The following is a 46,436-nucleotide window of genomic DNA, read 5'->3' as shown; positions in this document are numbered from 1 at the left end:
GCTCTCGTCGTGGACGATGAACCGCTCGTACGCGCGAGCACGGCCGACATGCTGGTCGATCTCGGGTTCGAGGTCGTGGAAGCTGCTTCGGGTCACGAAGCGCTTGCGCTCATCAGATCCGACGTCCGCATCTGTGTCATGATCAGCGACCATCTCATGCCCCACATGACGGGGGTCGAACTGGTAAGCGCGGCTCTCGCTATCCGGCCGTCGCTGCCGGTTCTTATCGTCTCGGGGTATTCGGACGCGATCGGCTTTGCATCGGACCTGCCGCGATTGAGCAAGCCGTTTCGGCAGGCAGAACTGTCGATCGCGCTTGAAAAGATCATGCCGGCGAAGGAAGCCGGTCCAATCATTGTGAAGGTGGTAGAAGAACCGTTCGGAACTCCGACCATCCCCATTTCCTGACAGCGTCACATGAATGATCAGTTGCGCTAATTGGACCGCTTCGGCTATCCTTTTACGCCTCACTTTGTCAACGCGACCTAGAATGTCGGCTTTCAGGCCTAGGCACAACGCCGATGATAGACTGGCATGGGTCGAAACTGTAAAACGCGCCTTCAGTACGGCTGTCAAATGACTTCTCTCCGGGCATCCGTAATTGCAAAGGCCAGTAGTTTCTTACAATCGACGATAAGCGGAAACTAGCCGGTCAAGCCCTTGGCAAATGCCTGCCAGCCGGGCGTGGCATTAAGCAGGATCCGCAGCGCTTGCGTCGCGACGAAGAACCCACCGCCCCATAGCGTCGCGGGATGCAGCTTGCCGCGCGATCGAATGTCGTAGATCACCAGGGCGGTGAGGAGGACATCGGTCAAGACGATGCCACCGATCGCGGGAGCGAGGCCGACATGGGTAAAGCGCGTGATCCGCGCGAGTGGCGTCGTTAATATCGCCGCTGTCCCGAGCAGCATCAATCTCTTGTGCCAGGCGGCACGCTGGCGCAGCATCAGGGCCGTACCAACGAGTACCGCAAAGGTGAAGATTGCGCCGAGCGGGAAAATCAGGGGTGGGCCTTGAGGCGGAAGATGATTGGCTGTGGCAACTTGCTTGGTGATGATCGCTGTCGCGACGCCCAGCGGCACCATCACCAGGCCCAGTGCCAATGCTACAACCCCGACGATTCTGTGAATGTCGGCGCGCCCGGCGGCTATCAGTCCGGTTTGCGTTAAATAGAGCAAGATCCAGCCCGTGAACGCCAAACCGTGGAGGTGCAGCAACGTGGACATCGGCTTGGCGCCGAACATGGGCGCTAGGTAATAGCTTGGCGCGAAGCCAACAAACGTGGCTATAGCGATAACGCACGCCATCGTAGCGAAGAATCGTCGTTCATCCGTAAGGTGTGTCGGAGCCCCTTTCGTCAGTGCTACCATGTTTTCCTCCAGTATTACGGGAGAGATCTGCACACCTTGACAGAGGTTCGCAGCTATAATCTCTAAATATCAGTGCCATATCAATACAATGCTACTGCATTGAAAAGTGATTAATCTCAGATTCGATCTATTATATCAGATTGACCGAATTTTCGACATAGAATCCGACTTGCGACTTGCGACTTGCCCTGTCGTTCGATTAAATCACTGATGCTAGCGATCGGCTGGCTAGATCGGGGCACAGCAGCAGCTATTTCTGGCTAGTACTCTAAACCTTCTATTCCGCTTGCGGAGTTCTTGCGCAGTGCGTGGGACAAAAGCGGACGTGCCGATCTCGATAGTATTCCCGCGCCTACAGCGAACCACTCGCGTGCGCCTCGGGATTAATTTGGAAACGATTGCCCGGAAATAAGCAGTGTAGTTGGTCTGAAGAAATTTTAACATGGCCGTTCGACCCATGTTGGAGCATAACTGCCAGAGGTGTGTTCCCAGGCCTATCCGTTACTTGGTTGGTAAGGCAACTATATCCACCGCGTGCCGGGGGTCGGTGAAACAGGTCCCTGCTGCGGCTCTCTTCTGGCTGCTGAGGTGGGAGGCCATGCGGCTCGACCCATATCGGAGGGTTGTCGTCAAAAGTGCATAGTCGAGGGCGGTGGGTATGTACTCAGGCCTTGTGAGGCGCGGCGACTTGCAGGGGATCGCCGCGCCGTCCTACGTACACTTGTGACCGGATTGTCCTGTAATTTCATGATATTGGAGATGCTTCGGCGCGTTTACTGTGATCCGAAAGGAGATTCGGTATGCGCCAGGGTACTTATACATTGACCAAGGCTGAGATGGTTGCTGCCATCCAGCGGGACGCTGGATTGTCAGCCTCAGGCGCTTTGGCAATAGCCGAAGGAATTCTTGCGCAAATGGCTGAAGCGCTTGAGCGAGGCGAAAGCGTCAAGATCACGCATTTCGGCACATTCGCACTCCTCGACAAGCGTGCTCGGATCGGTCGTAATCCCCGAAGCGGTGAAGCGCATACCGTCTCGGCGCGCAGGGTTGTCACCTTTCGGCCCAGTGAGGCATTGAAGAGCCGTGTCGCTCGGCCGCTGCCAAACGCCGCCGACAAATAAGGGCCGGTTCAATCGCCTCTTTCGGATAACCGGCATTCGCTGCGGCGAACTCTTCTGCTCTCGCGCGTTACATCAATGACATAGCGAGAGGAGAAGAAAATGATGTCGACCACCGAACGTGCGCGAATGCACGACGACTTGAAGAACGTCGGCCTTCGCGCTCAGGCCACCGCCGCCGGGCTGGTCCAGCTCTGCAGGGAACTCACCGCCGCCGGCGTGTTGGACCAGGCTGCCGTCGATCGCGTGAAGCACGCGATAGCCGACGAGATCGCGCTGACGGCACCTCGGCCAATTCCGCGTGCAAGTTTCCGCGAAGAGGTTTGCGAGCGGCTGGACGCCCTGTTCGCCGGTGATGAGAAGGTTGGGCCCGCCGAACGGCTGTCGTTCGCCACGCAGGATGAGAGTTGATAATGTCTTGGCGTATTGGCGCGGACACAGCTCAATCATAACTGCGGCGCAGTTCCGCCAGTCCAGCGCCATCGTTGGTACGGGCGCGGTTTCTTGTGTTCGCCGTTTGCAGGCATGCACCGGTGTGATCTCGAATGTCGAACTGGCGGGCGTAAATGCACCGGCCGATTAGAGCGGATTTCGACTGGTATGAATCGGCAGGGATTCCCTACGATAGCGTTTTGTGAATCATAATCCGTGCTCGTGAAGGAGGCTGGCATGGATCGGTCACCCGCTTTCGATGGATTTGCACTCGCGGCTTTTGGCAGCGATCGATACCGGATTGAGCTGCCGGGCGGCGGCGGCGCGATTTGGCGTTGCCCCCTCGACGGCGATCCGTTGGCATGCGCTTCGGCGCGACACGGGCGCCTTTGCCGCCAAACCGCAAGGCGGTGAGGTGCGTTCGCGCCGGATCGAGGAGCAAGCGGCGGAAGTCCTCTCTGTATAGGAGGCGCGGAAGGACGTTTCGCTGGGAGAACTACGGGTGGAGCTGGCCGCAACCGGACTGACCGTCTCGGTAGCGGGACTTCATCGGTTTTTCGTGCGCCGGGGCATGACGCGCAAAAAAAGACTGGCCACGCAATCGAGCAGGACCGTCCCGACGTCCTGAAGCAGCGGCATGATTGGTTCGAGAGGCAGGTCGATCTCGAACCAGGACGCCTGGTCTTCATCGATGAAACTTGGACCGCCAACAACATGACCCGCAGTCATGGCCGCTGTGCCAAAGGCGAGCGACTGCGGATGGGTTTCCCTCACGGGCACCGCAAGACCACCACGCTGGTCGCGGCTCTGCACATAACGGGCATGGTCGCACCGATGGTACTGGACGGTCCCATCAACGGCGATTAGTTCGAGGCCTACGTGGCCCAGGTTCTCGTAGCTGAACTGCGGCCCGGTGACGTCGTCATAATGGACAATCTATCGAGCCATAAGCGTCCGGCTGTCCGGGATCGGATCGAAGCAGCAGGTGCGACACTGCGCTTCCTTCCGCCCTACAGCCCGGACTTCAATCCGATCGAGAAGGCCTTCTCCCGCCTCAAGGCCTTGCTCCGGAAAATCGGCGAGCGAACGGTTGGCGGTCTGTGGAGCCTCATCGGCAAGCTCGTCGACATCTTCCAGCCCGCCGAATGCGCCAATTACTTCAGCTCTTGCGGATATGATCCAGACTGATCGAAATCCGCTCTAGAGCGCGGCAGTGGAGCGCTGGGCCCACCGCATCAGCTCGCCAGTAAGCATCGATTGCTGAGAGCTCGAGCGCCGGGTATGGCGGCCGAGGAGGATCCAGTAAAACAATGGGAGAGGGATGCGGGCGACGAAAATTGTCATATTCAGCGCAAGATCAATAATGTACCGTGCATTTGCGACCCGAAGGGCTCTGCAGCCCTTACAAAACTGGCCCGGTCCTCTCTGAGTGCCGGGCCTTCTTGTCCTATCAGTCGGCCGGTGCCTTTTCTGTAGCACCCTGGTCTGGCCCGGGGCGCTGAAGAATTTTCGTGCTCGCACCCACGATCGCCATGCCGAGAAGAAAGATGAGGATCATTCCGCCGACAATGTACCGCAGGTTCTTCGGCTTGCCGCCTTCGTGACCGCCGGCGGGCGTAATGGTATCTTGGTCGCGATGGGGCAAGGAAATCTCCGTGGCAATGATGGCGGTCGTGGGGGAAGTGGCCCGACCGCTTACCGATGAGAGCGATTGCCGGGCCACAGGTGCAGGAACACCCGTTTACTCAAAGAGACGGACTGAAAATTCGTTCCATGGATGACAGCGTGAAACGTTTGCCGCACGAACTCTACAATCGCTGACTGGGACTGCGGCAAGGAAATGGCCTATCATCGGGGCCTTACGCTGGCGAGCAATCTTGAAGTCTATCCGTGCGATTTGCAGTCGCCCTGGCAGCGCGGCTCCAACGAAAACACCAATCGTGTGCTGCGGCAGTATTTTCTTATCGGAGCCGATCTGCGGCTATACAGCCAGGCCAAGCTGAGTGCCGTTGCACGGCAACTCGGCGAATGACCGAGGAAAACGCTCGAATACCAAACGCCCGCGGAGCGCCTTCAAGCTTGTATTGCCTCCACTCGTTGAACTCACCGCCGAGTGCGATCATTCACGCTTTGCATAAGGTGCCCCGCAGTCTCCATCCAGTTGGCGAAGGAAGGCTGCTGCTTGCGCGAGGGTGGCTTGCTGATCTGCTTCTGATTGCCGATCCCAAGTGCGGTAGGGCATGGCCAGCCGATAGTTTGCGCCCAGCTTATCACGATGAAGGGCGAGGAAGTTCCAGTACAGGGCATTGAACGGGCATGCATCTTCGCCAATCCGCTCTTTGACGTTGTAGCGGCAAGTACCGCAGTAGTCCGACATCCTGTTGATGTACGCGCCTGATGAAACATAAGGCTTTGATCCAAGCAGCCCGCCATCGCCAAACTGGCTCATGCCCAGCGTGTTGGGCAATTCCACCCACTCATAGGCGTCGAGATAGATTTCGAGATACCACAGATGCACCTGCTTGGGATCGGCGCCGATCAGCAGTGCGAAATTGCCCGTTACCATCAGCCGCTGGATATGATGCGCGTGCGCCGTCGCGAGCGTTTGCCCGATCGTTTCCGACAGACAATGCATCTGGGTGTCGCCGGTCCAGTACCAGTCCGGAAGCGCCCGGTCATGTTCCAGGAAATTGCGATCGACATAGCCGGGGCCTTCACGCCAGTAGATGCCGCGCATGTACTCGCGCCATCCGATGATCTGGCGGATATAGCCTTCGACCGAATTGAGCGGGGCACGGCCCTTGCGATATTCGGCTTCAGCGCGGCGGCACAAGTCGAGCGGGTCGAGCAGTCCCGAGTTGATGTAAGGCGACAGGATCGAGTGCCACAAGAAGCGCTCGCCGGTCAGCATCGCGTCTTCATAGTCGCCGAATTGCGGCAGTGCGTTTGCGAAAAAGCTGGCGGCTTGGCGTTCGGCGTCTGCGGCGGTCACAGCATAATTGAAACTGTCCAGATCGCCCGGATGGTCGGCAAACCGGTCTTCCACCAGTGCGATGACCTCGCGCGTGATCGCGTCAGGCGTAAAGCTCAGCGGACGCGGCATGAGCAGGTCGGCCTGCGCGGGCTTCCGATTGTCCTTGTCGAAATTCCAGCGCCCGCCAGACGGTTTGCCATCGTCCATCAACAGCCCGGTCTTCCTGCGCATTTCGCGATAGAAGAACTCCATCGTCAGTTCGCGCCGGTCGCTTGCCCATGTATCGAATTCGCCGTGCGAGCACACGAATCGCGTGTCCTTGCGGATCTCGACCGGCACGCCGAACAGCGTTTCCCAGCTATCCAGCATAGCGGTGACGCGCCATTCTCCCGCCTCGGTGACGACGATCCGTTCAGGGTCATGCCGTTGGATCGCCCGAGCGACCTCGCCTGTAAAACTGCCGCTGTTTTCAGGATCATCCAGCCGCAGATAGTTCACGCGCCATCCTGCTTCCTCCAGAGCCTGGGCATGATGGCGCATCGCTGAGAGAACGTAGGCCAGCTTGGTCTTGTGGTGGCGAACGTAGGTCGTCTCATCGGCGACTTCCATCATCAGCACGACGGCATCGCCGGGGTCAGCCCCGCGCAGCGACGACAGAGCGAGCGACAACTGGTCACCCAACACGGGAATGAGCGTTGTCATGGCTGCTCCATCTCCCCTACCCCGCGGCAGCGATCCGAGCAGAACTTGACTTTGTCCCAGTCACGCGCCCATTTTTTTCGCCACGCGAACGGCCGCTGGCAGGAGAGGCATATCTTGGTCGGCAAAGTCAGCTTGTGGTGCGGCATGTGGTCTCAACGCACCAGATGCAGGTTGGAAGCAAATTAAGACTGACCAGCTCGTCGCTCCGGCCATTCTTAGGGGCGCCGTCTCAGACATCTGACTGGCCGCAAGCAGGTACCGCACGTCAGCGGCATCGGACGAGGTGATGCCGCTGGCGAACTTTTCAGGGGATCAGCCGATCGGCGCGCAGCCGCTCGAACAGGGCGAGAAACGCATCGTCGGTGGGCTGATAGGCGGTGAAGCCCAAACGCCGGCTCTTGGTCATATCGGCCACGACCTCGATCGGCCGGCCCAGATCGGCGTCTGTATGCCATGGCGAGGCCAAGCGCGCGAGATCGGGCTCTGTGAGGCCCTCGCGAGCAGCAATCTCACGCCACAACCCTGCATCATCCGCCATCTGCTGCTCCAAAGGCCAAACTTTGCCGTCGAACGGTGCAGCCTCGATGCCGAACCAGTCGGCGATGCGGCTCCACATCCACTGCCAGCGGAAGATGTCGCCGTTGACGACGTTGAACGCCTGGTCATGCGCCGCATTCGTCTCTGCCGCCCATAGCAAGTGGCGCGCGAGTTGCGCGGCATCGGTCATGTCCGTGAGCCCTGACCATTGCGCAGCAGAGCCCGGGAAAGCGAAGGGTCGTCCGGTCTCACGGCATAGCGTCGCGTAAACGGCTAGCGTCGTGCCCATGTTCATCGCGTTGCCGACAGCCAGCCCGATTACAGTGTGCGGGCGATGGACGCTCCAGGTAAAGCCGTCGCGCGCAGCTGCCGCGAACACCTCGTCTTCCTGGGCGTAGTAGAAATTTTCGACGTCGAGGCGGCCCTGTTCCTCGCGAAACGGTGTCTGTGGCAGAACACCTTTGCCATAAGCCTCGAACGGCCCGAGGTAATGCTTCAGCCCTGTAACCAGCGCGACGTGACGGGAACCGCCGGGTTTGGACAAACCATTCAGCAGATTACGCACCATCGCTGAATTGACGCGGATATTCTCCGCCTCGCTGTCCTGCCTCAGCCACGTGGTGATGAACACCGCGTCCGGGACGATGCCGTGCAGTGCCTGCGCGGTGGCGAGGGGATCCTGCAGATCCGCGGCAATCGGAAGCACCCCGGATTGAGCATTGGGCCGCCGCGCCAGGCCTTGGACAGTCCAACCCTGTTCGACCAGAAGCCGCGCTGTTGCACTGCCGACTATGCCGCTTGCTCCTACCACCAATGCCGTCTTCGCCATGTGTATCTCCTTGTTGCGTGGGACCTAGGCATTGGCGCCTCCATCTTCTAGACGGCACCATTCACTCACCCAGGCACCAAAAGGTAACCACATGCAGCCCGGAACGTCGGACGACGAATGGCGAGAGGATTGCGCGCCCCGCCGCGTGCTGGAGCTTTTCGCAACGAAGTGGACCAGCATGGTCCTTCACACTCTCCACGCCCGTCACGGCGGAACTGCGCGCACCGGTGTGCTTCTGCGCAGCCTGCCTGGGATCTCCAAGAAGATGCTGACCCAGACGGTGAGGGATATGGAGGCCAGCGGCCTGCTGGCCCGGCATGTGCAGAGCGCGATACCGCCGATGGTGGAATATAGCCTCACCGATCTTGGCCGCAGGTTCGTCGAGCCGGTCGAACTTCTGTATGGGTGGGGCCGCGACAATACCGATGCTCTGGATCAACTCGTCCCGCGCCCGAGTTCACGCCGTTCCTGAAAAATGTGGCCGCCGTTGCAACGCTCGGGTGTTTGACTATCCCGATGACTGCTTGCATCCGGCGCGGCTTGCGGCTTTCACGGCAAAGCTCCTCGACCGATATCGTCGGGGCCTGCGCTCCGCAATGACGCTCGACCTGCGCGCCAGGGCGCTCTATTTGCGAGGCCATGCTGCATGTCGTCCATCATCCCGGTTACGCGGTCGAGACCGAGCGCACGGGCACTTTTCCGCATGACAAATATGCGCTGGTCATGCGGTTGCTGGGCGAAAGCGGCGTACCGATGACGGTCCATGCGCCCGAAGTCATGCCGCGAGAATGGCTCGACGCTGTCCACGACCCGGCCTATGTCGCGCAAGTCATCGGTTGCGTGGTGCCGGCGGCCAAGCAGCGCCGGATCGGTTTCGCGATCGACGAGCGGATTTCCCGGCGATCGCAGCTTTCGCCCGGGGGAACGTGGCTGGCGGCGAAGCTGGCGCTACAGCACGGATATGCGGCAAATTCCGCTGGCGGCAGCCATCACGCCCTCGCCGATACCGGCGCGGGCTATTGCGTCTTCAACGACCTGGCGCTTGCCGCCAACAGACTGATCGAAGAGGGGGACGTATCGCGCATCCTGATCCTTGATCTCGATGTGCACCAGGGCGATGGTACTGCGGCGCTGACCGCAGGGCGCAGCGACATCTTCACGCTGTCCATTCATGCCGAGAAGAATTTCCCCACCCGCAAGGCGCGTTCTTCACTGGATGTCGGACTACCCGACGCAACGGGCGATGCCGGCTATCTGGAAGCTCTGGCCGGATCGCTGCCCATGGTCCTCGATCGGTTCGTGCCGGACCTGATCTTGCTGCAGGCAGGCGTCGATGCCCATGCGGACGACAAGCTTGGCCGGCTGTCCCTGACCGACGAAGGCCTCGCGAGCCGCGACCGCTATGTGGCGACAGAGGCGAAGCGGCGCGGCATTCCCTTGGCAAGCACCCTGGGCGGTGGGTACGGCGCGGACCGCGAAGCCGTGGCCTTGCGACACGCGCGAACGATCCTCACCCTTTCCGCCGCCATCGCGGCGAGAGACGTCGCCTGATTGCGCGGGTTTACCGGGCCGCCTTCCTCTCGGCATCGAGCCGCTCGACCAGCCTTTCGATCTCGTCGGGATTGAGAACCCAAGTGCGCGTTTTGCGGCCTTCGCGGAACACGGGCTGCGTCAGAAGGATGCGCGCCTGCTCCTTGGCAAAAGGCTGGAAGAGCGCGAAGTGCATAACGCATTCGAGCATCAATCCGATTACCGGCGTCTTGCCATCCAGATCGATAAGCGTTGCGGGCTGGTCCCAAGGGATGTTCATCATAGAGCGCGCCTATCGCGGATTATCAAGAATGCAAAGGTTCAGTACCTTCTCCCGCACTACCGCAGAATGCCGCGACCTCCTGACGTCAGTCCCGTTGGCCGATTGCTTTGTACCATCCGCAGCGCGATGGGCGTAAAGATCAGCAAGGCAGGGCTACACTTCCAGAACCGGACAGGCCGCAGCTTGGGATAAGCAATTGGCACCTGAACGTCCCGTATGGATCGGTTCACATGGCTAGCGAGACACCATTAAGAAGTCGGGAACGGCGGGGATTGGTAGATAAGCGGCGGGACGAGCGCACCGGGCGTTCCGATCACCACATGCTCATAAATTGCCGCAGCGATCGTACTGCGGCCCAATGTCTCAGTGGCCAATTGTAGAAGCAGGAGTGAAGCAAGGCCCAGCCACCACGCGGGATGCACCTTCCCGTAGCGCCGCTTGTCCCGCACGATGCCCGCCACCGGAAATGCGATCATGCCAATGAAGACTGCCGTCAGCATCGAATACATCAGCATCGGGGCGGGCAACAGCCTTCCAAATGAAGGGCCCATGATAGCTGCCATGCCGCATATGATCAGGCGTGGATGCCACTCGCGATCGCGCCGCTTTACCACGCCACCGATCAAAAGAGACGCGAACAGCATCACGCTGAGCGGGTTCATCAATAAAAACTGCGCCGGCAGGAAGAAGAAGGGTACTGCCGCCTTTTGAACGCTCAATACCGTTGACAGGGTCCCGACCACAACCATGGCCACAGCCCAGCCAACGGCCAGCCACCCTAATTTGCGATGAAGCCTGATCGATCCGGTTGCGGCGAGGGACACCTGCGAGACAAACAGCAGGACCCAACCCATGAATAAAATTGCGTGGAGATGCACAGAAAAGGGAGCGCGAAAGGACGATATGCCCATTGCAGCAAAGAACGAAAACGCGCTGACATTAATGAGCGCCATGACGATGGCCGTGATAGCAAAGAAACGCGTCTCCGCCGCGAAGAACTGCCGATTTGCAATCGCTGTGCCCATTGCGCCCCGCCCCCGCAGCTTGACCCTCACTTACGGCCCTATATTACTACAATCCTTCCCATGCGTCGAGCAGTTGCCGCGGCTTGCTGAGCGGCGGCCAGGACGCTCCGAACGTCAAGAGCGTGTCACCTCGCCCAAGCTTGGCTACCGGCAGCGCGGCTAGGTCTTCCCACGTCATCGTGTCGTACCCTGCATCAGGAGACTAGCCCTCGCCTGCCGCTGATGCCTTGGAGAAGCGCGCCATCGAGTCAGTGATAATGACGTCGGCGTGAAGCGGGGGATGAGGCCAGCGAAAGGCCGTGCGGCTACATTCATCGCGCGCGAGCCTCGTTCCATGCCCTTGCGCTGAAGCGCCAATACCGAATTCGGAACCGATCTATACCCTCGGCATTTTCCGGTTCGGAAAATGCCACATACTCCACGCAACCAAGCAGTGATACGACACCACAAACGGCTTATGACCACGGAACATGCCTCTACTCGATCGACCCAGATCGTCACCGCCGCCGACACGGAGAATGAGCCGAACAATGCGGACCAACAGGCTCAATGGGCGAGCCGGGTCATGCAGGCGTACCGAGCCTCGCTCGTGAATGTTCACCGGCAACTTGCTCCCTTGCGCACCTGACGATTGGGTTTGGCGCACAGGGTGGCAGGCCTCCCATACTGCTCGCATCTCGAAGAGTCTTGTCGGGTCCGCGATAACGGGGGTTGTCGCTCAGCGGAAGGGGGTTCTGGAACGGCTAAATCATTCCGGGTGGCATTCATTCAAAGCCCGCGTGCAACCGTTGCCGGTTCGCGGAGTTGACGGCAGCACAAAGAGCAATGTGAGGTGAGGTAAATGGCTGATCCCAATCCGTCGCACGCGACCACCGTCGTCGAGACTCGCCGCAGTTCCGGAGCGAGTGTTGTCATCGCGATCGCCGTGCTTCTCGCCGTGATTGCAGGCGTTTTCTTCGTGAGCCAACTCACTAGCAGCGAGACTGCGAAGAACAACGCGATCACCAACGCCGCCGACAGCATGAGCAATGCCGCGGACAAAGCCGGCGACGCCGCTGAAGGCGCAACCAAGTGACACTGCGGGCGATCCGGCGGGCCGTGGCAAGGAACGATCGGCAGCGGCCTGCGTTTTTCGCCACCACTACAATCTCGATGTCGGGCAGTGGTGTTGAGCGTCACTAATTGTGTGCTAGTTGCCGCCGCCACTGTTGTGTGGGGCGATTCGATGTGTGGGTCTCTTCCACCGAGGCACATGGCGGCGTAGCCGGCGGGTTCAATTCCCGCCCACCGCCTTTCCCTTTCGCGGGACGATGTGAGAAGATTTCTCACATCCCTGCGGTCCAGCCATGACGCCGTCTCGCTTCGGATTGGCTCTTTTTGGCGGACGTCGGCACCGCACGTTTGCCCATGAGTCCGCAGTTGCAGGTGTCAAGGTTGACGCTGTATTCGTAGGTGGCCTGCAGCACCGTGACCTGGTCCAGTAGCCGCTTCTCGCGCTTGAGGATACCGGGCACGTTCCCAAACAGGAGGGCGAGGATCGGACTGTCGTTGTAAGCCTCGAGCAGCAGTCAGACGCCGTGCTGGGTGAGGCGGTGGGAGCTTAGGATTACCTCGGGAAAATCCACCTTGCGTGGACGGCCCCGGCGCCCCGGCTTGGGCAGCAGGGGCGCTAGGCGACCCCATTCTCATCAGTCAGATCACTGAGATAACCCGACGCCGAAGTCGGCGAGGACGATCCTTGCGCCGCGCTCGGCGAAGGCCATCGCCGTGCCGCCACCGATCCCACCTCCGCCCCCGGATAAGAAGACGATCCGTCCGGTTACGTCCATCTTTGTATTGCCACGTTGTAATTGATCAGAAATCGACCGGGGCACGCGTCACGCGCATCGCCTCGCGAAGGGGGCGGTGCCTGTCCTCGTCTGCCCCCTGCACGTCGATCACGAGGGAGATGTGGAGATGTGGGCATAATTCAGAAAAAGGTCCAGCAAGCAGCGCTCTCCCTCGTCGAGGTTCCGCAGCGGCTTGGCGTCGAGTTGCTTGCGCCCTCCTTCGATGAGGGGAGTGCAAGCCGCATGGAACGCGGCGCGTTCGGCGCGCGGATATGCTCCCCGCAGCGCGGCGCGGTCTGCAGCGGTGCGGCCGGCCCAGTTCGCCGCAAAAGGTTCGAGGGCTTCGAAGCCGGCGGGCAGGTTCGCGGTCATCGTGCATTTTCCGCCTGATGGCGCTCAACCGCAGCGGCGACCTGCTGGTATAGATGGCGGCACAGGACTTTCTGGGTCTGGAAATGGATATGCTTGAGCGCGCCGCTGCTCCATGAATCGCATAAAGGTGAGAAATTGGCAACCTTGAGGTCGGAGCCGCCTCTGCAAAAGTGCTCAATGATCCAATAAATGCTGTGCCCCAAAGTTTTCGTGATCAATCGTATTGACATGACTCCTCAATCTGAACACTCATATATCTCAACGAATGAGTGATTGACGATCCGAAATACTTCCAGGGCAGAGAACATGCGATCGAGTCTTTGTCCGATCCGTTCACGAATATTATCCGCTTCGTCCAACTACTCCATGGCGCTGTTATTTATATAACCTTCAACAAGGTTCGCTTCCGGACCGTCATGCCGAATGTTGCGGCACTCGCTGAAACCGCATCTCGGTGCAGTTCGTCAGTTCAAACATCGATCAGGTTTCGTGCCCGCATCAGAGCCTCGGGGTCGGGAGCCCTGCCAAGAAAAGCGTAAAAGGACGCCATTGGAGCACGGGTGTCGCCGACGCTCAGGATCTCTTTACGGAACCGCTCTGCCAGGCGGGCGTCGAAGATGCCGCCTGAGGCTGCGAAAGCCTCAAAAGCGTCCGCGTCGAGCGTTTCGGACCAGGCATAGCTGTAATACGCGCTCGCATAGCCGCCGTCGAAGATATGTGTGAAATAGGGAAGGCGATGCCGCAGACCGACTGCCGGGGGCATGCCAAGCCTTTCAAGCTCAGAAACGACGAAAGCGCGCGGATCTGCAGAAGCTTGCTCGCAGGTGTGAATGGCCAGATCAATCAGCGAGCAGCCGATGAGTTCGGTCGTGGCGAAACCCTGTCCGTAGCTGAGTGCACTGCGGATCGCCTCGATCAGCGTCTCGGGCACGCCGAACCCGGACAAGACTTCCTTGCTGACGATCCAGTTTTCCATCAGCTTGCTCGGGAATTCGACAAAGTCGCGGGCCACCGCCGTGCCCGACTGGCTGGGGTAGGTCACCCGCGAAAGAAGGCCATGCAAGGCATGGCCGAACTCGTGGAACAGCGTGCGCGCCTCGTCGATCGACAGGCGCGTGGTGCCAGTGTCCGGCGGCGGCGCACCCGCGAAGTTGGCAACGAGATAGACGACCGGAAGCACTGCTCCATCCATCGCTTCCTGCACGCGCAAAGTGCCCATCCAGGCCCCGCCGTGCTTTTCCGGCCGGGCAAGATAATCGGTGAACAGCAATCCTACAGGGCCAGTTGCCTTGTCTCGGACCTCCCAGGCCCAGACATCGGGATGATAGCCGGGGATGTCCTCGCGACGCGTGAAGCTCAGTCCGTAAAGCCTGGCAGCCGTATCGAAGGCCGCCTGCCGGACAGCGTCCAGACGCAGATGCTTCGCCACCGCGGCGCCGTCCAGGGCATAGCGGGAGCGGCGCACCTGTTCGGCGTAGAAGCGCCAGTCCCACGCAGCGAGTGTGAAGGCGCCGCCTTCAGCATCGATCAGCGCCTGCAGCTCGGCCGCCTCCTCCGCGGCGCGGCGCTTGCCGGGCTCCCACAGCTGCTCCAGCAGAGCAAGCGCGGCGGCAGGCGTGTGAGCCATGCTGTCCTCCAGCGCATAATGCGCATGGTCGGCGTACCCGAGCAGGATTGCCCGCTCGTGCCTGAGCGCCAGGATTTCAGCGATGATGGGCCAGTTGTCATGTTCCCCGCCATTGCAGCGCCCGGTAAAGGCGCGCCACAGCTTTTCCCGCAAATCGCGGCGCGTGGAAAAGCTCAGGAAGCTTTCATAGTCGGTGCGATCAAGGGTCACGTGGAAGCGGCCCGGAGCGCCTGCTGCTGCTGCCCGCGCGGCAGCCGCGTCACGTTGGGAGGGAGGCAGCCCGGCGAGGTCATCCTCGCCAAGATCCAGAATCCAGTCGGCGGTTGCCGCCAGGACGTTATGGCCGAACTTCACGGAGAGATCTGAAAGTCGGGACTGAATTGCGGCAAAGCGTTCCTTGTGCTCAGCCCCCAGAGCCGCGCCGCTTCGCCGGGCGCCGGCGTAACTGGATTCGACCAGCCGCACTTGCGCCGGCGTCAGGCCGGCATCATGGCGTAACGCATGGACTGCAGCGATGCGCTTGGCGAGCGCGGCATTATGGTTGATCACGGTGGAATGAGCGCTCAGCAGCGCCGAGACCTCGGCCTCGATAGCGCGGATGCCCGCCGCTGCGTGCGCTGAGGATAGTGTCCAGAACAGGCGGCGGACCCGGCCAAGCGCTTCTCCCGACCGCTCCAGAGCAGCGATGGTGTTCTCGAACGTCGGCGTTTCTGCCTGTTCCGCGATCCCGATCACTTCCGCGCGGTGCCATGCGGTCGCGACCTTCAACGCGGGCAGGAAGTCCTCCGCCCGCACCAGCGCAAACGGCGGGGCGCCGAGCGGGCCGTCCCACGGACGCAGAAGCGCATTTGTCAGATGATCATTCAACGGACTGGACCTCGTCGGTGTATACGTCGAAGCGCGCCAGGGTCGCTGGCCCGAACGCCGTCGTCAAGGCAACGTCGGTAGCATCGCGGCCGCGCGCCATCAGGATGCGGCCGATACGCGGTTTGTTGTGGCGGGCATCATGGGTATACCAGCTGCCATCGATGTAGACGTCGAACCAGGCGCTGAAGTCCATCGGCGCGTCGGCTGCCGGCACCCCGATATCACCCAGGTAACCCGTGCAGTAGCGCGCGGGAAGGTTCATGCACCGGCACAGCGTGATGGCGAGATGCGCGAAATCGCGGCAGACGCCCTGACGCTCCTGATAGCCGTTCCAGGCCGTCTTGTCGGGCCGGGCATAGTGGTAACCGAATTCAATGTGCCGGTGCACGAAATCGACGATCGCATCCACGCGGTCGCGGGCATTGCTGTAGTGCCCGAAGTTACTCCAGGCCACGTCCATGAGCCGGTCGGTTTCGCAATAGCGGCTGCCCAGCAGGAATGGCATAACGAAATCTGGAAGGTCCTCGACCGCCATTTGCGGGCCGTTGGCAGGACGCATGTCCGGCTCGCCGTTGTCTTCAATGACGAATTCGCAGGACAGGGTCACGCCGCCAGGTGGTATGCTGAGGCGCGTCGCGACGTTCCCAAAGACGTCCTCGAACTGATAGAGAGGAATGTCGGGATCGGCCAGCAGGCGCTGGGGCGTGCGCAGGTCCTGATGCCGCGAGGGGTGAAGGCTGAGCATCGCCATCATCGCGGTCTTCGTTTCGGTTTCAAATCGGATATCGTAGCCACAGCGGATCAGCATGGGTGTCACTTTCCTGAAGCGCCGGAGCGCCGGCTGTTTACGGCGCCATGGCCGATTGAAGGGAACTGGTCGGGATCGGCCCGGTGCACGTCGACGGTCACGTCCATGCCGAGGAAATTGGCGGGCAGGCCGAACCAGGTGCCCGACAGCGGCAACGCCTGGTAGGGATCGCGCGCTACTGCAACGCGGATGAGCCCGCGATTGCCGATGATCCCGTTGGTGGGATCGAACTCGACCCAGCCGGAGCCGGGCAGGAAGATGCGGACCCAGGCATGGGTATTGCCCCCGCCGACGACGCCCTCGGACCGGGACGGATTGTAGACATAGCCCGAGACGAACCGGGCCGCGAAGCCGAGCGCGCGAACCGCTTCGATCATCAGCACGGCAAAGTCGCGGCAGGTCCCTTGACGCTTCTTCAATGTCTCGATCGGCGTCTGGGTGCCCTTTTCATGACGCGGGACATAAGTGAAGTCCCGCTTGATGCTGGTCGCCATCTCGGTCAGCAGGGAAATAGTCCCGGTGCTTGCCTCGTCCTTGAGGAAAGCGCGCGCCCAGTTGTCGACAATGCGCTCAGGATCGAGGTGCTGGCGCTCAATCGAGCGCAGCAGGTCGGGCATGTCCTCTGCCGAATAGGTAAAGGGAAACAGACGCGCATAATTCTCGACGTCCACCTGCGTCTGGGCGAGCGGAGCATGCTCGAGTGTCGTCTCGCTGGTAATCGTCAAGCCTGCCGTGCGGCGCTCAAACGAGGCGACGGCAACGGAATTGCCGAATACGTCGTGCAGCCAGCGCAGTTCATTGGGCTCAGGGTCGATGATCAGGCGTGCGGACAGCAATCGCTGGTCAAACGCCTCGCGCGGCCGCATCATGATGCGATGTTCACCGAGCGAGACAGGCTGCTGGTAGCGATACAGCGTTGTGTGATGGATTGTCAGCAACGGCATGGTGGAACGTCCTGATGACCTGGCGCGCAAAAGGATGCGTGCTGGGTCCGCAAGACCCCGAGCCGTTTGGTATTTTCAACGCGGATGGAGCTTCACCGTTCCTGCTGATCGGCGATCATGCAGGATCGACGGTTCCATTTCCCTTGCAATCACTTGGTTTGCAGGCCGATGATTTCAGACGACACATAGCGATCGATATCGGGGTATTTGGCCTCGGCCAGGCTCTGGCCCTCCTGCTGGATGCGCCTTTCGTGCATCAGCCCTACTCGCGCCTAGTCATCGACTGCAATCGCTCGCCCGCACGGCCTGATGCCATCCCGGAGGTCTCGGATGGCACCCCCATTCCCGGAAACCGACATCTGAGTGACCGGGCCCGCGATGCCCGGGCCGCCGCGATCCACGGGCCGTATCATGCCGCGATCGCGGCGCTCCTTGATACCCGGCTTGCTACCGCCAAGGAGACGGTCCTACTGTCATTGCACAGCTTCACGCCCGAAATGGACGGGATGAACCGGCCTTGGGACGTCGGGGTCCTGCACGGTTCGGGACGGCCTGGGTTCGCCCACGCGCTGCGCGATGCACTCGCCGATCAGGCAGACCTCCTTACGCCATGGACGAGACCGACTACACGATCCCGTTCCACGCGTTTGCGCGGAATCTGAGCTACGCCGAGATCGAGGTGCGACAGGACCTTGTCGGCAACCCGTCCGGACAAGAAGCGTGGGCGACGCGTCTGGCTGATGCGGCACGACAAGCCGCTGAATTATCCTCGATGCGTGACGGCTCAGCGAAAGAACCTCCCGCTCCTGGGCAAGAACGCAGCCGGGGGCACATGGCTTGACGGCCAACTCCTGAACGAGACGGCCCTCATCGCATCAATCCTGCACTCCTCAGCGCATCTTCGATGACCTTGCGCACGCCGGCGGTGCGATGCGCATGCTGGTCATGGATAAAGGGACGGCGCGCGAAGATCGGCGGCATTGCATTGCCGACCAGGTCATTAGCCGGTTCCTGCTCGCGCGGCGCGGGCGCAGGCTTCGTTACAATACTGGCAGCCCTTCTCTCGCTTGCCTGAGCCAGTCCCCAGAAGCGGCAGATGAGCTGGGTCGAGGATATGTTCGCCTCCAGCATGTAGGCACCGCTGGCTCCGCAACCATCTTCGCTCAGGGTGTCGAGCGGAGTGCCGTGCCCCATGCCGTGGATGGCGTATTCCTCGATCACCTCGCGGCCGGATGCATCGGTCCAGGCACGGCGGGTATGGGCGCCGATAGTCTCGACATGATCCGGTGCCGTTCGCGCACCGTGCAGGGGGCGCCACTGGTCAATGATGGCCTGGGCATTGCCGTGGCTCACGGTCGCATCGGCAGTACCATGCCAGATTGAGAGCGTGGGCCACGGTCCCGCGTGGTCCGAAGCATCGCGAACCCGAGCCGTCAGTTCCAGGGCGCTCGGCATGCCGTGTCCGCGCATCCGGTCGAATGCCTGCGGAACCGTGGTGGCGCATGCGTAGGGCAGGCCAGCGATGATCGCGCCGCCTGCGAACACTTCCGGATAAGCGGCAAGCATGACCGCGGTCATCGCCCCGCCTGCCGACAGGCCGGTCACGAACACGCGGGCCGGGTCCAGTCCGTGCCGCGCAGTGACGGCGGCAACCATTTGCCGGATGGAATACGCCTCGCCTGCGCCCCGCCGATTGTCGCCCGGCGCAAACCAGTTGAAGCACAGGTTTGGGTTGTTCTGGCGCTGCTGCTCGGGGAATAGCACGGCAAATCCGTACCGGTCCGCCATGTCCGACCATCCTGCGCCGACGTCGTAGCCCCCGGCATTCTGCGTGCATCCATGCAGGACGACGACCAGCGCGGCGTTGGCCCCTAGAGTATGCGGGATGTACACGAATCCGCTCAGTCCTCCGGGGTTTGGACCGAAATCGGACAGCGGCGTCAGCCGGCTGCAGGTTGGGATAAAGCCATTTTCGGCTCTCGCGGCGCGCAGGGCTGCGAGCCGGCTGATCGTGTCGGATATCTTGCGCATGCCAGTTCCTTCGGGTCAGGGCCGCTGTGCGGCTGTGTACGCCAATTTATGCTGCACTGCACAATAAATGGAGGAGAAGCGGACGAGCGCAAGACGTGATGCTGCAAAATTAGCCTGCGTTAAGACGTTTGATCAGCTGCGAGGACGCGGCGTCGGCAAATGGTTATCGCGCTCGCGAAGGCCGATGCACCGCGCTGAGGCATCCGAGGCCGCGTTGCTCACCGAGCACCTGTTCATCAAAGCCGGACCCCAGCGCCCTCCCGCTAATGCCGCAGCGCTATCTAACCTGATCTGCTACACATTGCGATCCTGCCTTCGAGCCTCCCGAGATGACCCCGCGTTCGTGGTTGAGCTGCGTGTGCACGCTCGCGCACCTTGAGGTAGGTGGCACGCAAGGCGAGATCAGGGTCAGCCGCCAACAAGCCGGCGCTTGCGCAAGGCAGGTACGCGCCCGTCTATGTCCGTGCACAGCTTCGACATTGAGGACTTGGATATCCCGGTAATGCCCATCGCCTGCACCGGTTCGGCGAGGCGGCGGGTGCTGACGCTGGCGATCCACGCTTCTGAATCACTGAGAACAGCGCCTTCCCGACAGTTTTGCGCGGGTTCAGGAAGCCGGGACAGCATGCACCGCGCAGGGACCTGTGGTTCGGGGCGGAGCCGATTCTACCGCTGCGCAGAGCGTGTCGGAAAAACCGGCCCGCGAACCTGCATCCTTGCGGCATCGAAGGGTCGCTGCAGAGAAACGATTTGCTCGTAGGATCCGCGCAGCCCGATATCTATTTCATGAGGATCGAGGATCGTCACCATCGCCTTGGGGGCATCGGTTCGACCAACGAATTGGCATTGCAGGTCAACATGGTGAACCCATTTTCCTGCGCCGTGGGCTGCCAGAACCCGGCCACGGCGAAGACAGGCTGATCCGTAACCGAAAACCACATCTCGCCTTTAAGGGGCGGCTTGCCGTCGCCAAGATCGTGCTTTTGCGGCGTAAATTCGCAGAATTCGGTAAGCGGCACCAAGCAACGGTTTTTCGGCCGCTCGGCGCCCCTCTTTCACTGCCGCAACGACAAGTTGCGCACGTTGGTCATCGGATACGACGCCTTGCCCCCCCCAGGACGTCCCAATTCATTATGTCCAATGCCCGCACCCCGTGCTGTTCGCGGACGACGTACGCTCTTCCCTTGGGCCGAAGCTCTTGAGGATCGAAGCGGTTGTCGCGCGGGCGCTCGCTGAAGAGCTCGGCGACCGATCCCCAGATGCACTGGTGCTTGCCATCCTCGCATTTCAAATGTTGCCCTGTTTTTCCATCGGAACCTCGTCGCCCGGCGCGAAGTAGAGCGCGGCACATTCCGCTCGCAAACATCTGCCTTCGAGAGCAAGGTCGTCACGAAATGCGTCCTTGATAAAGTCCATCGTGTCGAGGTGACGATCCTCGAAATACATCTGGTGAACGTCGCCGCGACCCGCGCCATAGACTATGCGACCGACCTTGGCCCAGATCGAGGCCATCGTGCACATTCCGCACGGCTGAAGGGTCGAGTATAGCGTCGCGCCGCGAAGGTCCATGTCGCCATGCGCCGGCCCTGCTCTGCGGAAAGCCACCATTTCGGCGTGGGCGGTGGCGTCGCAAGTCTCGTCGGTCATATTAATCCCCCGGGAGAGCTCGCGACCATTCAGCACAATGATGGCCGCAATCGGCGTGTCCCGCGGCGTCGTTCCTTTCGTTTTTGCCAATTGAATGGCCGCACGCATCCAGGCTCTGTCGTTGTCGTCGAACATGGCGGCTTAGACGCCCGCAGGCCGCAGGCCAGCCCCGGCCGTACCAGAACTTGCCGGCTCGTCGCGGGAGTAGGTCCCGATCAGCAAGCCAGCGGCCAGGACTTTGCCATGTATCGCATCGAGAAACGCGGAGCGCCCCGGGTTTGCTCCAACAACTGGGATGTGGGAGACCGCGAAAAGCTGGAATACGTAGTCATGTACGCCGTGGCCCTTGGGAGGATTTGGCGGCAGCCAGCCTTCCGCCAGATAACTGTTTCGGCCTACGTCGCTGCCGTCCGCTGCGCCATTCCCGTCGGGCATGACCGCACCCTCGGGCAGCCCTCCAACATCGGGCGGGATATTCCAGACAAGGCCATGCACCAGCGGATTGGGGGCCGGTGCATCGGGATCCTCGACAAGTAGCGCCAAAGATGCTGTCCCTGCTGGTAGAGGTCCCCAGCTCAGCGGCGGTGAAACGCCCTCCCCGTCGGCAGTGAACCTGATCGGGAGGCGCTGACCGTCTGCGAATGCGGGACTCGACAGAGGAAAAAGGCGATCATTCACGTCTTCGCGAACGATTGCCAGTTTCGAGTGTCCGGCGCGGACATCCTTGAGCAAGCTCCCCAGCCAGGCAGGTACGTGTTCGAGCATTTCGTCATCCTTTCCTCATCGGGCGATGAGACTTCCGGCCTTCTCGATGGTTCGCCGCACGCGGCCCTTACATCAGACGAACAGGCCCCGTTGCTTGGTCTGCATGGACCGTCCGGTCATGCCTTTGCAGGTAGGCATCAACATGGGCGACAAACGCGCTTTTGAAGGCCACGAGATCAACAGTGCGCCAGGAAACCTCGTCCCTTATGCCTTCGATCCGGCCCACCAGAACGTCCTGGTCTCGGCAGTACATGATCGGCGTCGTGAAGCCACGATGGTGCAGGCGATTGGCGGCGACGAGAAGGGAGTTTTCGATTTCAGGCATCGCTTCGGTAACGCACAAGCTTAAGGATGGTCCCAACGGGCATCCGAATTTACTGACGATGCACGGATTTTTCTCCTGCTCCAGCACGCGTGCTGGATGTCGCAAGCGCCGATCTGATCACAATCCAACCATGCGCGGCTCTTAATCACTACTGCAATTCAATCGCAATAGTGATTGCAGGCGGTTCGTGTCCGGCTACCCGGGAGGTGCTTGTATCAGGCGCGAATGCAGCACCCTCGAGAGCGACTTGATGCAAATTTGCAGGAATCGTCGCAGATTTGACCTTCAGCACCAACGAGGCTCTAGTCGCTGATGACGTCACGCGATACTATTTCGACTACGTTCGTCTCGGCAGTGCTTCGCCCCTCGCCACATCAAATGGGCGTAGCGAGATTGAAGCTTTTGCGAAGGTATTTACTAACCAGATAAACGCCTTCTATCCCAAGAAACCTTTACAGAGCGCCGGCACTTATACGCGAAGTGGCATCACCTGCACTGCCTTCACCTTCGGTGACGGAAAGGTCGATTGGTCAGGGTCTGAGGAATTGGCCGGTCGCCTTGATCACCTTCTGCGGGTCAATCGCGGTCAATCACTAGCTATGAGCCGGGTTGCTAGAATCTATGACGGAGAGTTCATATTCCTCCTGAAACCAGATCGGCTTAGGTACTGGCTCTCCTCGACGGCTCTGCGCGATGCCGATGAAGTGCTGAACGATTTGCGAGCACAGGGCTTCTGATGCTCGCAAATAACCAGCCCACGGTTTCGATGGGCATGCTCACACCGACTCTGCATAGGCCTGGATCTTGGCTGGATGCCGTTATCGACTTCATCTTGATCCAATTACCCCTCTGGCGAGATGAACCTGGGCGCCCGCCGATCGACGGAGAGAATGCTCTTAGCGCACAGTTGACCTCTTTTCTTACTAGCGCCTGCACGATGGCTTCTGGCTTCGACATGCTCCAGTTCAAACAGGAAGAGCCAGATTCCGGTAAAGACGGGCGGCGAAAAATTGACGTTGCGGTCCACCCAAAAGGGGCGGTCATCTCAATAAATGGACGAAGCCACAGCCACTACAAAATGTTGGTGCCGATCGAGTGCAAGCGCTTGCCTAAGCCGACAGCAGGTGAACGGCGAGAATACCTCCACCGGATCAGCAACACCACAGGTGGGGTGCAGCGTTTCAAACAAGGCCTCCACGGTAGCGATTATGAACTCGCTGTTATGATCGGCTACGTTCAAAGAGACACGATCCCTGACTGGCACAAGCGGATTGAGCGCTGGGTCCGCGTCCTGGCAAGGGCCAAGGTCGCGTTGTGGAGCATCGCAAACGCCGTCAGCTTGAACACGCACGATGCCACCGCGAGAACCGGGTCGTTCATATCAAACAATTCACGATCCAACGGCCTTGCGCCAATACGCTTGCGTCATCTCTGGATAGAAATGACATAAACGACGCGGCTGGGCAGCTTCGGTATCGATCGCCTGAAAAGATAATCCTTCGAAATGGACCGGATTAACCTAGACAGGGTGGCCGGCAGCACATCAAGTGCAGAGAATGCAGTGGCACCTCCGTCTTAGTCAATGCAGACCACGGCTCGGCTATCACGGTTAAATCCTTGCGTTACAAAATCTAGCGTCGTGGCGGTCGAAACCTCCACAAACTTGGGTGCGATTTCGTTATCGCGATGTTGCCCCCTGCCTTGGCAGACCAGCCACGCATCACAGAACTGATGATGTTGTGATGACGCGCCCAGATCGCCTGTTTGAATCAAGTCTTCAATCTCAATGTGAGTATTTTCAACCGGAGAACCGTGAGACTGAAACGAAAGGAAAATTTCTGAAGGGCCAGTTAAGTGCCCGGAATAACGAGATCGGGCCAATTAAGTGCCTCGTTTCGTGACAAACAAGCCGGAATCCCTGCGATTCCAGGCCAAACTAAATGTCATCGGACACGCAGGGTGCCGGCGTCAGGATGCGGTAAGCAGCTCCGGCAGGTGCCTGAATGGCCCCATGTCAGAACGTGCGTGAAAGCGTCAGCCTCCAGTTGCGCGGATTGCCGGGGGTCACGCGGTCGATACCACCCGTGTCCGGGAAGTAGCGCTCGTCGAACAGGTTGGCGACGGTCAGCTGGAGGCCCCAGCCGTCACCCCTGTAGGTAAGCCCCGCATCGACCAGGGTATAGGCCGGCAACCAGAGCAGCACCGACCCGTCCGGGTTGACCGAATAGATGTCGCCGTTGCGCCTGCTGTTGTAGCTGACGCCCAGCGTCGCGCCCAGGCCGGCAAGCGGGCCGTCCTGCACCTCGTACTGCGCGAAGGCTCCGATGTTGTGCCGGGGCACGTTGGAGAGCGGCGCGCCGACGCTGAAGAAGTTGTCCTTCGTCACCATGGCATCGGTGAACGTGTAGGCAAAGTTGAGGCTGAGGCCATTGATCGGCTGCCATTGCATCTCGGCCTCGACGCCCCGCGCGCGCTGTTCTCCGGTGACGACCGAGAAGTCGAGGTAGACCGGGTCGGACGTGGTGACATTCTGCCGGGTCAGCTGATAGATGGCGAGGCTCCCGCTGAGGCGCGCGCCGTCAGGTGCGAACTTGACGCCCAGTTCGATGTTCTTGCCGCGCTCCGGCGGAACCGGACCGCCGATGGGATTGCCGTCTGCATCGAAGCCTACGACCTGCTGGCTGTAGAGCTGGGGCAGGAACGATTTCGACCAGCTGGCATAGGCATTCACGCCGGTCGCCAGCTTCACAGTCGCTCCGATCCGCGGGCTGAAGGCATCGTCCTTCTGCCCGGATGCTTCCGCCCAGTCGTAGCGCCCGCCGAGGGTCAGGGTAGCGAAATCTCCGAACTTCAGGTGATCCTGCAGGTAGATCCCGGTCTGGTGCGCCTTGCTTCCGCCGGGCGCGCCCTGCACGAAGCTGGTATCGTAGACCTCGTCGTAGTCGGGATTGGCGATGTTCAGCGGGAAATGCGTGGAATCGTAATCACCGGCGCTGAAATAGGTGCTGCGGTTCTGGCGATAGTCGATGCCGCCCAGCCACTCGTGCGTGATGCCGCCGATGCGGAATTTCCCGGTGAAACGACTGTCCACCGCAAAGTCCTTGTCGGTGGCATTGTAGGGCCCGTAGAAATAGCGGCCGATGGTGTCGGTCGGCTCATCGGAATAGTTGCCGTCCGCATCGATGAAGCCGGCCGCGAACATCCAGCGGTTCCAGTATTCTTTGCGACGCGTGTACCGCAGGGTCTGCGAGAAGTTCAGCGCCTCGCTGAAGCGATGGTCGAAGATGTAGCCTGCCTGTATCCGGTCGCGATTGTTGACGACGCGCTGGCTGCCCGCATTGTTGATCGCGAAGTCGTCGGGGATGGAAACGATGCCCGGCAGTACGGTGCCGTAAGCGGGAATGGGCGAGATCGGGCTGTCATGGTCGCGCTGGTAACGGCTCAGCACGGTCAGGGTCGTATCCGGGCCCGGCCGCCAGGTGATCGCAGGCGCCACGAAGATACGGTTGATGCCGGCATTGCGCACGAAGCTGTCGGCATCGCGATAAGTGAGGTTGATCCGTCCCAGCAAGGTGCCCGCGGCATTCAGCAGCGCATTGGCATCAACCGTGCTTTCCATCAGGTTCCACGAACCGGTCGACGCCGTGACCTTGAGGAACGCATCCTCGCGCGGGCGCTTGCTGACCAGATTGATGAGGCCGCCTAGCGGCGCCTGCCCGAACAGCATGGACGAAGGCCCCTTGAGCACCTCGACCTGTTCCACCGCCGAGAGTTCCTGATTGAAGCCCACGCCGGCCTCGTTAACGAGACCGTCGAGATAGACGCTGCCATAGGCTGCATCGAAGCCGCGGATCGTGTAGGCATCGTAGAATCCGTAAGTCGTGCTGCGAGAGACACCCGCGACCGTACGCAGCGCTTCCGACAGGCGGGTAACACCGCGCGCCTCGATGTCGTTGGCGGAGACGACCGAAATGGCTTGCGGCGTTTCCAGCGTCGGGATTGCGGTCTTCCCCGCCACTACCGGTGCTTCCAGATGCATGCCGGTGACGAGGATCGGATCCTGACTGCCCGGCTCGGTTTCCTGCGCCCTGGCGTTGGAAGCGGTGGCTGCGGCAGATACCGCAAGGCTCAGCAGCGCGAATGTCTTCATGATTCCCCCACAATTTTGCCGGCTCGTATCATATAATGATAATCAGTTGCAATAATATCGCCAACGGTTCTATTCTCCGCCCCATGCTCCGGGACCGCTGTCCTGCTGTGCGGATGTCAGCGGGCCCAGATCCTTCGTTCAAAAAATGGGAGACTTTAGGCATGACCGGTTCCACCGACATCGCCTCCATTGAAGCGCTGGAAGCCATTGTGGGACAGACCCCACCAGCGATGCACCTCAAGGTCATCGATCATCTCGATACCGGCGCGCTTGCCTGGCTCTCACGCTCTCCCCTGGCCTTCCTGGGTTTCGGAAGCGCGGAAGGCCTGAGGGTGACGCTGGCTGGAGGCGTCGCCGGGTTCGCGGGCGGAGACGCACGCACATTGCGCATCCCTTCGGCCATGCTCGACAATCCCGCGCTGGCCGTGATCGGCGCGCACGTCGGCGCCCTGTGCCTGCTGCCCGGTGTCGGCGAGACGCTGCGCATCAATGGCCGGGTATCGGGGCTGAAGGACGGCGCGGTGCAGATCGAGGTCTGCGAATGCTACGGCCATTGCGCAAAGGCCATGATCCGCTCCCGGTTCTGGGACGCGGCCAGTGTGGAGACGCCTCGCGAAGCGGCACTGTTCACCGATGCGGTCCGTTTCGTCGCCCTCGCATCGATGAGCGCGCGGGGCTTGGCCGACCTCAGCCCCAAAGGCGATCCGGCGGGGGGCATGGTCCAACTGGAGCACGACACCCTGTGGTTCGCCGATCGCCCCGGGAACCGCCGGATGGACAGCTTGCGCAACATCATCGAACAGCCGCGAGTTGCGCTGGCGTTGCTGGTGCCTGGCTCTACCAGCGCCACAAGGGTTCACGGAAGGGCACGTATCACCACTGATCCCGCCATTCGCGAACGCTTTGCGGTGCAGGGCAAAGTCCCGTCGCTGGCGATCGGCGTCGAGATCGCTGGTCTTGAACTGCGCGAAAGTGCCGCCCTGAAGCGAGCGGCACTCTGGCCGGTGATACCCGAGAATGGCATCGAGCCGACCAAGCTCTTCATCGCGCATATCAAGCTCAACAGGAACCGAGGCTGGGCCGCCGCGCTGGCGCGTGCCAGCATTGCCGTCCCGGGGATGAGCACGTTGATGCAGAAGGGCCTGGAGAAGGACTACAAGGACAATCTGTACTGACGATGGGCTTCTCACATGCGAGACCCGACATTCACTCGCGCCGGTAAGTCTCGGCGATCACCGTAAGAGAGGCCCCCCTTCAGCCTTGGCAATTTTGCGCGCACAGCAGCCTTTCCCAAAACGCCCGATACTGGCCGTCTGGCGTCGGATGTTCGGTTCCAGGCGAGGTCTGTCTGCTTTCCCAAGCTGTAGCAGCAGATCAACCGGCTGCGACAATTGAAAGCCCGATCAAGTGTCCGGCCTGCAGTCGTACCACAATCCGGCAGAGAGGTTTCATTGCCACAATGTGTCTAATCTGGGACATTATGCATCTTTTAGATCTTGTTGATAGTTGCGAGTGACTCGCGATAGCAACATGTGTATCGCCCCCTCGAATCATGGAGCGACCCATTGAAAATCAGTCTATTCAATTCCGTCAGTGCTGTCGGCGTTGCGGCATTCGTTATTGCTGCAACGCCAGCCTTCGCCGAAACGAGTGCGGTTTCCGCTGTGGATGCGGCCGCAGCTGACGCGGCGCAGGAGCGCAATAGTGACGGCGACATCGTCGTACTCGGCAAGAGCTACGGTCTCGATATCGGCAAGACCGTCACGCCGCTAAAGGACATCCCGAACACCGTTACGCTGGTCGATCGCGAACAGATCGAGGCGCAGAACCTGTTCACACTGGAAGACGCACTGACCGCGACCCCCGGCATCACCGTTACCGGTGTGGGCAGCGAAGGTGCATCGTTCATGTCGCGCGGCTTCGCGATCAGCAACTACCTGGTCGATGGCACGCCCACATTCGCCTACGGCGGCTCGGCCGTCATCCCCGACCTGTTCTTCTTCGAACGGCTCGAAGTGCTGCGCGGCCCGGCGGGCCTGTTCAGCGGTTCCGGCAACCCGGCCGGCAGCATCAACATGGTGCGCAAGCGGCCGCTCGACGAGTTCAAGGCACAGGCCTCGGCCGGCTATGGCAGCTACCAGAACTTCCGCGGCGAAGTGGATATCTCCACGCCTATCACCAAGGGTGTGGCGATCCGCGCTGGCGCGATGATCCACGATCAGGACCAGTTCTACGACATCGCCCATCGCAACCGCCTGGACATCTACGGCACCGCCAAGTTCGACATCGGTAGCCGCACCACTTTCACCGTGGGTGTCACCTACGATCGCTTCAAGCCCGCGATTCAGACCGGCCTGCCCGGCATCATCGGCGGCGCGGACGGTAGCGATGGCCAGCTTCTGGACGTACCGCGTTCCACGTACCTCGGCGCCGATTGGAACCGTTTCCGTTCGAAAACGCTCTCGGTTTTCGCTGATCTGACGCACCAGATCAGCGACCGCTGGACGCTGCGCGCCAGCGGGCTTTACACCGATCTCGAACGCTTCGACGTCTACAGCTACATCGGTAGCCAGCCGGTCACCGCGACCAACGGCGTGACGAACCACATCGCCTATCGCGGCGATACCTTCGAAAAAACGCATTCATTCGACTTCAACGCGGTTGGCAGCTTCCCGGCATTCGGCCGCGACCAGACGCTGATCCTGGGTATGGACTATCAGGACAGCCGTTCGACCGGCTACTTCACGCGCCTCTCGAACTACGCGAAGATCGACGTCTACAATCCGATCTCGCCGATGGAGCCGCTGCTCGATCCTTATGGCCCACTGCCCTATGTCGCGGTTCAGGGCACCAATGCGGTCTGCCCGAACACCACCACGACGATCACCCCTGCGCCGACCAACTGCGTCAAGCAGGTCTATGGCGGCAGCACCTCCGCCGTCACCCAGTATGGCATGTACGGCCAGATGCGCCTGAGCCCTGCCGAGGGCTTCACGCTGGTGGGGGGTGGCCGTCTGACCTGGTGGGATACCGATACGCAGACACTGCTGCCCACCCTGGGCCTGAAGGGCGGCTATTCGATCAACAACCGCTTCACTCCCTATGCCGGCCTGGTATGGGACGTGACTTCGGACTGGAACGTCTATGCGTCCTATGCCGACAGCTTCACCCCGCAAGCCACCCCGGCCGGCCGCACGCTGGTCGGCGGAGGAGAGGTAAAGCCGCTATTGGGTTCGCAGTACGAAGGCGGCACCAAGTTGTCGCTGATGAACGACCGGCTGCTGCTGTCCGCCGCCGTCTATCAGATCGAACAGACCAACCGCCTCTTCAACGATCCTGACAACCAGGACATTGTGCTGCAAATCGGTAAGGTCCGCGCGCGTGGTTTCGAAGCGGAAGCGGCTGGCGAGATCCTGCCCGGCTGGCGCATCAACGGTGGTTACAGCTACACCAAGACCAAATACCTCGAAGATGCCACCGCCGAGTTCAACGGGCTGCCGCTGGTGCCGATCATCCCGCGCCACTCGGTGAAGGTGTTCACCAACTACAAGGCGCAGGGCGGTGTGCTGGAAGGCTTCAGCGCAGGCGGCGGCCTGACCTGGTTCAGTTCCACCTTCGGCGGCAACCCGCCGATCCGCAACACCGCCACCGGCGTCGTCAGCCGCTCGACCATCGTGCGCCAGGGCGCCTACGCTGTGGTCGACCTGCGCGCCGGGTACGAGTTCAGCGAGAATGTCTCGTTCTCGGTGAACGTCAACAACCTGCTTGATCGCAACTACTACGCGCGTATCGCCGCCACCGGTCGCGGCAACTTCTACGGCAGCCCGCGCACCGTGTTCGCGACGCTGCGGTTCACCTACCAGTGACCGTGAAGGCAGCCAGTTCAGGCCCGGCCGGTTCGCGGACGGATGCCTGGAAGCGGCGCGGCGACATGACCTTGCGCATCATCGCCGCGGTGCCGCTGGGCTACGCGGTGGCCAGCCTCTGGGCCATGGCGCTGGCGCGGCTGCTGCCAGGTGACAGGGCGGAAGCGACGGTGGCGGCAACGCTTGTCGCCTTTGCCCTGTGCGCGGGCAATGCGATGTGGGCCTTCGCCGCACGCAGCGGCTGGCGCGCATTCTGGACGCTCGTGGTGGCCGGTGCCGTCGCGGGCGGCCTGACCTGGCTGTCGATCATGGGTTCGGAACGGTTATGAGCAAGAGTTTCCGCCAGTCGCAATCATTCCTCCACACCTGGTCGGGCCTGCTGCTCGGCTGGGTGCTGTTCGTCATCTTCATGGCCGGCACCATCGCGTTCTGGCGGGAGGGGCTGAACCGCTGGATGCGCCCGGAACTGGACCGCATCGAGCAACCCTATGCCGTAATGGGCGGCGCCCAGCGCTTCCTGCAAAGCAAGGCCCCGGACGCCAAGAGCTGGTACATTACGATGCCCAGCGCCACGTCCGCCGGCACGCAAGTCTACTGGCAACCCCAGCCCGAGCCCGGCAAGGAGCGCGGTGGCCGGCGCGGCGGGCGTCGCTCGCGTGAGAACCAGGCGCTGATCGGCGCCGATGGCCTGCCGACCATCGCGCGCGAGACGCGCGGCGGCGACTTCTTCTATCGCTTCCACTTCGATCTGCACTACATGCCGGTGATCTGGGCGCGCTGGCTGGTCGGCGTGGCGGCGATGGCGATGCTGGTCGCGATCCTGAGCGGCATCGTGACGCACAAGAAGATCTTCAAGGATTTCTTCACCCTTCGCCGCGGCAAGGGCCAGCGGTCGTGGCTGGACGGGCATAACGCCACCGCCGTGCTGGCGCTACCGTTCCACCTGATGATTACCTATACCGGGCTGGTCACGCTGATGGCGATGCTGATGCCCTGGACGGTGGTGGCCAACTATGCCGACACCGACAAGCTCTACGACCGCCTGTTCCCGCGCCTGGAGGAGCAGGCCCGCAGCGGCACCCCGGCGCCGCTGGCCGACCTTGGCCACGTGGTCCGCGATGCCGAGCGGCGCCTTGGCGGCCCGGCTGGCTATATCAATGTGTCCGAACCGGGCGACGCCGCCGCGACGATCACCGTCACCCGCGCGCCCTCGACGATGCTGTCCTCGCGCGCACCCTCGCTCACCTATCGCGGCACCGATGGCGCCTTCCGATGGCAATCGCCGGCGCCCGGCAGCGCCAGCGTGACGGCCGGCGCGATGGTCGGTCTGCACGCCGGTCGCTTTGCCGACTACGGGATGCGCTGGCTCTATTTCCTTTGCGGCATCGGCGGCACCCTGATGGTGGCGAGCGGGCTGGTGCTGTGGATCGTCAAGCGGCGTGAGAAGCTGCCCGATCCGGCGAAGCCGCATTTCGGCTTCCGGCTGGTCAACTGGCTGAACATTGCCGTCGTCGGCGGCTTCCCGCTGGGCGTCGCGGCGATGCTCTGGGCCAACCGCGTGTTGCCAACCGGGATGCAGGAGCGTGCGCAATGGGAAATCCACACGCTGTTCATCGCCTGGGGGCTGGCGCTCGGCATCGCCAGCATGCTGCGTTCGGCGCGCGCCTGGACGGTGCTACTGGGCGCCACCGGCGTGCTGCTGGCGACGATCCCAGTCTACAACGTGCTGGCCACGCCGCGCGGCCTGCCCGCCACGCTGCTTCAGGGCGATTACCTGCTGGCCGGAATCGACCTTGCGCTGCTGGTGTTCGGCGCGGGCTTCCTCGCCACCGCCCTGCGCGTGGCAACCTATCGTCCCCCTGCGAAGCGCCCGCGCAAGCGCGCGCCGGCGGCGGCCGCGCCGACCTCCGGCCTGCCTGCGATGGAGCCTGCGGAATGATCGTCCTGTGCCTCATCGTCGCCATCGGCACATTCGCGCTGTTCGGCCTTTCCACCGACCAGCACCACCAGCAGCGCCTTGGCGCAAAACTGACCGCGCCGCGCAGGAAGACGCTACGCAGTGGCGCCTGGGCTGGTGTAGCCCTCTGCTTCCTCCTCGCCTTCGTGGCCGAGGGCGCGATTTACGGCGCGATCTTCTGGCTCGGTGCGCTCAGCTTCGGGGCGGCGGTGGTATTCCTGTTTCTCAACCTGGCGCCAACGAGCGCCGACACGTCACGGAGAGTGAAATGACATTGAGGTATCTAACCCCGCTGGCGCTGATTCTCGCAGCGCCCGCCGTGCAGGCGCACGAAGTGTGGATCGAGCGCGAGGGCAACGGCCCTGCGCGCATCTATCTGGGCGAGCCCGGCGAAAAGCTGCCCGATGGCGGCGATCCGGAGTTCCATCACCTCAAATCTCCCAAGCTGCTACCCGCCAGTAACGCGGCGATGACCCGCAAGGCCGGCTACCTCGAAGTCGCCGCGCCCGCTGGTGACGTGCGCGCACACGACGATACCGTGTTCGCCCCCTGGGGCCCGGACGACAAGAAGGAAGGCGTCGCCTACTTCGCCCGCGCCGGCCGCAGCGATGCAAAGGCCACCTTGCCCTTCGAAATCGCGCCGGTCAGCGCAGGCGGCGACCGCTTCGTGGTAGTGCGCGACGGCAAGCCGGTGGCCGACACCGAAGTGACCGTGGTCTCGCCCGACAAGTGGACCAAAGCGGTGAAGACCGACGCGCAGGGCACCCTCACCGTGCCGCTGCGCGACAAGGGCCGATACATTCTGATCGCTAATCATAAGGACGAGGCGGGTGGTGAGACCAGCCTCGGCAAGGTCGCGGTATTACATAGCATAACGACCACGACGTTTGTCGCAGACTGACGTCCGATTGTTTCCGTTTCGACGTGCAACGATACCCATGCGGCATTATCGGCCGCATGGGGATATCAGATACGAGAATACCGCCTACTCCGCGTCCCCGGCACCCTAACGACTGTGCTGCATCGTCACACAGCGCAGCGCTGACGATGGGGCTTAGGCTGCACACTAGCGCTCTAGGCAGTACCGCTTCCGCATAACAGCACCTTGATGGCGCTGCCATCCACAGCCTCGGCGAGTAGGCGCTCCAGCCATTCTTAGCTGAAAGTGGCGTTCAAATCTGCTGGGACGAACGGAGGCTCGTAGAGCTCCTGGGAGGAGCGACGGCACACGACATGCTGACCGTCCGCCCCGTGTCCTCAAAACTGATCTTCCAGCCGACGATCGCTTCTGCCCGGCATGATCGCGCGCGATGCACACGCGACTTGGCGAGGACACCTCCTTCCAATCCGGTAGAGTCAGGAAGTGGCGCGGTGTCGTGCGGCGCGCCTGTAGGGCTTGCCAGACGGTCCGTTTCCACTCCCTGCTCATCGAACCGGACATGCAGATCTCCCGCATCCGGCTCTCGGACAAGACATCACGCCTTCACCCACGGCGGGCTGCGGCCAAGTCGGCCAGACGCACAAGGCCGAAGCGCTCGTACAGCTCGGGGGTGTGATAGGCTCCCGCTCGCTTTCGTCTGGTCTTGTGCTTGGCGCGTAGCCACCGGCGCAACCGCACCGCTGTGTAGCTGTCGATGGCGCGGTATGCCTTGCTCGTGGTCCCTACCGAGAAGTAATTGGCCCATCCGCGCAGCACCCGGTTCATCTTAGCCACCAGATATGTGGTATTCTGCCATGTACGCGCTCGGTCTGTCAGTTCGTGGATCGTTGCGACCACGCGCTGGATGCTTTTCTTCGACGGCCGGTAGCCTATGCGGGCTCTGCCGGTAATCGGGGAGTACATCCGACCGAACGTGTATCCCAAAAAGTCGAACGTCTCGTCCGGCACCGTGCAGATATGCACCCAGCCCAGCGGCGTAATCCCAAACATGGTGCGTGTCCTTCGAGTAAGTGGGAACCGATCGCGGCGTTCAGGATGCGAAGCTGGTGGACTGCGACAGGGCGCGCCACTGCGCGATCTCCGCCTCCATGCCGGCCAGCTTGCCGGTGACGAGATCCAGCGCGTCCTGCCCCATGAACAGGCGCGTCGGCGGTGTGGGCGCTTCAACTAGCGCCAGCAGGGCCTGCGCCGCACGGGCCGGATCGCCCGGCTGGTTCCCGCTCTTGGCCTGCCGCGCCGCCCGGATGGGATCCATGACCGCGTCATAATCGGCGATGCTGCGAGGCGTGCGGTCCATCGACCGCCCTGCCCAGTCGGTTCGGAACTGGCCGGGCGCAAGGGCGGTCACACAGATGCCGAAAGGCGCCACTTCCTTGCCCAGCGCTTCGGAAATCCCCTCCAGCGCGAACTTACTGCCGCAATAGAAGCCGATCCCGGGCATGGTGATGAACCCGCCCATTGAGGTGACGTTGATGATGTGGCCGCGCCGCCGTTCACGCATGCCGGGCAACAACGCCTTCATCATCGCCACGGGCCCGAAAACATTGGCGGCGAACTGGCGCTGCAGGTCGTCCATCGACGATTCCTCCAGCACCCCCTCATGGCCATAGCCCGCATTGTTGACGAGCACGTCGATCGGCCCGGCCCGCTGCTCCGCCTCAGACACCGCACCGGCGATCGCGTCCAGGTGGGTCACGTCCAGCAGCAGCGGATGGGCCCGCCCGGGCGCAAGCGCCGCGAAGATCTCGGCATCATCGGGATTGCGCCCGGTGCCGACGACGACGTGGCCGGCGCCCAGCGCGCCCTCGGCGAAGGCGCGCCCCAGGCCCGAACTGACGCCGGTGATCAGGAAAGTCTTGGGAATGGATGCCGACATGGCCTACTCCGCGATTTGAACATCAACTATATCATGATATATATAGCGATATGACGTCCATCAAGCCCCCCTCCACCGGTTCGCGTGGCGAGCCGCTGCGCAATCGGGTCATCGACGCGGCCGAACGCCTGCTGCGCGATGGCAAGGCGGAATTCTCGATGCGCGATCTGGCGACGGAAGCGGGTGTCAGCTTCGCCACGCCGTTCAACCAGTTCGGCAGCAAGGCCGCGATCATGCACGCCCTGTCCGCGCGGCGGATCGCCACCGCGACCCGGCGGTTCGCGGACAAGCCCCGCCTCGACGATGCCGGCCAGCGCGTGCTGCTGGCAGTCGCCACGGTGGTGGAACTGATGCTGGAAGAGCCGCGCGTGAACCGGGCGGTGATGGGATGGCTGGGCACGCCCGGGCCGACTCATGGCGAAGTGCTGACACGGTCCACCGCGTTATGGACCCTGGCGCTCGGTGCGGGCGAAGGCCTGGTCGAAAGCCAGCGGGATCAGGCGCTGGCGGCGCTGGCCCGGCTTCTGGCGTTCGGCTTTCGTGGCGTGCTGTCCTTCTGGACCGCCGGCGAACTGCCCGACGATGCCCTCGCCGCCGATGCCCGCGACGTAGCAGGCGCCCTGCTCGGGCTCCCAGATTAAAGGTTGTGATAGCGCCATTTCTTGTCGGCGAAGAGCGACCCATCCCGGCCGCTCAAACGCCGATTTCTACTCTTGGGGTGCAGAATGTCCGCTTCTCGATCTCACATGTGTAAGACTGCTGAAACGAGACCTGCAGGTTCTAAGGCAAATGGCCCGCCAAACTGCCTTTGCTAATTCTCACCTTTGCGATCGCATAAGACGATGGCGCCAATCCAGCAGCGGTCTGGACTTTCGGATACGTAAACGTCCTTTGCTCAAAGACCGTGCGAGGATCCCGATCTTACGATGGCAGGTTCATGCTCCGCACCTGCTTCCTGTTCGACCATCGCCAGCACTTTTGGTCGCGCACCCCGCTGTCGTGCGTCGATTTGCCTGAGTTGCGCGCTCATCCGACGCCCATCGACTTGCATCAGGACATATCCTGTATGGCGTACGTCGCTGAACCGGATGTGCGGATTGTTGGCCAGAACATCGCCGAAACGTCCCGTAGGCGGCGATTGCGCGGCCAGGGCGGACGTCACGATTTCGGTGCCCACCGTCGGGCTTGAAAACGGACCGTGCCTCAGATCATTCACCCAGAAACTGTGAATGTCGCCGCTGAGCACGACGGCTTTGTTCACCGATGGCTGGCCCAACCGCTCGGTCAGTCGATCCCGGGCGGCGGGATAACCATCCCACTGGTCGCTCCATACCGTCTCGCCCGTCCCGTCGAGCGCCAGAGGAGCGAAAAACACCCCTTGAGCCAACAGCGTCCAGGGGCGGCGTTCACGTTCGAGACGCTGGCCAAGCCATGCTTCCTGCGCCGCGCCGAGCATGGATCGGTCGGCGCCGTGCCGCTCGTGGCAGTGATCGAGCTTCACGTTGCGCGCCACATGCGGAGCGGCGCAGGCCGGAGCACTGCGGTACTGGCGGGTGTCCAGCATCGAGAGCGAGGCAAGCTCCCCCCAGTCCACGCCCCGGAACAGCCGCGGTGTCGGCCGCGAGCGCCACAGGCTGGGCCGGATCGGCATGTGCTCGAAATAGGCTTGATAGGCTGCTGCCCGGCGCGGAGCGAATACCTCCGGCGGCAATCCTTCGCGATTGGCGAGCGCGGCGTAGTCGTTCAGGACTTCGTGATCGTCCCAGGTGACCAGCCACCGGAATAGCCGGTGCGCCTCCCGCAAGTCGGGATCGCTGCGATAGAGCGCATATCGCGCCCGATATCCATCGAGATCGGTTGGATCCTGCGCCCCGAAGCTGCGGAATTTGGGCTGGTCGGCATAGGACTGTTCGTAGATATAGTCGCCGATTTGCACGATCAGATCCGGTGCTGCGGCGATCATGTCGCGGTAGGCTCCGAACCAGCCCAGTTCCCAGTGCTGGCACGATGTCATCGCCAGCCTCAGTCGATCCGCGTTTATCGGCACGGTCTTCGTGCGCCCGACCGGGCTCGTCGATCCCAGGGCGTGAAAGCGATACCAATACGTGTGCCCGGGACGTAGCCCACCCAGTTCGACGTGAATGCTGTGCGCGGCTTCCGGGTGCGCGATCTCGGCACCCGTACGCACAATGCGGCGAAAATTTTCGTCCTCGGCAACTTCGAAACGCACCGCGACCGCGCGAGGCGGCAGATACGCGCCTCCGGCAGCGATCAGCCGGGTCCACAGAACGAAGCCGTCCTGCGCCGGATCGCCGCTGGCAACGCCCAGCGCGAAAGGATCGGCGCTGGCGGCGAAGGTATCGAAGCGGGGGACCGCCTGCGCACCGAGCGCAGCCATTGCGGCCAGCACCGACCGGCGGTGCCATGGAAAATCTTGCATGGCGGGTCCGCTATCGGCTCTTTTCGACAGTGATGTGACAGCATATGTCCCGGAACTGTCATCGCCTGCTTCTAACGGCTTCATCCAGGTTGCGAAAAAGGACGGAAAAGCCTTGACCTGGCTGCGGGACGTAGATCGCTGGTTCATCGACGAGGTGCTGCCGCACCGCGCGGCATTCCGCCGTCAGGCGGCGCGTCTTGTCGCGCAGGCCGATGCCGAGGATCTGGTGCAGGAAGCCTATGCCCGGGCCATCGATGCCGCCAACCAGCGCGAGATCGCCAACGCGCGCGGCTTCGTGCTGACCATCATCCGCAACCTTGCACACGAACGCCACCGCCGCGCCACCGTGGTGCGCTTCGAGCATCTGGCGGACATGGAGGCGATGGACTTCGCCGATGGCGCACCGGACCAGTTCGCCGTCGTCTCCGGCCAGATCGAGCTGTCGCGGCTGATGGAACTGATGGAAACGCTGCCGCCGCAAGCCCGCACCGTGGTCCAGCTCAGGCGTTTCGAAGGAATTTTGCCGCGCGATATAGCGGTGCGGATGGGCTTGTCCGTCTCTACTGTAGAGAAGCATCTTGCAAAGGGACTGGCCATTCTGGCCAGTGCGTTGCAGGAAGCGCCCCCGCAGGCAGAAGGACCGACGATTTCACGCCTATGGCAACGCCGCCGAAACCAAGCAAACTGATGGAAGAAGCGGCCGCGTGGCTGGCCGCACTGGACGCCGGATCGGCCACGCGCGAGGACTTCGAAGCCTGGCGCGCCGCCGATTCCCGGCGCGCAGTCGCATTCGCACAAGTCGTCGATGCCTTCGAACAGATCGAGCCGCTGCGCGCCGTTCACGAATCCCTGCCCCGGCCCTCACGGCTCAACCGCCGCAACCTGCTGCGCGGCGGTGTGCTGGCGGGCGGGATCGCGCTGGCCGGCGGCGTCGCTATGCAGGCCGCCGCCCGCGAGCATGCCGAAACGGGCGTGGGCGAGACGCGCGCAGTGGTCCTGGAAGACGGCACGCGGGTATCGCTCAACACCGACACCCGGATCAGCTGGCGCATCAAGGGAACCACCCGATCGCTCTGGTTGGAGCGCGGCGAGATCGCGCTTGACGTGCGCGCCATTGCGGGTCCGCCCTTGCGCCTTTCCGCGAATGGCACGCGCTTCGACCTGAAGCCCGGCACCTTCAACGCGCGGCGCGAACCGGAAACGGTGGCGCTGTTGGTGCTCAAGGGCTCCGCCGATGCTGAAAGCAAGCCCGTCCACGAAGGCGCGCTGGCGCAAGTCATCGGACGCGACGTCGCCATGGCTCCGGCCGAGGCAGTGGCAATCGATCGGGCCAGAAGCTGGCAGAGCGGCCAGCTGGTATTCGAAGGCGAGAGCCTCGATTTCGTGGTGGCCGAGTTCAACCGCTACCTCGACGACAAGCTGGTGGTTGCCGACCCACGCCTCTCGCGCATCCGCCTTGGCGGGCGCTTCACCAACACCGACCCGGCTGAATTGCTGCAAGCACTCAGCGCCTCCTTCGGCATTCACGCACGCCGCAGCGAAAGCGGCGCGATCATGCTTTCGGCAAGCTGAACAATTTTTTGCACTGCGATAGAGGTGGGCGCGGCTTCGCCCATCTCCCCTTCCGAGACACGGTTTTTCCGGAGGGCAAGAATGCCAGTTCACTCTATCGCACTACCCATGATCCTCGCCATCTCGCCCGCCAACGCGGCGCAGGATCGCACCGTCAGCTTCGACATTCCCGCCCAGAACATGGCGACCTCGCTCAACGAGTTCGGTCGTCAGGCAGGCGTGCAGATGGTGTTCCCCTACGACACCGTGGCAGGCCAGCAATCAGCGCCGCTCAAGGGCCGGTTCACCCGCGCCGAGGCGATCCGCCGCCTGATCGCCGGGCGCGGCATGAAGATCGCCTTCGAAGGTTCGAGCATGATCTCGCTCGCCGCGCAGCCGCGTTCGCTCAGGCGCGAAGTCGCCGCGACCGACGCAGCTGCGGGCGGCGACATCGTCGTCACCGCGCAGAAGCGCGAAGAGGATCTCTCCAAGGTTCCCGCCGCCCTGACCGTCGTTTCCGGAGACGAGGTCGAGAAGCGCAAGATCACCGACTTCACCAGTCTGGTCGACGAAGTTCCGGGCCTTTCGATCAACTACAGCACGGGCGGCGAAAGCTATGGCCTGCTCTCCATCCGCGGCATCGGCGGCGCAGACGACTATAAACCCAACGGCAGCCCTTCGGTCGCGCTGCACGTTGACGGCGTCTACCAGAGCTCCAACGCCTATCTCGGCATGCCGCTGTTCGACCTCGAGCGTATCGAAGTGCTGCGCGGGCCGCAGGGCACGCTTTACGGTCGCAACACCACCGCAGGTGTCATCAACGCGATCACGCGCGGCGGCAGCGACAACTTCGAAGGCTACGTCGATGCCCGCTACGGCAGCTACGACAGCTTCCGCGCCGAAGCGGCCTTCGGCGGCCCGCTGAGCGACAACGTACGCATGCGCGTGGCCGTGATGACCGATCAGGGCGGCGGCTTCATGCACGGTATGGGCGGGGGCGATCTGGCCGGCGCACAGCTCAGCGTCGGCGGCGTTGTACAATCGCAGGTTCCCGCAATAACCGATCCGGGCGAGCGCAAGGGCTTCGGCGACAAGGATCTGTTCGCCGCACGCGGCACGCTGGACATCGATCTGGGGCCCGACACCTCCCTGACGCTGAAGGCCTTCGCCAGCCGCGACCGGGGCGACACCCGCCAGTACGACCGCATCAGCGCCACCGAGGACAGCAGCGTCCTCAATGCGGGCGAGGACAGCGATCCCTACACGTTCTATTCGGCCAAGTACTTTCGCCAGAAGATCGACATTCAGGGCGGCTCGGCCCAGCTTTCGTACCTGATGAACGACAACCTGCGGCTCGACGTGGTGGTCGGCGCACAGGCCAGCCAGCGTCAGGTCGGCGGTAACGGCGACGGCACGCCCTATCCCCAGTACGAATACCTGTTCGACGAAAAGCTCAGCCAGGCCTCGTTCGAAGCGCGTATCCGCAACGAACAGCAGGGCCGCTTCAACTGGGTGATCGGCACGTTCATCATGAGCGACACGATCGACTACCAGAGCCAGTGGACCAGTTGGGCCGCGCGCACGATCTATCACAACATCCACAGCCAGCGCCGCCGTTCCGGCGCGATCTTCGGTCAGGCCGATTTCGAGGTGGTTCCCGACGTGCGCGTCACCGGCGGTCTTCGCTACACGAGCGACCAGATCGATTCCACGGGCCGCAACGTCGACGACAATCCCTGGGGCATCACCTATTACAACACGCTGTTCGCCTCCACGAACAACTTCAGCTGGGACAAGCAGTTCAAGGACAGCGACGTTTCGGGCCGCGCCTCGGTGCAGTGGTTCATCAATGATGACCTCAACGTCTTCGCCTCGGTGGCGCGCGGCTATCGTTCGGGCGGCTTCGACGGCACCTCGATCATGACCCTCGCAGAAACCGAGCCGTTCCAGTCGGAAACGGTGTGGGCTTACGAAGCAGGCGTGCGCTACTACAACGGGCCGATCCGCTTGTCGCTCGACGCCTTCGCCAACGATTTCGACAACCTGCAGGCTACCACGCGTCTCGCGAACGACACCAACGGGCGCACCAACGTCGGCAAGGCGAAGACGCGCGGCATCGAGGGCGCGCTCAACCTGACGGTGTTCCGCTCGGGCGGCCACCAGCTGGATTTCGATGCTTCAGGAACGTACCTCTATTCGAAGATCACCGAGTTCAATTCGGCCCGCATCGCCGACGTTCTGGCAACCGTGGGTGACCCGCTGCCGGGCGCGCCCAAGTGGACCGGCCGCGTCGGCCTCGTCCACGACTACAGCTTCGGCGGGGGCTGGAAGCTGGAGAGCCGGGTCAACGTGTTCCACCACGGCAAGGAATCGAACCGCCTGAACGCGCTGCCGAACAACACCTCGGCCGCCTATACGCTGCTCAACGCGCGTATCGAACTGCAGTCTCCACACGGTTGGTCAGTCTATGCGATGGGCCGCAACATCACCGACGAAGTCTACTTCCCGGAATTGAACGGCGCCGCACGTCTGGTCGGCGCACCTGCGACTTACTCGGTGGGCTTCCGCGTAGCCTTCTGATCATTCCAAATTAACGGCCTGGGCCTATGGACGGCGGCGAAGGGGCGAGTAGCAACCCTTTCCGCCGTCGACCCTTAAGAGACGCTTAAACGCCGATCTACCGGCCCCACGTCCGGTCGGTCTGCTTTTCCATGCCCAGACTCCCAGATTAGCCGCCATTGCCCGTGCGGCGCTGACCCGCGCCGATTGCTCTATGCAAATCGGACTAGATGCTTTCCGCAAGGTTCCTGCTCCAGCGAGATAGGCTTGCCAAGAAAACGCTGCGCCAGTTCGATGGCAGTAATTAGGTGGCCGCTCGGCTTGACCGTGGTGAAAGCCCCGCCGCCCGCCAGAGCGAAGGGCAGCACCAGCTGGTCGGCAAGGTACGGGCCCGCGAAAGCATGCGACGCGACGTAGCCTTTCAGGCGGCCCGCCGCCGTCTTGGCAAGCCGCTCTGCCGGCACGCCCAGCTGGCCGAAGCCGCTGGCAATCTCGGTCACATGCGCCTTGCGTGCCTCGATCATGAGGATGACGCCGGGGCCCTGATCGGCCGGTAGCTCGCGAACAGCGAAGGCCTCCTCGGGCCACTCGGGCAGTTCCCTGCGCAACCGCGCGATCATGCGCTCGGCGATCTCGAACGGCAGGCCGGTGAACAGCACTTGCGCCGATCCTCCGTCGAAACCGCCGCTGTCGAGGCATTCCAGCGGGGCGAGCGGGGCCGGGGCGATGTCCACCTCGATCCGCCCGCCGCCGCGGGGGTAAAAGCCATGGCGGACGAGGCGCGCCTCCACCTTCGGGCCCATGCGGTTGATGACCGGCAGGAACGTGCGCTCGATGAAGTCGAACGGCGGGGCCAGCATGTTGTGGGTGCCGCCTTCCAGCACCAGGCGCGAAGGGCGGTCGGCCAGCGCCAGCGGCATCAGCACCGTCTGCAGGACAAGCCCGGTGCTGCCCGCCGTGCCCACGGCGAAGCGGTACTCTCCGGGTTGCACGGCGCCGGGGCGGAACTCCAGCGTGGCCGAGCCCACGGCAGCGCCGCCGACTTCGGCCCCGCCGATCCGCGCCGCCGCCTCCACGGCGGTGACGTGCTGGCGCATGAGCCCGGGCTTCGAGCGCCCGCCGCGCACATTGGTGATGCGAAAGGGCCTGCCGGTGACGAGCGAGAGCGCGCACGAATTGCGCACCACCTGCCCGCCGCCTTCACCTTCCGAACCGTCGATATCTATCATCTCGTCCTCTTGTCGTACGTTATTGCCGGGTCGGTCCTTGGCATCCACCAGAACCACCACGGATCAGCTTTCCTGTCGTCGGACGGCCTCATGCCCAAGTCGCCGCCGCCGATCTCGACCGACGCGAAAGCCGCGCCGAGTTTGCTGAACGCCGGTCCGCCCGCCGCCATCGTCAGGCGATCGCCTTCCACCTCGAGGCGAAGCTCCGTCGCATCGGGCCGGTACTCGACGCGTAGGCGCGGATGATGGCGGTCGATCGGACCGAGGAACCCCGGCACTTCATGCACGGCCTGCGTGACCCGCGCCAGTTCCAAGGTGCGATGGCACGGAGCGCCGCCGACCATGCGGTCGATCAGGTTGCGCATGGAGCGGCACCCCGCCGGATCACCGGTGAAATGCCATCCCCGATAAGCCTGCCGAGGCTGGCGGTAGCGCCAGACGAACAGTTGGCCCTGCTGCCTCCACTCGCTCACGAAATCGCGCATCTCGCCCTCCGTGGCGATGGCCTGCGCAAAGGGTGTCACCCCTTCACGCAGACCACCTGCTTCAAGGTGTGGACGATCTCGACGAGGTCGGCCTGGGCCGCCATCACCGCCTCGATCGGCTTGTAGGCGCGGGGCGTCTCGTCGATGACGCCTTCGTCCTTGCGGCATTCGACGCCCGCCGTATCGGCCACATGCTCCTCCAGCGAGACGAGTTTCTTCGCCTGCGTGCGGCTCATCACCCGGCCCGCCCCGTGCGAGCAGCTGTCAAAGCTCTCCGGGTTGCCGAGCCCGCGCACGATGAACGATTTCGCACCCATCGAGCCCGGGATGATGCCCATCACCCCCTTCGCTGCACGCACCGCGCCCTTGCGGGTAACGAGCACGTTCTCGCCGAAGTGGTTCTCCCGGCGAACGTAGTTGTGATGGCAGTTCACCGCCTCCAGCTCCGCCTCGAAGGGCTTGGCGATCTGGCCGCGCAGCGCCGCGATCACGTTGCCCATCATCATCCGCCGGTTGAGCGCGGCGAAGTCCTGAGCCCAGCCTACCGCCTCCACGTAATCGTCGAAGTGGTCGGTCCCTTCCGGGAAGTAGGCGAGATCCTCGTCGGGCAGGTTGATGTGCCATTTGCGCATGTCCTGCTTCGCCAGTTCGATGAAGAACGAGCCGATGGCGTTGCCCACCCCGCGCGATCCGGAATGGAGCATCACCCACACCCGCGCCTCTTCGTCGAGGCACAGCTCGATGAAGTGGTTGCCGGTGCCCAGTGTGCCCAGATGCGTGAGGTTGTTGGTGTTCTTGAGGCGGGGGTGCCGCTCGCACAGCCGCTCGAAGCGTACGGCCAGCGTGGCCCAGGCCTCGACCACGCCCGGCGGCGGCGCGCCCCATGACCCATGATCGCGCTTGCCGCGTCCCACCGAGCGTCCGTGCGGCACTGCCTGCTCGATGGCGGAGCGGATCGCTTCCAGGCTGTCGGGGAGGTCATGCGCCATGAGCGAGGTGCGCGCGGCCATCATGCCGCAGCCGATGTCCACGCCGACGGCGGCCGGGATCACCGCGCCCTTCGTCGGGATCACCGAGCCCACGGTCGCGCCGATGCCGACATGGACGTCGGGCATCGCTGCCACATGGCGGAACACGAAGGGCATCTTCGCCGCGCGGGCGAGCTGGTCGTGCGCCTTGTCGTCCACGGGCACGCCGCGGGTCCACATCTTCACCGGCACGCCGCCCTCGACCTGCCGCAATTCAAAACTGGTGTCGGTCATGGCCGTACTCCTGAAATCCTCTTGCGGCGAAATGGAGGCGGCCGGCCCATTCCGGCCGCCCCGCTTTCGCCTGCTGTGCCGGGATGTTCGACTGACCCGGCGAAGATGGAATTGCAGGGAGCGTGCCAAACCGATGGCGACCGGTGAAAATTTCGCGGCAGCGGCGGAAAACCGGGAATCTCCGGTCGCAACCATTCGGGATGCCGAGATCGAGAGGTCCACGATTTGTATATCACGGTATAAGCGATTATCATATGCGATCATGAAACCGCTCACCGTCATCGGCTTTCTCGGCTCCACCCTCGACGCTGCCAAGTTCGGCCCCTCGCGCTGGATGAAATGGCGTCCCACGGTGGCGCTGACGATGCACGAGGATCTGCGGGTCGACCGCTTCGTGCTGATCCACGGCACCGCGCATCGCCGCCTCGCCGAATACGTGACCCAGGACATCGCCGACGTTTCCCCGGAAACCACGGTTGAGCGCCATGTCATAGACTTCGCCGACGCCTGGGATTTCGAGGAAGTCTACGGCAAGCTTCTCGACTTCACGCGCACGCTGCCGCTCGACCCGGACACGGAGGACGTCCTGGTCCACATCACCACCGGCACCCACGTCGCGCAGATCTGCCTGTTCCTGCTCACCGAAGCGCATTACCTGCCCGGCCGCCTGCTTCAGACGCAGCCGAGCCGCCGTTCCGACGCCACCGCGCCCGGCAGCTGGAGCGTCATCGATCTCGACCTGTCGCGCTACGATTCCATCGCCACCCGCTTCGCGGCCGACCGGCGCGAGGGCACCTCGTTCCTGAAGTCCGGGATAGAGACGCGCAATCCCGCCTTCAACGCCATGATCGACGAGATCGAGCAGGTTGCATCGCGCACGCGCGCGCCGATCCTGCTGATGGGCCCGACCGGCGCGGGCAAGAGCCAGCTTGCCCGCCGGATCCACGATCTCAAGAAGATGAAGCGGCAGGTTGCGGGGCCATTCGTCGAGGTCAACTGCGCCACCCTGCGCGGCGACGGCGCGATGTCGGCGCTGTTCGGGCATCGCAAGGGCGCTTTCACCGGGGCCGCTGCCGACCGCCCGGGACTGCTGCGCAGCGCCGATGGCGGCATGCTGTTCCTCGACGAGATCGGCGAACTCGGGCTCGACGAGCAGGCGATGATCCTGCGCGCAATCGAGGACCGCCGCTTCCTGCCGATGGGCGCGGACGTGGAAGTGGCCAGCGACTTCCAGCTGATCGCCGGTACCAACCGCGATCTTGGCCGCTGCATCGCCGAAGGCACCTTCCGCGAAGACCTCTACGCCCGCCTCAACTTGTGGACCTTCGCGCTTCCCGGCCTCGCTGCGCGGCGCGAGGACATCGCCCCCAACCTCGACTACGAACTCGACCGCCATGCCGAGCGCGAGGGGATGCGCGTCTCGTTCAACAAGGAGGCGCGCGCCCGCTTCCTCGACTTCGCCACGTCGCCGCGCGCGAGCTGGAACGGCAATTTCCGCGATCTCGCCGCCAGCGTCACCCGCATGGCGACCTTCACGCCCAAAGGCCGCATCAACGTGGCGACGGTGGACGGCGAGGTCGTCCGGCTCGAGCGCCTCTGGTCAGGCGGGAGCAATCGCGGCGACGGCCTCGAAACGGTCCTGAGCGCCGCGCAACTAGCCGAGATCGACCCCTTCGACCGCGTCCAGCTCGCCTACGTCGCACGGGTCTGCCGCGAAAGCCCCTCCCTCTCCGAAGCCGGCCGCCGCCTCTTCGCCGCCTCCCGCGAACGCCGCGCCAGCACCAACGACGCCGACCGCCTGCGCAAGTACCTCACCCGCTTCGGGCTGGAGTTCGCAACGCTCTGGTGACGACCCTTTCCGGCCGTTCAGCTGCAAAATTTCCGTTCCCGGTTGCGGACGTTCAGCTTTTCCAACCCAAACACCTTTCGTTGGCCGAATTTATCTCGAGACCCATCGAAGGACGAGAAGATAGGATTGCATATTGGTTCTCTTGGCACGGTGTCACGCCGCCGACGATTTTTGTCAGCGGCATGACAACGTGCAGCGGGGATTAGAGCCTGATCAGAAAATAAGTTGAGTGGTATCAGCAGGTTAGCTTGACGCTT

At 62.5% G+C, this 46,436-nt stretch carries 43 protein-coding genes and 4 pseudogenes; 23 read left to right on the top strand and 24 right to left on the bottom strand.

Annotation, left to right across the window (positions count from 1 at the left end; genetic code table 11):
- Positions 1–408, top strand: a 408-nt coding sequence (locus QRN25_RS25625; protein ID WP_285022306.1) for a response regulator, incomplete at its 5' end; no start/stop codon positions are given.
- Positions 409–644: 236 nt separating this feature from the next.
- Here the strand turns inward: QRN25_RS25625 and QRN25_RS25620 are convergent.
- A complete protein-coding gene (locus tag QRN25_RS25620; RefSeq protein ID WP_285022304.1) occupies positions 645–1,370 on the bottom strand; it encodes a hypothetical protein in 726 nt (241 codons plus the stop codon).
- Positions 1,371–2,170: 800 nt separating this feature from the next.
- Between QRN25_RS25620 and QRN25_RS25615 the strand changes: the two genes are divergently transcribed.
- The 3 genes and pseudogenes from QRN25_RS25615 to QRN25_RS25605 all read left to right on the top strand — a co-directional run bounded on the left by QRN25_RS25615 (position 2,171) and on the right by QRN25_RS25605 (position 4,108).
- On the top strand, positions 2,171–2,491 hold the full coding sequence (locus QRN25_RS25615; protein ID WP_285022301.1) for an integration host factor subunit alpha: 321 nt from the start codon (positions 2,171–2,173) through the stop codon (positions 2,489–2,491).
- Positions 2,492–2,590: 99 nt separating this feature from the next.
- Complete coding sequence (locus QRN25_RS25610; protein ID WP_285022299.1) at positions 2,591–2,899, top strand: hypothetical protein; 309 nt, start codon at positions 2,591–2,593, stop codon at positions 2,897–2,899.
- 262 nt (positions 2,900–3,161) lie between these two features.
- A pseudogene (locus tag QRN25_RS25605) lies at positions 3,162–4,108 on the top strand (IS630 family transposase).
- A gap of 262 nt (positions 4,109–4,370) precedes the next feature.
- On the opposite strand, the gene QRN25_RS25600 reads toward QRN25_RS25605, so the two are convergent.
- Entirely contained in the window at positions 4,371–4,565 is a 195-nt protein-coding gene (locus tag QRN25_RS25600) for a hypothetical protein (protein WP_285022297.1), read from the bottom strand.
- A 146-nt stretch (positions 4,566–4,711) separates the two neighbouring features.
- Here QRN25_RS25600 and QRN25_RS25595 point away from each other — a divergent pair.
- Positions 4,712–5,021 (top strand): annotated as a pseudogene (locus tag QRN25_RS25595) (transposase); the annotation flags it as partial.
- Positions 5,022–5,039: 18 nt separating this feature from the next.
- Here QRN25_RS25595 and QRN25_RS25590 read toward each other — a convergent pair.
- The 3 genes from QRN25_RS25590 to QRN25_RS25580 form a co-directional block, all read right to left on the bottom strand.
- Positions 5,040–6,596, bottom strand: a complete 1,557-nt coding sequence (locus QRN25_RS25590) for a cryptochrome/photolyase family protein (RefSeq protein ID WP_285022296.1) — start codon at positions 6,594–6,596, stop codon at positions 5,040–5,042.
- Entirely contained in the window at positions 6,593–6,742 is a 150-nt protein-coding gene (locus tag QRN25_RS25585) for a DUF2256 domain-containing protein (protein WP_285022294.1), read from the bottom strand. The genes QRN25_RS25590 and QRN25_RS25585 overlap by 4 nt, the downstream gene beginning before the upstream one ends.
- Positions 6,743–6,900: 158 nt before the next feature.
- Positions 6,901–7,962 (bottom strand): SDR family oxidoreductase, encoded by a 1,062-nt coding sequence (locus tag QRN25_RS25580; protein WP_285022292.1) that lies wholly within the window; start codon positions 7,960–7,962, stop codon positions 6,901–6,903.
- 91 nt (positions 7,963–8,053) lie between these two features.
- Here QRN25_RS25580 and QRN25_RS25575 point away from each other — a divergent pair, with 91 nt between their 5' ends.
- Positions 8,054–8,434 carry a winged helix-turn-helix transcriptional regulator gene (locus QRN25_RS25575; protein ID WP_285022290.1) on the top strand — a complete coding sequence of 127 codons (381 nt, stop codon included), beginning with the start codon at positions 8,054–8,056 and terminating at the stop codon, positions 8,432–8,434.
- 167 nt (positions 8,435–8,601) lie between these two features.
- On the top strand, positions 8,602–9,513 hold the full coding sequence (locus tag QRN25_RS25570) for a histone deacetylase family protein (protein WP_285022287.1): 912 nt from the start codon (positions 8,602–8,604) through the stop codon (positions 9,511–9,513).
- Between the two features lie 10 nt (positions 9,514–9,523).
- On the opposite strand, the gene QRN25_RS25565 is transcribed toward QRN25_RS25570, so the two are convergent.
- Both QRN25_RS25565 and QRN25_RS25560 read right to left on the bottom strand, forming a co-directional pair.
- A complete protein-coding gene (locus QRN25_RS25565; RefSeq protein ID WP_285022286.1) occupies positions 9,524–9,775 on the bottom strand; it encodes a hypothetical protein in 252 nt (83 codons plus the stop codon).
- 248 nt (positions 9,776–10,023) lie between these two features.
- Complete coding sequence (locus QRN25_RS25560; protein WP_285022284.1) at positions 10,024–10,800, bottom strand: hypothetical protein; 777 nt, start codon at positions 10,798–10,800, stop codon at positions 10,024–10,026.
- 841 nt (positions 10,801–11,641) lie between these two features.
- Here QRN25_RS25560 and QRN25_RS25555 point away from each other — a divergent pair.
- Positions 11,642–11,875: a hypothetical protein gene (locus tag QRN25_RS25555; RefSeq protein ID WP_285022282.1), complete on the top strand. Its 234-nt coding sequence runs from the start codon at positions 11,642–11,644 to the stop codon at positions 11,873–11,875.
- An 862-nt stretch (positions 11,876–12,737) separates the two neighbouring features.
- Here the strand turns inward: QRN25_RS25555 and QRN25_RS25545 are convergent.
- The 4 genes from QRN25_RS25545 to QRN25_RS25530 form a co-directional block, all read right to left on the bottom strand.
- Positions 12,738–13,001: a hypothetical protein gene (locus QRN25_RS25545; RefSeq protein ID WP_285022279.1), complete on the bottom strand. Its 264-nt coding sequence runs from the start codon at positions 12,999–13,001 to the stop codon at positions 12,738–12,740.
- A gap of 469 nt (positions 13,002–13,470) precedes the next feature.
- Entirely contained in the window at positions 13,471–15,495 is a 2,025-nt protein-coding gene (locus tag QRN25_RS25540; RefSeq protein WP_350224270.1) for a M3 family metallopeptidase, read from the bottom strand.
- Positions 15,488–16,303 (bottom strand): transglutaminase-like domain-containing protein, encoded by an 816-nt coding sequence (locus QRN25_RS25535; RefSeq protein WP_285022307.1) that lies wholly within the window; start codon positions 16,301–16,303, stop codon positions 15,488–15,490. The genes QRN25_RS25540 and QRN25_RS25535 overlap by 8 nt, the downstream gene beginning before the upstream one ends.
- A 5-nt stretch (positions 16,304–16,308) precedes the next feature.
- Positions 16,309–17,247 (bottom strand): transglutaminase family protein, encoded by a 939-nt coding sequence (locus QRN25_RS25530; RefSeq protein ID WP_285022275.1) that lies wholly within the window; start codon positions 17,245–17,247, stop codon positions 16,309–16,311.
- A gap of 14 nt (positions 17,248–17,261) precedes the next feature.
- On the opposite strand from QRN25_RS25530, the gene QRN25_RS25525 reads away from it, so the two are divergent.
- Positions 17,262–17,909, top strand: coding sequence for an N-formylglutamate amidohydrolase (locus tag QRN25_RS25525; protein ID WP_285022273.1), 648 nt, complete (start codon positions 17,262–17,264; stop codon positions 17,907–17,909).
- A gap of 205 nt (positions 17,910–18,114) precedes the next feature.
- Here the strand turns inward: QRN25_RS25525 and QRN25_RS25520 are convergent, their stop codons facing one another.
- The 5 genes and pseudogenes from QRN25_RS25520 to QRN25_RS25500 form a co-directional block, all read right to left on the bottom strand.
- Positions 18,115–19,278 (bottom strand): extracellular catalytic domain type 1 short-chain-length polyhydroxyalkanoate depolymerase, encoded by a 1,164-nt coding sequence (locus QRN25_RS25520; RefSeq protein ID WP_285022271.1) that lies wholly within the window; start codon positions 19,276–19,278, stop codon positions 18,115–18,117.
- Between the two features lie 365 nt (positions 19,279–19,643).
- Positions 19,644–19,910 (bottom strand): annotated as a pseudogene (locus tag QRN25_RS25515) (transposase); the annotation flags it as partial.
- 34 nt (positions 19,911–19,944) lie between these two features.
- A pseudogene (locus QRN25_RS25510) lies at positions 19,945–20,569 on the bottom strand (SOS response-associated peptidase family protein).
- A complete protein-coding gene (locus tag QRN25_RS25505; protein WP_285022268.1) occupies positions 20,566–21,060 on the bottom strand; it encodes a nucleoside deaminase in 495 nt (164 codons plus the stop codon). The pseudogene QRN25_RS25510 and the gene QRN25_RS25505 overlap by 4 nt, the downstream one beginning before the upstream one ends.
- A gap of 6 nt (positions 21,061–21,066) precedes the next feature.
- A complete protein-coding gene (locus tag QRN25_RS25500) occupies positions 21,067–21,690 on the bottom strand; it encodes a YbhB/YbcL family Raf kinase inhibitor-like protein (protein ID WP_285022267.1) in 624 nt (207 codons plus the stop codon).
- 118 nt (positions 21,691–21,808) lie between these two features.
- Between QRN25_RS25500 and QRN25_RS25495 the strand changes: the two genes are divergently transcribed.
- The 3 genes from QRN25_RS25495 (at position 21,809) to QRN25_RS25485 (ending at position 23,465) form a co-directional block, all read left to right on the top strand.
- A complete protein-coding gene (locus QRN25_RS25495) occupies positions 21,809–22,039 on the top strand; it encodes a hypothetical protein (RefSeq protein ID WP_285022266.1) in 231 nt (76 codons plus the stop codon).
- A 254-nt stretch (positions 22,040–22,293) separates the two neighbouring features.
- A complete protein-coding gene (locus QRN25_RS25490) occupies positions 22,294–22,752 on the top strand; it encodes a hypothetical protein (protein WP_285022265.1) in 459 nt (152 codons plus the stop codon).
- Positions 22,752–23,465, top strand: coding sequence for a hypothetical protein (locus QRN25_RS25485; RefSeq protein WP_285022263.1), 714 nt, complete (start codon positions 22,752–22,754; stop codon positions 23,463–23,465). The genes QRN25_RS25490 and QRN25_RS25485 overlap by 1 nt, the downstream gene beginning before the upstream one ends.
- A 564-nt stretch (positions 23,466–24,029) precedes the next feature.
- Here the strand turns inward: QRN25_RS25485 and QRN25_RS25480 are convergent.
- Positions 24,030–26,165, bottom strand: coding sequence for a TonB-dependent siderophore receptor (locus QRN25_RS25480; RefSeq protein WP_285022261.1), 2,136 nt, complete (start codon positions 26,163–26,165; stop codon positions 24,030–24,032).
- A 161-nt stretch (positions 26,166–26,326) separates the two neighbouring features.
- On the opposite strand from QRN25_RS25480, the gene QRN25_RS25475 reads away from it, so the two are divergent.
- The 6 genes from QRN25_RS25475 (at position 26,327) to QRN25_RS25450 (ending at position 32,889) form a co-directional block, all read left to right on the top strand.
- The gene (locus tag QRN25_RS25475) at positions 26,327–27,340 is read left to right on the top strand and encodes a pyridoxamine 5'-phosphate oxidase family protein (protein ID WP_285022260.1); all 1,014 of its coding nucleotides are present in this window, start codon (positions 26,327–26,329) and stop codon (positions 27,338–27,340) included.
- A 390-nt stretch (positions 27,341–27,730) separates the two neighbouring features.
- Entirely contained in the window at positions 27,731–30,031 is a 2,301-nt protein-coding gene (locus tag QRN25_RS25470) for a TonB-dependent siderophore receptor (RefSeq protein WP_285022258.1), read from the top strand.
- On the top strand, positions 30,028–30,360 hold the full coding sequence (locus tag QRN25_RS25465) for a hypothetical protein (protein WP_285022257.1): 333 nt from the start codon (positions 30,028–30,030) through the stop codon (positions 30,358–30,360). Before QRN25_RS25470 ends, QRN25_RS25465 begins: the two co-directional genes overlap by 4 nt.
- Positions 30,357–31,970 carry a PepSY-associated TM helix domain-containing protein gene (locus QRN25_RS25460; protein ID WP_285022255.1) on the top strand — a complete coding sequence of 538 codons (1,614 nt, stop codon included), beginning with the start codon at positions 30,357–30,359 and terminating at the stop codon, positions 31,968–31,970. The genes QRN25_RS25465 and QRN25_RS25460 overlap by 4 nt, the downstream gene beginning before the upstream one ends.
- The gene (locus tag QRN25_RS25455) at positions 31,967–32,260 is read left to right on the top strand and encodes a DUF3325 domain-containing protein (RefSeq protein WP_285022254.1); all 294 of its coding nucleotides are present in this window, start codon (positions 31,967–31,969) and stop codon (positions 32,258–32,260) included. The genes QRN25_RS25460 and QRN25_RS25455 overlap by 4 nt, the downstream gene beginning before the upstream one ends.
- Complete coding sequence (locus QRN25_RS25450) at positions 32,257–32,889, top strand: DUF4198 domain-containing protein (protein ID WP_285022253.1); 633 nt, start codon at positions 32,257–32,259, stop codon at positions 32,887–32,889. The genes QRN25_RS25455 and QRN25_RS25450 overlap by 4 nt, the downstream gene beginning before the upstream one ends.
- A 582-nt stretch (positions 32,890–33,471) precedes the next feature.
- Here the strand turns inward: QRN25_RS25450 and QRN25_RS25445 are convergent.
- Positions 33,472–33,918, bottom strand: a complete 447-nt coding sequence (locus QRN25_RS25445) for a group II intron maturase-specific domain-containing protein (protein ID WP_285022252.1) — start codon at positions 33,916–33,918, stop codon at positions 33,472–33,474.
- Positions 33,919–33,958: 40 nt separating this feature from the next.
- Positions 33,959–34,804 (bottom strand): oxidoreductase, encoded by an 846-nt coding sequence (locus tag QRN25_RS25440; protein ID WP_285022251.1) that lies wholly within the window; start codon positions 34,802–34,804, stop codon positions 33,959–33,961.
- 50 nt (positions 34,805–34,854) lie between these two features.
- Between QRN25_RS25440 and QRN25_RS25435 the strand changes: the two genes are divergently transcribed.
- On the top strand, positions 34,855–35,445 hold the full coding sequence (locus tag QRN25_RS25435) for a TetR/AcrR family transcriptional regulator (RefSeq protein ID WP_285022249.1): 591 nt from the start codon (positions 34,855–34,857) through the stop codon (positions 35,443–35,445).
- Between the two features lie 254 nt (positions 35,446–35,699).
- Here QRN25_RS25435 and QRN25_RS25430 read toward each other — a convergent pair whose 3' ends face one another.
- The gene (locus tag QRN25_RS25430) at positions 35,700–37,244 is read right to left on the bottom strand and encodes an alkaline phosphatase D family protein (RefSeq protein WP_285022248.1); all 1,545 of its coding nucleotides are present in this window, start codon (positions 37,242–37,244) and stop codon (positions 35,700–35,702) included.
- Between QRN25_RS25430 and QRN25_RS25425 the strand changes: the two genes are divergently transcribed.
- The 3 genes from QRN25_RS25425 (at position 37,243) to QRN25_RS25415 (ending at position 41,375) form a co-directional block, all read left to right on the top strand.
- Positions 37,243–37,932 carry an RNA polymerase sigma factor gene (locus tag QRN25_RS25425; RefSeq protein ID WP_285022247.1) on the top strand — a complete coding sequence of 230 codons (690 nt, stop codon included), beginning with the start codon at positions 37,243–37,245 and terminating at the stop codon, positions 37,930–37,932. The genes QRN25_RS25430 and QRN25_RS25425 overlap by 2 nt on opposite strands.
- Positions 37,932–38,816 (top strand): FecR family protein, encoded by an 885-nt coding sequence (locus tag QRN25_RS25420; RefSeq protein ID WP_285022246.1) that lies wholly within the window; start codon positions 37,932–37,934, stop codon positions 38,814–38,816. The genes QRN25_RS25425 and QRN25_RS25420 overlap by 1 nt, the downstream gene beginning before the upstream one ends.
- An 81-nt stretch (positions 38,817–38,897) precedes the next feature.
- Entirely contained in the window at positions 38,898–41,375 is a 2,478-nt protein-coding gene (locus QRN25_RS25415; RefSeq protein ID WP_285022245.1) for a TonB-dependent receptor, read from the top strand.
- A 191-nt stretch (positions 41,376–41,566) separates the two neighbouring features.
- Here QRN25_RS25415 and rtcA read toward each other — a convergent pair whose 3' ends face one another.
- Genes rtcA through QRN25_RS25400 form a run of 3 tightly spaced genes read right to left on the bottom strand, consistent with a single transcriptional unit; the run spans position 41,567 to position 44,330 of the window.
- Positions 41,567–42,583 (bottom strand): RNA 3'-terminal phosphate cyclase, encoded by a 1,017-nt coding sequence (gene rtcA / locus QRN25_RS25410; RefSeq protein ID WP_285022243.1) that lies wholly within the window; start codon positions 42,581–42,583, stop codon positions 41,567–41,569.
- A complete protein-coding gene (locus tag QRN25_RS25405; protein WP_285022241.1) occupies positions 42,580–43,068 on the bottom strand; it encodes a hypothetical protein in 489 nt (162 codons plus the stop codon). Before QRN25_RS25405 ends, rtcA begins: the two co-directional genes overlap by 4 nt.
- A 35-nt stretch (positions 43,069–43,103) precedes the next feature.
- Positions 43,104–44,330, bottom strand: a complete 1,227-nt coding sequence (locus QRN25_RS25400; RefSeq protein ID WP_285022239.1) for an RtcB family protein — start codon at positions 44,328–44,330, stop codon at positions 43,104–43,106.
- Between the two features lie 262 nt (positions 44,331–44,592).
- Between QRN25_RS25400 and rtcR the strand changes: the two genes are divergently transcribed.
- Positions 44,593–46,179: an RNA repair transcriptional activator RtcR gene (gene rtcR, locus QRN25_RS25395; protein ID WP_285022237.1), complete on the top strand. Its 1,587-nt coding sequence runs from the start codon at positions 44,593–44,595 to the stop codon at positions 46,177–46,179.
- A 17-nt stretch (positions 46,180–46,196) separates the two neighbouring features.
- On the opposite strand, the gene QRN25_RS25390 is transcribed toward rtcR, so the two are convergent.
- Positions 46,197–46,436, bottom strand: a 240-nt coding sequence (locus tag QRN25_RS25390; RefSeq protein WP_285022236.1) for a hypothetical protein, incomplete at its 5' end; no start/stop codon positions are given.

This window comes from Novosphingobium sp. fls2-241-R2A-195 (assembly GCF_030209485.1).
Classification (GTDB): domain Bacteria; phylum Pseudomonadota; class Alphaproteobacteria; order Sphingomonadales; family Sphingomonadaceae; genus Novosphingobium; species Novosphingobium resinovorum.
The sequence above is the reverse complement of the archived record's forward strand: the minus strand, read 5'-3'. Positions and strand labels throughout refer to the sequence as shown.

What these genes read in the sequence shown, in the direction of transcription:
- QRN25_RS25620 (WP_285022304.1), bottom strand. Translation starts at nt 1,370, where the DNA reads ATGGTAGCACTGACGAAAGGGGCTCCGACACACCTTACGGATGAACGA.
- QRN25_RS25615 (WP_285022301.1), top strand. Translation starts at nt 2,171, where the DNA reads ATGCGCCAGGGTACTTATACATTGACCAAGGCTGAGATGGTTGCTGCC.
- QRN25_RS25610 (WP_285022299.1), top strand. Translation starts at nt 2,591, where the DNA reads ATGATGTCGACCACCGAACGTGCGCGAATGCACGACGACTTGAAGAAC.
- QRN25_RS25590 (WP_285022296.1), bottom strand. Translation starts at nt 6,596, where the DNA reads ATGACAACGCTCATTCCCGTGTTGGGTGACCAGTTGTCGCTCGCTCTG.
- QRN25_RS25585 (WP_285022294.1), bottom strand. Translation starts at nt 6,742, where the DNA reads ATGCCGCACCACAAGCTGACTTTGCCGACCAAGATATGCCTCTCCTGC.
- QRN25_RS25580 (WP_285022292.1), bottom strand. Translation starts at nt 7,962, where the DNA reads ATGGCGAAGACGGCATTGGTGGTAGGAGCAAGCGGCATAGTCGGCAGT.
- QRN25_RS25575 (WP_285022290.1), top strand. Translation starts at nt 8,054, where the DNA reads ATGCAGCCCGGAACGTCGGACGACGAATGGCGAGAGGATTGCGCGCCC.
- QRN25_RS25570 (WP_285022287.1), top strand. Translation starts at nt 8,602, where the DNA reads ATGCTGCATGTCGTCCATCATCCCGGTTACGCGGTCGAGACCGAGCGC.
- QRN25_RS25565 (WP_285022286.1), bottom strand. Translation starts at nt 9,775, where the DNA reads ATGATGAACATCCCTTGGGACCAGCCCGCAACGCTTATCGATCTGGAT.
- QRN25_RS25560 (WP_285022284.1), bottom strand. Translation starts at nt 10,800, where the DNA reads ATGGGCACAGCGATTGCAAATCGGCAGTTCTTCGCGGCGGAGACGCGT.
- QRN25_RS25555 (WP_285022282.1), top strand. Translation starts at nt 11,642, where the DNA reads ATGGCTGATCCCAATCCGTCGCACGCGACCACCGTCGTCGAGACTCGC.
- QRN25_RS25545 (WP_285022279.1), bottom strand. Translation starts at nt 13,001, where the DNA reads ATGACCGCGAACCTGCCCGCCGGCTTCGAAGCCCTCGAACCTTTTGCG.
- QRN25_RS25535 (WP_285022307.1), bottom strand. Translation starts at nt 16,303, where the DNA reads ATGCTGATCCGCTGTGGCTACGATATCCGATTTGAAACCGAAACGAAG.
- QRN25_RS25530 (WP_285022275.1), bottom strand. Translation starts at nt 17,247, where the DNA reads ATGCCGTTGCTGACAATCCATCACACAACGCTGTATCGCTACCAGCAG.
- QRN25_RS25525 (WP_285022273.1), top strand. Translation starts at nt 17,262, where the DNA reads ATGACCTGGCGCGCAAAAGGATGCGTGCTGGGTCCGCAAGACCCCGAG.
- QRN25_RS25520 (WP_285022271.1), bottom strand. Translation starts at nt 19,278, where the DNA reads ATGCGCAAGATATCCGACACGATCAGCCGGCTCGCAGCCCTGCGCGCC.
- QRN25_RS25505 (WP_285022268.1), bottom strand. Translation starts at nt 21,060, where the DNA reads ATGTTCGACGACAACGACAGAGCCTGGATGCGTGCGGCCATTCAATTG.
- QRN25_RS25500 (WP_285022267.1), bottom strand. Translation starts at nt 21,690, where the DNA reads ATGCTCGAACACGTACCTGCCTGGCTGGGGAGCTTGCTCAAGGATGTC.
- QRN25_RS25495 (WP_285022266.1), top strand. Translation starts at nt 21,809, where the DNA reads ATGCCTTTGCAGGTAGGCATCAACATGGGCGACAAACGCGCTTTTGAA.
- QRN25_RS25485 (WP_285022263.1), top strand. Translation starts at nt 22,752, where the DNA reads ATGCTCGCAAATAACCAGCCCACGGTTTCGATGGGCATGCTCACACCG.
- QRN25_RS25480 (WP_285022261.1), bottom strand. Translation starts at nt 26,165, where the DNA reads ATGAAGACATTCGCGCTGCTGAGCCTTGCGGTATCTGCCGCAGCCACC.
- QRN25_RS25475 (WP_285022260.1), top strand. Translation starts at nt 26,327, where the DNA reads ATGACCGGTTCCACCGACATCGCCTCCATTGAAGCGCTGGAAGCCATT.
- QRN25_RS25460 (WP_285022255.1), top strand. Translation starts at nt 30,357, where the DNA reads ATGAGCAAGAGTTTCCGCCAGTCGCAATCATTCCTCCACACCTGGTCG.
- QRN25_RS25455 (WP_285022254.1), top strand. Translation starts at nt 31,967, where the DNA reads ATGATCGTCCTGTGCCTCATCGTCGCCATCGGCACATTCGCGCTGTTC.
- QRN25_RS25450 (WP_285022253.1), top strand. Translation starts at nt 32,257, where the DNA reads ATGACATTGAGGTATCTAACCCCGCTGGCGCTGATTCTCGCAGCGCCC.
- QRN25_RS25445 (WP_285022252.1), bottom strand. Translation starts at nt 33,918, where the DNA reads ATGTTTGGGATTACGCCGCTGGGCTGGGTGCATATCTGCACGGTGCCG.
- QRN25_RS25440 (WP_285022251.1), bottom strand. Translation starts at nt 34,804, where the DNA reads ATGTCGGCATCCATTCCCAAGACTTTCCTGATCACCGGCGTCAGTTCG.
- QRN25_RS25435 (WP_285022249.1), top strand. Translation starts at nt 34,855, where the DNA reads ATGACGTCCATCAAGCCCCCCTCCACCGGTTCGCGTGGCGAGCCGCTG.
- QRN25_RS25425 (WP_285022247.1), top strand. Translation starts at nt 37,243, where the DNA reads ATGGCGGGTCCGCTATCGGCTCTTTTCGACAGTGATGTGACAGCATAT.
- QRN25_RS25430 (WP_285022248.1), bottom strand. Translation starts at nt 37,244, where the DNA reads ATGCAAGATTTTCCATGGCACCGCCGGTCGGTGCTGGCCGCAATGGCT.
- QRN25_RS25420 (WP_285022246.1), top strand. Translation starts at nt 37,932, where the DNA reads ATGGAAGAAGCGGCCGCGTGGCTGGCCGCACTGGACGCCGGATCGGCC.
- QRN25_RS25415 (WP_285022245.1), top strand. Translation starts at nt 38,898, where the DNA reads ATGCCAGTTCACTCTATCGCACTACCCATGATCCTCGCCATCTCGCCC.
- rtcA (WP_285022243.1), bottom strand. Translation starts at nt 42,583, where the DNA reads ATGATAGATATCGACGGTTCGGAAGGTGAAGGCGGCGGGCAGGTGGTG.
- QRN25_RS25405 (WP_285022241.1), bottom strand. Translation starts at nt 43,068, where the DNA reads ATGCGCGATTTCGTGAGCGAGTGGAGGCAGCAGGGCCAACTGTTCGTC.
- QRN25_RS25400 (WP_285022239.1), bottom strand. Translation starts at nt 44,330, where the DNA reads ATGACCGACACCAGTTTTGAATTGCGGCAGGTCGAGGGCGGCGTGCCG.
- rtcR (WP_285022237.1), top strand. Translation starts at nt 44,593, where the DNA reads ATGAAACCGCTCACCGTCATCGGCTTTCTCGGCTCCACCCTCGACGCT.